Source organism: Streptomyces sp. NPDC059582, assembly GCF_042735715.1.
Lineage (GTDB): Bacteria > Actinomycetota > Actinomycetes > Streptomycetales > Streptomycetaceae > Streptomyces.
In genome coordinates, this window is sequence record NZ_JBHWCC010000050.1 from 1 (window position 1) to 57,033 (window position 57,033).

48 protein-coding genes (1 of these 48 only partly in view) are annotated in these 57,033 nt (G+C 72.1%); 22 read left to right on the forward strand and 26 right to left on the reverse strand.

All coding sequences use genetic code 11. From position 1 onward, the window contains the following. Positions 1-78: 78 nt before the first annotated feature. Positions 79-429 (forward strand): VOC family protein, encoded by a 351-nt coding sequence (locus ACFV0T_RS32530; RefSeq protein ID WP_385787080.1) that lies wholly within the window; start codon positions 79-81, stop codon positions 427-429. A gap of 85 nt (positions 430-514) precedes the next feature. On the opposite strand, the gene ACFV0T_RS32535 is transcribed toward ACFV0T_RS32530, so the two are convergent. Then, on the reverse strand, positions 515-2,476 hold the full coding sequence (locus ACFV0T_RS32535; protein ID WP_385787082.1) for a DUF5107 domain-containing protein: 1,962 nt from the start codon (positions 2,474-2,476) through the stop codon (positions 515-517). A gap of 153 nt (positions 2,477-2,629) precedes the next feature. Between ACFV0T_RS32535 and ACFV0T_RS32540 the strand changes: the two genes are divergently transcribed. Next, on the forward strand, positions 2,630-2,977 hold the full coding sequence (locus tag ACFV0T_RS32540; RefSeq protein WP_385787085.1) for a DUF6204 family protein: 348 nt from the start codon (positions 2,630-2,632) through the stop codon (positions 2,975-2,977). Here the strand turns inward: ACFV0T_RS32540 and ACFV0T_RS32545 are convergent. The 5 genes from ACFV0T_RS32545 to ACFV0T_RS32565 all read right to left on the reverse strand — a co-directional run bounded on the left by ACFV0T_RS32545 (position 2,949) and on the right by ACFV0T_RS32565 (position 9,526). Further along, on the reverse strand, positions 2,949-3,503 hold the full coding sequence (locus ACFV0T_RS32545) for a GNAT family N-acetyltransferase (protein WP_385787088.1): 555 nt from the start codon (positions 3,501-3,503) through the stop codon (positions 2,949-2,951). The genes ACFV0T_RS32540 and ACFV0T_RS32545 overlap by 29 nt on opposite strands. A gap of 1,003 nt (positions 3,504-4,506) precedes the next feature. Next, positions 4,507-5,430 carry an LD-carboxypeptidase gene (locus ACFV0T_RS32550; protein ID WP_385787090.1) on the reverse strand — a complete coding sequence of 308 codons (924 nt, stop codon included), beginning with the start codon at positions 5,428-5,430 and terminating at the stop codon, positions 4,507-4,509. Further along, positions 5,427-7,379 (reverse strand): LpqB family beta-propeller domain-containing protein, encoded by a 1,953-nt coding sequence (locus ACFV0T_RS32555; protein WP_385787093.1) that lies wholly within the window; start codon positions 7,377-7,379, stop codon positions 5,427-5,429. Before ACFV0T_RS32555 ends, ACFV0T_RS32550 begins: the two co-directional genes overlap by 4 nt. Before the next feature lie 16 nt (positions 7,380-7,395). Next, entirely contained in the window at positions 7,396-8,700 is a 1,305-nt protein-coding gene (locus ACFV0T_RS32560) for a M20/M25/M40 family metallo-hydrolase (RefSeq protein ID WP_385787096.1), read from the reverse strand. Next, positions 8,693-9,526: a M55 family metallopeptidase gene (locus tag ACFV0T_RS32565; protein ID WP_385787099.1), complete on the reverse strand. Its 834-nt coding sequence runs from the start codon at positions 9,524-9,526 to the stop codon at positions 8,693-8,695. Before ACFV0T_RS32565 ends, ACFV0T_RS32560 begins: the two co-directional genes overlap by 8 nt. Positions 9,527-9,658: 132 nt before the next feature. Here ACFV0T_RS32565 and ACFV0T_RS32570 point away from each other — a divergent pair, with 132 nt between their 5' ends. After that, positions 9,659-10,543, forward strand: a complete 885-nt coding sequence (locus ACFV0T_RS32570) for a sigma factor (protein ID WP_385787102.1) — start codon at positions 9,659-9,661, stop codon at positions 10,541-10,543. A 69-nt stretch (positions 10,544-10,612) separates the two neighbouring features. Here ACFV0T_RS32570 and ACFV0T_RS32575 read toward each other — a convergent pair whose 3' ends face one another. The 5 genes from ACFV0T_RS32575 to ACFV0T_RS32595 form a co-directional block, all read right to left on the reverse strand. Beyond that, positions 10,613-10,960 (reverse strand): DoxX family protein, encoded by a 348-nt coding sequence (locus ACFV0T_RS32575; protein ID WP_385787105.1) that lies wholly within the window; start codon positions 10,958-10,960, stop codon positions 10,613-10,615. A gap of 176 nt (positions 10,961-11,136) precedes the next feature. Continuing rightward, positions 11,137-11,862: a class I SAM-dependent methyltransferase gene (locus ACFV0T_RS32580; RefSeq protein WP_385787108.1), complete on the reverse strand. Its 726-nt coding sequence runs from the start codon at positions 11,860-11,862 to the stop codon at positions 11,137-11,139. A 214-nt stretch (positions 11,863-12,076) separates the two neighbouring features. Next, positions 12,077-14,509, reverse strand: a complete 2,433-nt coding sequence (locus tag ACFV0T_RS32585; protein WP_385787110.1) for a SpoIIE family protein phosphatase — start codon at positions 14,507-14,509, stop codon at positions 12,077-12,079. Positions 14,510-14,657: 148 nt separating this feature from the next. Then, positions 14,658-17,075: an MFS transporter gene (locus ACFV0T_RS32590; protein WP_385787113.1), complete on the reverse strand. Its 2,418-nt coding sequence runs from the start codon at positions 17,073-17,075 to the stop codon at positions 14,658-14,660. A 163-nt stretch (positions 17,076-17,238) separates the two neighbouring features. Then, positions 17,239-17,682: an SRPBCC family protein gene (locus tag ACFV0T_RS32595; protein WP_385787115.1), complete on the reverse strand. Its 444-nt coding sequence runs from the start codon at positions 17,680-17,682 to the stop codon at positions 17,239-17,241. Positions 17,683-17,861: 179 nt separating this feature from the next. On the opposite strand from ACFV0T_RS32595, the gene ACFV0T_RS32600 reads away from it, so the two are divergent. The 4 genes from ACFV0T_RS32600 to ACFV0T_RS32615 all read left to right on the forward strand — a co-directional run bounded on the left by ACFV0T_RS32600 (position 17,862) and on the right by ACFV0T_RS32615 (position 21,655). Continuing rightward, positions 17,862-18,938: an Rv2578c family radical SAM protein gene (locus ACFV0T_RS32600; protein ID WP_385787118.1), complete on the forward strand. Its 1,077-nt coding sequence runs from the start codon at positions 17,862-17,864 to the stop codon at positions 18,936-18,938. Between the two features lie 134 nt (positions 18,939-19,072). Then, complete coding sequence (locus ACFV0T_RS32605; protein WP_385787121.1) at positions 19,073-20,677, forward strand: alpha/beta hydrolase; 1,605 nt, start codon at positions 19,073-19,075, stop codon at positions 20,675-20,677. Between the two features lie 58 nt (positions 20,678-20,735). Beyond that, on the forward strand, positions 20,736-21,134 hold the full coding sequence (locus tag ACFV0T_RS32610; RefSeq protein WP_385787124.1) for a RidA family protein: 399 nt from the start codon (positions 20,736-20,738) through the stop codon (positions 21,132-21,134). 20 nt (positions 21,135-21,154) lie between these two features. Continuing rightward, entirely contained in the window at positions 21,155-21,655 is a 501-nt protein-coding gene (locus tag ACFV0T_RS32615; RefSeq protein ID WP_385787223.1) for a GNAT family N-acetyltransferase, read from the forward strand. Between the two features lie 95 nt (positions 21,656-21,750). Here the strand turns inward: ACFV0T_RS32615 and ACFV0T_RS32620 are convergent, their stop codons facing one another. After that, positions 21,751-22,326, reverse strand: coding sequence for an adenylosuccinate lyase (locus tag ACFV0T_RS32620; protein WP_385787127.1), 576 nt, complete (start codon positions 22,324-22,326; stop codon positions 21,751-21,753). A gap of 336 nt (positions 22,327-22,662) precedes the next feature. Between ACFV0T_RS32620 and ACFV0T_RS32625 the strand changes: the two genes are divergently transcribed. The 9 genes from ACFV0T_RS32625 (at position 22,663) to pssA (ending at position 33,590) form a co-directional block, all read left to right on the forward strand. After that, entirely contained in the window at positions 22,663-24,468 is a 1,806-nt protein-coding gene (locus tag ACFV0T_RS32625) for a 3-hydroxyacyl-CoA dehydrogenase family protein (RefSeq protein ID WP_385787129.1), read from the forward strand. Between the two features lie 142 nt (positions 24,469-24,610). Further along, positions 24,611-25,444: a TetR family transcriptional regulator gene (locus ACFV0T_RS32630; protein WP_385787132.1), complete on the forward strand. Its 834-nt coding sequence runs from the start codon at positions 24,611-24,613 to the stop codon at positions 25,442-25,444. A gap of 419 nt (positions 25,445-25,863) precedes the next feature. After that, a complete protein-coding gene (gene ccrA / locus ACFV0T_RS32635; RefSeq protein ID WP_385787226.1) occupies positions 25,864-27,201 on the forward strand; it encodes a crotonyl-CoA carboxylase/reductase in 1,338 nt (445 codons plus the stop codon). A gap of 9 nt (positions 27,202-27,210) precedes the next feature. Then, on the forward strand, positions 27,211-29,238 hold the full coding sequence (locus tag ACFV0T_RS32640; RefSeq protein WP_385787134.1) for a protein meaA: 2,028 nt from the start codon (positions 27,211-27,213) through the stop codon (positions 29,236-29,238). Continuing rightward, positions 29,235-30,194: an HpcH/HpaI aldolase/citrate lyase family protein gene (locus ACFV0T_RS32645; RefSeq protein WP_385787137.1), complete on the forward strand. Its 960-nt coding sequence runs from the start codon at positions 29,235-29,237 to the stop codon at positions 30,192-30,194. Before ACFV0T_RS32640 ends, ACFV0T_RS32645 begins: the two co-directional genes overlap by 4 nt. 5 nt (positions 30,195-30,199) lie before the next feature. After that, complete coding sequence (locus tag ACFV0T_RS32650; protein WP_385787139.1) at positions 30,200-30,712, forward strand: MaoC family dehydratase; 513 nt, start codon at positions 30,200-30,202, stop codon at positions 30,710-30,712. Positions 30,713-30,716: 4 nt separating this feature from the next. Continuing rightward, on the forward strand, positions 30,717-31,922 hold the full coding sequence (locus ACFV0T_RS32655; RefSeq protein ID WP_385787142.1) for an acyl-CoA dehydrogenase family protein: 1,206 nt from the start codon (positions 30,717-30,719) through the stop codon (positions 31,920-31,922). Positions 31,923-32,092: 170 nt separating this feature from the next. After that, positions 32,093-32,749 carry a phosphatidylserine decarboxylase gene (locus ACFV0T_RS32660; RefSeq protein WP_385787145.1) on the forward strand — a complete coding sequence of 219 codons (657 nt, stop codon included), beginning with the start codon at positions 32,093-32,095 and terminating at the stop codon, positions 32,747-32,749. A 22-nt stretch (positions 32,750-32,771) separates the two neighbouring features. After that, positions 32,772-33,590, forward strand: a complete 819-nt coding sequence (gene pssA, locus ACFV0T_RS32665) for a CDP-diacylglycerol--serine O-phosphatidyltransferase (RefSeq protein WP_385787229.1) — start codon at positions 32,772-32,774, stop codon at positions 33,588-33,590. 72 nt (positions 33,591-33,662) lie between these two features. On the opposite strand, the gene ACFV0T_RS32670 is transcribed toward pssA, so the two are convergent. Beyond that, a complete protein-coding gene (locus ACFV0T_RS32670) occupies positions 33,663-34,619 on the reverse strand; it encodes a helix-turn-helix domain-containing protein (protein WP_385787148.1) in 957 nt (318 codons plus the stop codon). 160 nt (positions 34,620-34,779) lie between these two features. On the opposite strand from ACFV0T_RS32670, the gene ACFV0T_RS32675 reads away from it, so the two are divergent. After that, on the forward strand, positions 34,780-35,652 hold the full coding sequence (locus ACFV0T_RS32675; RefSeq protein WP_385787151.1) for an oxidoreductase: 873 nt from the start codon (positions 34,780-34,782) through the stop codon (positions 35,650-35,652). 602 nt (positions 35,653-36,254) lie between these two features. On the opposite strand, the gene ACFV0T_RS32680 is transcribed toward ACFV0T_RS32675, so the two are convergent. Then, on the reverse strand, positions 36,255-37,406 hold the full coding sequence (locus ACFV0T_RS32680) for a glycerate kinase (protein ID WP_385787154.1): 1,152 nt from the start codon (positions 37,404-37,406) through the stop codon (positions 36,255-36,257). Positions 37,407-37,581: 175 nt separating this feature from the next. On the opposite strand from ACFV0T_RS32680, the gene ACFV0T_RS32685 reads away from it, so the two are divergent. From ACFV0T_RS32685 to ACFV0T_RS32695, 3 genes are all read left to right on the forward strand, one after another. Further along, on the forward strand, positions 37,582-38,709 hold the full coding sequence (locus tag ACFV0T_RS32685) for an ADP-ribosylglycohydrolase family protein (protein ID WP_385787156.1): 1,128 nt from the start codon (positions 37,582-37,584) through the stop codon (positions 38,707-38,709). A gap of 37 nt (positions 38,710-38,746) precedes the next feature. Next, complete coding sequence (locus ACFV0T_RS32690) at positions 38,747-39,238, forward strand: NUDIX domain-containing protein (RefSeq protein ID WP_385787158.1); 492 nt, start codon at positions 38,747-38,749, stop codon at positions 39,236-39,238. Positions 39,239-39,489: 251 nt separating this feature from the next. Next, positions 39,490-40,224, forward strand: coding sequence for a Sir2 family NAD-dependent protein deacetylase (locus tag ACFV0T_RS32695; RefSeq protein WP_385787161.1), 735 nt, complete (start codon positions 39,490-39,492; stop codon positions 40,222-40,224). 173 nt (positions 40,225-40,397) lie between these two features. On the opposite strand, the gene ACFV0T_RS32700 is transcribed toward ACFV0T_RS32695, so the two are convergent. From ACFV0T_RS32700 to lpdA, 5 genes are all read right to left on the reverse strand, one after another. Further along, the gene (locus ACFV0T_RS32700; protein WP_385787163.1) at positions 40,398-40,898 is read right to left on the reverse strand and encodes a methylated-DNA--[protein]-cysteine S-methyltransferase; all 501 of its coding nucleotides are present in this window, start codon (positions 40,896-40,898) and stop codon (positions 40,398-40,400) included. Positions 40,899-40,909: 11 nt separating this feature from the next. Further along, the gene (locus ACFV0T_RS32705) at positions 40,910-42,379 is read right to left on the reverse strand and encodes an AlkA N-terminal domain-containing protein (protein ID WP_385787232.1); all 1,470 of its coding nucleotides are present in this window, start codon (positions 42,377-42,379) and stop codon (positions 40,910-40,912) included. Between the two features lie 117 nt (positions 42,380-42,496). Beyond that, a complete protein-coding gene (locus tag ACFV0T_RS32710; protein ID WP_385787166.1) occupies positions 42,497-42,970 on the reverse strand; it encodes a hypothetical protein in 474 nt (157 codons plus the stop codon). Beyond that, entirely contained in the window at positions 42,967-44,379 is a 1,413-nt protein-coding gene (locus tag ACFV0T_RS32715) for a hypothetical protein (protein WP_385787169.1), read from the reverse strand. Before ACFV0T_RS32715 ends, ACFV0T_RS32710 begins: the two co-directional genes overlap by 4 nt. A gap of 124 nt (positions 44,380-44,503) precedes the next feature. Then, the gene (gene lpdA / locus ACFV0T_RS32720; protein ID WP_385787171.1) at positions 44,504-45,916 is read right to left on the reverse strand and encodes a dihydrolipoyl dehydrogenase; all 1,413 of its coding nucleotides are present in this window, start codon (positions 45,914-45,916) and stop codon (positions 44,504-44,506) included. Between the two features lie 267 nt (positions 45,917-46,183). Here lpdA and ACFV0T_RS32725 point away from each other — a divergent pair, with 267 nt between their 5' ends. After that, on the forward strand, positions 46,184-46,771 hold the full coding sequence (locus ACFV0T_RS32725) for a histidine phosphatase family protein (RefSeq protein ID WP_385787174.1): 588 nt from the start codon (positions 46,184-46,186) through the stop codon (positions 46,769-46,771). A 62-nt stretch (positions 46,772-46,833) separates the two neighbouring features. On the opposite strand, the gene ACFV0T_RS32730 is transcribed toward ACFV0T_RS32725, so the two are convergent. From ACFV0T_RS32730 to ACFV0T_RS32745, 4 genes are all read right to left on the reverse strand, one after another. Beyond that, positions 46,834-47,349, reverse strand: coding sequence for an O-acetyl-ADP-ribose deacetylase (locus ACFV0T_RS32730; RefSeq protein WP_385787176.1), 516 nt, complete (start codon positions 47,347-47,349; stop codon positions 46,834-46,836). A 354-nt stretch (positions 47,350-47,703) separates the two neighbouring features. Beyond that, positions 47,704-49,116, reverse strand: coding sequence for a phytoene desaturase family protein (locus tag ACFV0T_RS32735; protein WP_385787179.1), 1,413 nt, complete (start codon positions 49,114-49,116; stop codon positions 47,704-47,706). A gap of 109 nt (positions 49,117-49,225) precedes the next feature. After that, positions 49,226-50,071, reverse strand: a complete 846-nt coding sequence (locus ACFV0T_RS32740; RefSeq protein WP_385787182.1) for an inositol monophosphatase family protein — start codon at positions 50,069-50,071, stop codon at positions 49,226-49,228. Positions 50,072-50,177: 106 nt separating this feature from the next. Continuing rightward, a complete protein-coding gene (locus ACFV0T_RS32745; protein ID WP_385787185.1) occupies positions 50,178-52,028 on the reverse strand; it encodes a gamma-glutamyltransferase family protein in 1,851 nt (616 codons plus the stop codon). Positions 52,029-52,718: 690 nt separating this feature from the next. Between ACFV0T_RS32745 and ACFV0T_RS32750 the strand changes: the two genes are divergently transcribed. Further along, positions 52,719-53,387 (forward strand): hypothetical protein, encoded by a 669-nt coding sequence (locus tag ACFV0T_RS32750; protein ID WP_385787187.1) that lies wholly within the window; start codon positions 52,719-52,721, stop codon positions 53,385-53,387. A gap of 27 nt (positions 53,388-53,414) precedes the next feature. Here the strand turns inward: ACFV0T_RS32750 and ACFV0T_RS32755 are convergent, their stop codons facing one another. From ACFV0T_RS32755 to hydA, 3 genes are all read right to left on the reverse strand, one after another. Further along, positions 53,415-54,941 carry an NCS1 family nucleobase:cation symporter-1 gene (locus ACFV0T_RS32755; RefSeq protein WP_385787189.1) on the reverse strand — a complete coding sequence of 509 codons (1,527 nt, stop codon included), beginning with the start codon at positions 54,939-54,941 and terminating at the stop codon, positions 53,415-53,417. 170 nt (positions 54,942-55,111) lie between these two features. Then, the gene (locus tag ACFV0T_RS32760; protein WP_385787191.1) at positions 55,112-56,131 is read right to left on the reverse strand and encodes a TIGR03842 family LLM class F420-dependent oxidoreductase; all 1,020 of its coding nucleotides are present in this window, start codon (positions 56,129-56,131) and stop codon (positions 55,112-55,114) included. 11 nt (positions 56,132-56,142) lie between these two features. Beyond that, positions 56,143-57,033, reverse strand: partial view of a dihydropyrimidinase gene (gene hydA / locus ACFV0T_RS32765; protein ID WP_385787194.1) — the 3' portion only. It continues 513 nt past the right edge of the window; only the last 891 of its 1,404 coding nucleotides appear in the window; its start codon lies off the right edge, out of view; the stop codon is at positions 56,143-56,145.

A 57,033-nucleotide genomic window follows, 5' to 3' on the forward strand; every position in this document is an offset into this window, starting at 1 on the left:
GGCAGGCAACGTTCGCCCCATCGCGACGCCCGGCACGCACGGGCCAACGTTGCCTGCCACGGCACTAGGCTCGCCCGCATGGAGATTCTGGGAGCCACGCTGCGCGTCTGCGTCGACGATCTCGAGACCTCGGTCCGCTTCTACGAACGGCTCGCCGGAGCCGAAGCCCTCCGCTTCGAGCGCGCGGGCGTCCAGGTGGCCGCGGTCGGCTGCTTCCTGCTGATGAGCGGGCCCGAGTCAGAGCTGGAGGTACTGCGCAAGGTCGCCGCGACCATCGCCGTGGCGGACGTCGACGAGACCCACAAGGTCCTCACCGAGCTGGGCGCGGACGTCCTCGCCGGCCCGGTCGCGACGCCGGTGGGCCGCAACCTGATCGCACGCCATCCGGACGGCGCGGTGTACGAGTACGTGGACCGGCGCCGCGCCTAGGACCCCGCCCCGACCGCCTCGCCGCACTCGCCGTCTCCCGGGCCGGCTCCGGCCGGCCCGGGGTCACGGACTCCTCCCGCCCGCGTCAGGGTGTGGACGGCCGCATGCGGAAGTCGTAGCGCGCCGGGAGCGGCCCGTCGCTCAGCCGGGCCCACAGCCGGCCCAGGGTCTCCGCGCCCTCCCGCAGGTCGGCCACCTCGAAGCCCGCGTCGAAGACGGCCCGGGCCTCCTCCCGCCGGCCCTCGGCGCAGAGGATCTCGGCCTCCAGCAGCCGGAACCGGCCGCGCTCCCGGGTGCTCGGGTGCAGCCGTTCCCACACCGCACGCGCCGCCGCCGGACGCCGTACGGCGAGCAGCGCCTCGACCGTCTCCCGGCCGAGCGCGGCCATGGCGGCCGTCCAGGACTCCCCGCTGTCGCGCCGCTCGCGGCACAGGTCGTCGAAGGCGTCCAGGTACCGGTCGGCGGCCCGCTCGTCGTGGCCGCTCTCCCGGTCGGCGACCGCGAGGCAGCGCAGCAGCGGCCAGAGGGAGGGCGCGAGGGCGAGGGCCCGCTCCCAGCTGCGCACCGCCTGCGCCCGGTCGCCGGCGTGCCACTGGGCGACACCCAGGTGGTACTCGGTGAGCGGGGTCGCGGGCGCGGTCTCCAGCATGTCCCGCCAGTGCGGGGCGACGAGCGTCGGGCCGGGCGGCCGTACCCGGCGCGGCTCGGGGAAGGAGCCGGTGCGCAGCAGCGCCCGCCAGGGGGCCTGGTCGTCGCCCAGGGTGCGCTCGTCGAAGGGGGTGCCGGGCAGCTTCCAGTCGGCGCGCAGCACCTCCAGCGCGCCCCAGCCGGAGCCGGTGGCGAGGATCTCGCCGGGTTCGGTGTCGGCGTACGGCTTCCACGCCTCGTGGGCGGCGTCGACGGCGGCGCGCGGCAGGACCGCTTCGAGCCGTGCGCCGGCCTCGCGCAGCACGTCGGCCCACTCCCCCTCCGGCGGTGCGGTCAGCGGCCCGTACGCCTCCAGCCAGGACACCTCGCTCCGCGCCGCCAGGCGTACGTGCTCCAGCTGGGTGCGGGCGAGTCCGGCCTGGATCTCGCAGTAGCCGCCGGTGCCGGGCTCGGTGAGCCACTCCTGCCAGCGCCGCCCGCCGGCCCCCGTGCCCCACACGAACAGCTTGCGGCCGCGCAGCGCGTCGGTGGACGTCTGCACCAGTCCGTGCCCGTCGCCGTCGAGCGCGGCGATCCAGCGCCGCCGGCCTTCGGGCACCTCGTAGAAGTAGTCGGCGGCGAAGGTGCTGTGGAGGGGGTAGGTGCGGTCGATCCCGTCGTACGCCGGGACCGGCACCCGGCGCAGGCGGCGCTCGTAGCCGAAGTGCCAGGCCTCCTGCGCGGGAGCGAGCACCCGGCGCTCCTCGGGGACGGCGATGTTGGACCACCAGTAGGTGGGCACGGGGTGCTCGTGCGGGTTGCGGACCCGGACGCCGACGTAGAGGAAGTCGGAGCCGTCCGGCAGCCACAGGTCGACCTGGAAGGGCAGGTCGCGCAGCCGTTCCCACTCCCACAGGCGGAGCATCTCACCGCCGTCCGGGGCGGGGACGCGGGCGGCGTGCAGGGGCGAGCAGGAGAGGGTGGTGTGGCCGGTGGCGCCGATGTTCCACTCGATGCCACCGGAGAACCAGGCACCGTTGAGGGCGAAGTTGGCCGGCTGCAACACCGGGTTGCGGTAGAGGAGTTCACGGCCGGTCGGCTTGTGGACGAGCGAGGCGATCCGGCCGCCGAGACCGGGCAGCACCGTGGCGCGCAGGCGGTCGTTCTCGATCACGAGGGCGTCGGTCGTGCGGGGTTCGCGCGTCCGCCCGTACCCGTCCCGCACCCGCACGGGCAGCAGGCTGGACAGCGGGGCGTGGCCGATCTGCCGGGCCATGTCGGGCGGAAGGTCCTCCCGGTCCCGGTCGTCGATGCGGTGCAGCTCGTCGAGGGGGCGCAGCGGGGGCAGCGGGTTGTCCGGGCCGGACCGTGCGGCGGGCAGGGTCACTACGTCACGTCGGATCGTCGTCACGATCACCATGGAACCCGGCAACCGCCGGCCTGCCCAGGGGAGCTACCGGTCAGGATTACGCAAAGGCGCCCCGTCGATATTCCGCGTGCGCTCCGCCACCGTCGACGTACAGTCGGGCCTCGAAGGACGGTGCGGGGGATGCATGAAGGAGTGGAACGGCGCATGCGCGAGCAGCACACCTACCGGGTGATCGTCCGGGGCACCTGGGAGGCACTCACCGACGAGAGCCGTGCCCGGCTGCTCGCCGAGGCCCCCGAACACGGTCTGGCCAGCATGCGTTTCTGCGCGGAGGGCTCGCTCACCTACGAATCGGCACCGCTGAAGCACTTCTCGATGCGCTACGTGGTGGTGTCGGACGCGGCGGACGGCGAGGAGATGGCGGGCGCGCTCGCCGAGGACCTCGCGCAGAGCACGCTGCGCGACCTCGGCCACGGCTTCGGCGCGCTGAAGTCGACGGTCACGGACCTCGACACGATGAAGGTCAACCGGAAGCCCGCATCTCGGCGGTGACGGCCCAGCGTTCGTGGTCGCGCCAGGCGCCGTCGATGAACAGCATGGCGGGCGAGAACCCCTCCAGCCGGAAGCCGCAGCTGCGCGCGAGGGCGACGGAGGCGGTGTTCCCGGGCTGCACGTTGATCTCCAGCCGGTGCAGTCGCAGCGGCCCGAACGCGTAGCCCACCACGAGGTCCAGCCCTTCGCGCATCAGCCCGCGCCCGGCGGCGTGCGCGAAGGCGCCGTAGCCGAGGGCACCGCTGAGGAAGCTGCCCTCGACGATGTTGTTGATGTTGATGAATCCGGCGATGGCCCCGCCGTCGCCCTTCTCGCAGACCAGGAACCCGGCCTTCGTCCGGTCCTCGATCAGCCGGCCGGCGTAGGCGGTGTAGGCGTCGGCGGTGTCGGGCGGGAACAGCCAGGGGTGGTGCAGGTCCTTGCTCTCGCGGACCCGGGCGGTGAACTCGGCGCCGTCCTCGTAGGAGAAGTGGCGTATGCCCGCGCGGGGGCCCTCGGCGAGGTACTGGGATGCGGTGTGCGGCATCCCGTCACCCTACGACGCACCACCACCGGCCCCCACGGAAACAGCCCCCGCGCCGCCCGCCCCCAGGCCCAGCTCCCGCCGGACACGGGCGACCAGCCCGCGGGGGCCCCTCGCCGGCGCCGAGCAGCCCCGGGGACGGGCCGCGGGCCTGGGGCGAGGCCGGGGAGGAGGCGAGACGGGACGGGTAGCGGCCGGGGCCGAAGCCGGGCCAGGAGGCCGGGGCCCGGCCGGACCCCCGCTCCCGACGCCCTTCGGGCCCGGACCACCAGCCCGCGAAACACGGGCCCCGCGGCCTGGGGCGAAGCCAGGGAGGAGGCGAGACGGGACGGGTAGCGGCCGGGGCCGAAGCCGGGCCAGGAGGCCGGGGCCCGGCCGGACCCCCGCTCCCGTCGCCCTTCGGGCCCGGACCACCAGCCCGCGAAACACGGGCCCCGCGCTCGCACCGACAGCACCGGGGCGGAGCCGCAGGCCTTGGGGCGAGGCCTCGGACGGGGACGGGGACAGGCGGGACCAGACCATGACGTCGGGGCCTGACCTAGGCCGACGCCGGAGCTCGGCCGGGCCGCCGCCCCGGGCACCTTCGGGCCCGGGCCACCAGCCCGCGGAACACGAGCCCAAGCTCGCACCGAACAGCACCCGGGCCGCACCGCGAAGCCGGGAGCCGAGGACGGACCGGGCCCCGAAGCCGAAATTCGAGGCCGGACCGGACCGCGAAGCCGAAATTCGAGGCCGGACCGGACCGCGAAGCCCGAACCGGACCGGACCGCGAAGCCGAGACCGGACCGCGAAGCCCGAACCGGACCGGACCGCGAAGCCGAGACCGGCCCGCAAAGCCCGGACCGGACCGCGAAGCCGGGACCGGCCGGGCCGCGAAGCCCGGGCCGGACCGGGCCGCGAAGCCCGGGCCGCGGGCCGGGCCGTCAAGCTCCCGGCGGGGACGAAGTCGGGCCGTGCGGCCCCGGGGGGGCCGCCGCGTCGGCGGCGGCCCCCCCGTGGGGCCCGTTCAGCGCAGTGCGGGCTCGTCGAGGGTCAGCGTCCCCGCGTCGGCGTCGAGTTCGGCGCTCATGCCGAAGGGGACCGTCAGCGCGCCGTCGCCGTGCCCGAAGCCGAGTTCCTCCACGACCGGCACGCCCAGGCCGCCGAGGCGGTCGGCGAGGACGGCGCGCACCTCGGCGTACGGGCCGCACCCGGCCCAGGACCCCAGCCCGATCCCGGCGACCCCGTCGAGCCAGCCGGTGCGCAGGAGCTGGGTCAGCATCCGGTCGATCCGGTACGCCCGCTCGCCGACGTCCTCGATCATCAGCAGCCCGCCCCGGGCGCCCGGGTGGGCGTGGGGCGTGCCGAGATCAGAGGTGATCATGCTCAGGCAGCCGCCGAGCGTGACCCCGCGCGCCCGCCCGGGGGCGAGCGCACCGCCGCCGGCACTGAGGGTGCGGACCGTCTCGGGGGCGAACAGCGTGGCCCGCAGATGCTCCTGGGCCCGCGCGTTCTTGGTGAAGTCCACGCCCGCCGCCGCCGGCCCGTGCAGGGTGACCAGGCCCAGCCGGGTGGCGAAGGCCTGGTGCAGCACGGTGATGTCGCTGAAACCGACGAACACCTTGGGCCCCGCCGCCCGCATCGCCGCCCAGTCGAGCAGGTCGACCATCCGCTGGGCCCCGTAGCCGCCTCGCGCGCACAGCACGGCGTCGACCGACGGGTCGCACCAGGCGGCCTGGAGGTCGGCGGCGCGGTCCGCGTCCGTACCGGCGAGATGGTCCAGCTCACCGTGCCGGTCCAGAACGTGGGGCGCGACCACCGGGTCGAGGTCGAAGCCTCGCAGCACGTCGAGCCCGGCCTGGAGCCGGTCCTCCGCCACCGGGCCGCTGGGCGCGACGACGGCCACTCGGGCGCCGGGGGCGAGCCGGGACGGTCGCAGGAGCTGTCTCACCTGGTCAGCTCCAGGGTCGGGGCATCGGGCGGGTTCAGCCCGAACACCTGGGCGTACAAGGAGAGCTCGGCCTCCAGCGCACGCACCATGGTCTCCGCGCGCCGGAACCCGTGCCCCTCCCCCTCGAAGGCGATGTAGGCGTGCGGCACCCCGCGCCCGCGCATCCGGTCCAGGAACCGGTCGCACTGCGCGGGCGGGCAGATCACGTCGTCCAGCCCCTGGAGCAGCAGGAACGGCGCGGTGACCCGGTCGGCGTGCTCGACCGGCGAGCGCTGTGCGTACCGGGCGGGCACCTCGGCGAGCGGCCCGACCAGGCTCTCCAGGTACTGCGACTCGAAGTCGTGGGTCTCCCCCGTGGCCCACCCGGCCAGGTCGAGGATGGGATAGATGATCGTGCCGCAGGCGTAGACGTCGGTGCTGGTGAGGGAGGCGGCCGTGGTCCAGCCGCCGGCGCTGCCGCCTCGGATGGCGAGCCGGGCGCGGTCGGCGGTGCCCTCCTCCGCGAGGGCGAGCGCGACGGCCGCGCAGTCCTCGACGTCGACGACGCCCCACTGTTCGCGCAGCCGGTTGCGGTACTCGCGGCCGTACCCGGTCGAGCCGCCGTAGTTGACCTCGGCGACACCGATGCCGCGCGAGGTGAAGTAGGCGATCTCCAGGTCGAGCACGAGCGGTGCGTGCCCGGTGGGCCCGCCGTGGGCCCAGACGACGTACGGGGGCAGCTCGTCGGCGGGTGCGACGTACCCGGGGCGCTGCGGCGGGTAGATGTGCGCGTGCACCTCGCGTCCGTCGGGGCCGGTGAACGTGCGGATCAGCGGCTCGGGGTAGTAGGCCGGGTCCACGGCGTCCTCGTGCGCGGACCCGATCACCCGGGCCCGCCCGGTGCGGGTGTTCAGCTCGACGACCTCGGCGGCGCTGCGTGGGCTGGCACCGACGGCCACGACCCGCTCACCGTGCACCGCGAGTGTGGCGCCGAACTCGGTCCAGGGACCGGCCGCGTCGACGACCTCGCCGCTCTCGGGATCCAGTATCCCGAGCGCGGTGGCGCCGCGACCGTGCACGACGGCGATCAGCCCGCTCTCCAGCGGGGCGAACCAGCGGTGCCCGAGCTTCCACAGGGGGCCGCCGAACTCCTCCTCGCGGGGACAGAGGGGTTCGCCGTCCTGGTACAGGTTCCACCAGCCCGTACGGTCGCTGGCGTAAAGAAGACCGCCGTCCGTCGACCAGTCGACCTGCGCGATGGACTCCTCCGGCCCGCCGGCCACCGTCCGGGCCTGCCGGAACGTTCCGTCGTCGTCGACGTCCGCGACGACCAGCTCGGTGCCGTCCCACGGCATCCGCGGATGGTCCCAGCCGATCCAGGCGGCCCGCCGTCCGTCCGGCGAGAGCCGCGGCCCGGTCACGAACCGGTGCCGCTCGCCGGTGAGCTCCCGCACCGCACCGCGGTCCTGGGCGGCCGAGCCGTCCAGCGGCACGGCGGCCGGGACCCGGCGGACGTCGGTGGGCCCGTCGCCGGTGAACTCCTCCAGCACACACCACACCTCACCGCGGTCCAGGCGGACCTGCGGTTCCGCCCAGCGCAGTCCGCCGCCCACCGGGGAGACGGGCGTGAGCGGGCGTGGCTCGCCGCCGGGCTCGTACCGGTACAACCGCTGGTCGGCGAAGTTCACGAACACCACGAGCGGCTCGCCGTCCCGCGGCGCTCCGGCCCAGGGCTGTCCGCCGTACTCGATGACACGGCTGCGCACGTTCCACGGCGCGGGCAGCACGGACTCCTCGGTGCCGTCGGCGCGCCGGCGCACCAGGGTGCGCCGGCCGCCCTCGGCGGGCCGCGGCTCCGTCCACCAGGCCTCGTCACCGACGAAGCCGACGAATTCGGGGTGCCCGTCGTGGGCGGCGGCCAGGGCCGCGTCGATGGGCGAAGGCCAGGAACCGTACGCCAGGGTCTGCACGTTCTCCCCCACTCGCCTAGGCCGTCCGCAGGAAACGGTCGAGGACACGGACGCCGAAGTGCAGCGCCTCGACGGGGACGCGCTCGTCGACCCCGTGGAAGAGCGCCTGGTAGTCGAAGCCCTCCGGCAGCTTCAGCGGCGCGAAGCCGTAACCGGTGATGCCGAGCCGCGAGAACTGCTTGGCGTCCGTGCCGCCGGACATGCAGTACGGCACCACGTGCCCCTCGGGCGCGAACTCCTCGACCGCCGCCCGCATCCGCGCGAACGTCGGCGAGTCCACCGGCGCCTGGAGGGCCACCTCGCGGTGGTGGAACTCCCAGTCCACGTCCGGTCCGGTCAGCCGGTCCAGGGTGGTGCGGAACTCGTCCTCGCCGCCGGGCACGAAGCGCCCGTCGACGTACGCGACGGCCTCCCCCGGGATCACGTTGACCTTGTAGCCGGCGTCCAGCATCGTCGGGTTGGCGCTGTTGCGGACGGTCGCCTCGACGAGCTTGGCGGCGGGGCCGAGCTTCGCCAGCAGTTTGTCCACGTCGGTCAGGTCCGGGTCGACGCCGTACAGGGCGGCGAGTTCGGTGAGCGCCGCGGTCACGGTCGGGGTGAGTCGCAGCGGCCACTCGTGCTCGCCGATGCGGGTGATCGCGGCGGACAGCCGGGTCACCGCGTTCTCGCGGTTGACCTTGGAGCCGTGCCCGGCCCGTCCGCGGGCGGTGAGCTTCAGCCAGCCCGTGCCCCGCTCGCCGGCGGCGATGGGATAGATCTGCCGTCCGCCGCCGTCGTGGAAGGTGAACGCCCCCGACTCGCTGACGCCCTCGGTGCACCCCTCGAACAGTCCGGCGTGCCGGTCGGCGAGGAAACCGGAGCCGTCCTCGGCGCTGGCCTCCTCGTCCGCGGTGAACGCCACGACGATGTCGCGCCGGGGCCGCACGCCGGTGCGTGCCCACTCCCGCACCACGGCGAGGATCATCGCGTCCATGTTCTTCATGTCGACCGCGCCGCGCCCCCACACGACGCCGTCGCGCACCTCGCCGGAGAACGGGTGCACGCTCCAGTCCTCGGCCTGCGCCGGCACCACGTCCAGGTGGCCGTGGACGAGCAGCGCGTCCGCCGACGGGTCGGTGCCCGCGATCCGGGCCACGACGTTGGTCCGCCCCGGGGTCCGCTCCAGCAGCACGGGGTCGAGTCCCGCCCCGGCCAGCTGCTCGGCGGCGTACTCGGCGGCGGGCCGCTCCTGGCAGTCGCCGCCACCCCGGTTGGTGGTGTCGATCCGGATCAGCTCGGAAGTGAACCGGACGACCTCGTCCAGTGCCTGCTCGTCAGCCATACTGCTCCTCCACCGCGGCCGAGACGATCGTCGTGACCGCCTTGAAGCTGCGGATTCCCTCGTACATGGTGTCGCTGGTGTACGCGACCTTCCGCTCGCCGATCCGGTCCACGCCCGGCACGACGGTGGCCGCCATCGCCAGGTGTTCGGCGTCGAACTCCAGGGCGATCGTGAACGGACCTCCGGCGACCGGCTCGTGGCGCACCGCGAGCGAGGTCGCTTCCTTCGCCGCCGCCCGGATGTCGGCGGCGGTCCTGGCCGGCGTACGGCACACGGCCGCGTACCGCGACACATGGTCCTTGACCGCGACCTTCAGCGCCTGCGGCGCGTACCCGAGGGCGTCCTCGCAGGCCACGTCGTCGCCGGTGACGAGGATGACGGGCACCCCGTACTCGGCGACGACATGCGCGTTGAGCAGCCCCTCGCTGGCACGCACGTCGTTCACCCACACCCCGGTGATGGAGTTCGCGAGGTAGGTGTGGGCCAGTACGCCCTCCGCGCCGGCGGCCGCGTGGTAGCCGACGAAGGCGATGCCGTCCACGTCCCCGTGCTGTACGCCCTCCACCATGGACAGCGCCTTGTGCCGCCCGGTGAGCATCTGCGCCCGCTCGTCGAGCCGCTCCAGCAGCAGATTGCGCATGGTCCAGTGGGCCTCGTTGACGAGTACCTCGTCGGCACCGCCGTCGAGGAAGCCGAGCACGGCGGCGTTCACGTCCGAGGTGAACATCGCCCGGCACCGTTCCCACTGCGGTGTCCCGGGGAGAACGTCGGCCGGCCACGTGACGCCGGTCGCACCCTCCATGTCGGCGCTGATCAGGATCTTCATGAGGCGCCACGTTACGCGCAGACGCCAGATCGGGCCAGGATCCAAGTCTCTCACCGGCCCTCGAAGCCCCGGTCCTAGGCTTGGCGCGACCCACCGGGCCCTGCGGCACACCTCGAACGGGGATTGCGAGCGATGACCGAGCACGTACTGGCGGCGGACAGGTTCGAGGCGGACCGGGCGCGGCTGCGGGGCGTGGCCTACCGCCTGCTGGGCTCACTCAGCGAGGCCGAGGACGCCGTGCAGGAGGCGTGGCTGCGGGCCTCCCGCGCCGACGTGGCCGAGGTGGAGAACGTCTCCGGGTGGCTGACCACGATCGTGGGCCGGGTCTGTCTGAACATGCTGCGCGCCCGGCGCACCCGCCGCGAGGAGCCCCTCGACCTGCGGGTGACCGATCCGGCGCTCGGCCCGCTGGACGGCGGGGACCCGGAGGAGGAGGCCCTGCTGGCCGACTCTGTCGGGGTGGCGCTGCTGGTGGTGCTCGACACGCTGGCACCGGCCGAGCGGCTGGCGTTCGTGCTGCACGACATGTTCGCGGTGCCGTTCGACGCGATCGCCCCGCTGATCGAGCGCACCGCGGTGGGCACCCGGCAGCTGGCGAGCCGGGCCCGGCGCAGGGTCAGGGGCGCGGCGCCGACGGCCGCACCCGACGTGACCCGGCAGCGGGCGGCCGTGGACGCGTTTCTGGCGGCCACCCGGGGCGGCGACTTCGACGCGCTGGTCGCGCTGCTGCACCCGGACGTCGTGCTGACCGCCGACCGGTTCGTCGTCCCCACCGCCGAGCCGGTGGTGGTCGGCGGCTCCCACCCGGTCGCCAAGGGGGCGATGGCCGCCATGGGCCGGGCCCGGTTCACCGGCCCGGCGCTGCTCGACGGCCGGGTCGGGCTGGCGATGGCGCCCCGGGGAAGGCTGTTCCTGGTCCTCGCCTTCACCGTCACGCGGGACGGGATCACCGCGATCGACGTCATCGCGGACCGGGAGCGGCTGGCCGGGATCGAGGTCGCGGTACTCGACGCCTGAGCGAGGGGCGAACGGACCGGGCAGGCCGCGAGGGTGACCCGTGCTCCGGTCACCCCTCGCGCCCCGGCCTCAGGCGGTGAGCGCCAGGATCACGGAGGCGGCCGCCGGGGCCGCGTACAGCAGGGGGAACGGCACGTGCGTGAACCAGCGCGCCCGGACCACGGTCACCACGGCTCCGGTGAAGTACAGCACCAGGCCGATCCCGGCCAGTACCCCGACGAGCGGCACCAGCAGACCCGCGAGCAGACCGAGCGCCCCCGCGGCCTTGGCCACGCCCAGCCAGGTCCACCACGCGCGGGGCACGCCGTAGTCGGCCAGCGGCTTGACCACCCACTCGGCCTCGCGGAAGACCGAGACGGCGGAGAAGCCCGCCATGACGGCCCCGAGGACGGTGACGACGACGTAGGCAGTGGACATGGCGGGCTCCTCATCGGGTGGCGCCCGGCGCGGATCCGGGCGGCTTCCTCAACTTCCTTCACCGGCCTGACACCGCGCGGCCGGGGAGTGTGACAGGAACAGGAACAGGAAGAGGAAGAGGAAGAGGAAGAGGAAGAGGAAGAGGAACACAGCCCAGTTCTTCAGCCTGATCGCGGTCACATGGCGCGGCCCGCCACCAGCCACTTCGACGGCAGCTCGATCCGGCTGCCGTCGGGTGCGAACTCGGTGGTGATGAGGGGTAGTTCGCCGCCGGCGACCATCGTGAGCCCGGCGTCGGCGAGATAGCCGGGCACCGCGGCGTCCTTCACCTCTCCCGGGGCGATGCCGTGCCGGAAGATCGGCGCGAGCTTCGGCGGCGGACCCGCGGGGGCCTGGGCCAGACCGCCCAGGACGGGCCGGGCCGCCTCGGACAGCTCGACGAGGAAGAGCCGGCCGCGCTCACCGAGGAGCGCGGCGATCCCGTCCACCAGCCGCTGGCGGTCGTCGGGCTCGCACTGGTGCAGCACTCCGCGCATATAGACGTTGGTGTCGCCGAGTTCGGCGTGCAGCGTCTCGACCTCGCTCTTCTCGGCGGCGTCCAGCAGCCGGTACGTCGCCTGCCCCGCCGGATCCGCACGCCGGGCGTGCTCCAGGGCCGCGGCGGCCAGGTCGGCCCCGACGACGTGCGGGAAGCGGTCGGCGAGGAAACGGGTCTGGGTGCCGTTGCCGCATCCGAGGTCCACCAGCGGCAGCCCAGGATCGGTCAGGTGCGGTTGGAAGAGGGCCAGTTGGGGACCGGCGGTGAGCGCGGGCTCCGCGTCCCAGAACACGCCCCCCGGTCCGTCGGGTGCCTCCCGCCAGAAGCCCTCCCAGGCCTCCCGGTACCGACTCGTCACGCTCATGCCCAACTCCCCAGGGTGCGACGCCGATCCGCCGTAAGTGACGGGCCAGTACGGTCTATCGCTCCAAGGGTGCGCCGACAAGCGCGGTGCGCGTTCCTTCACGTCGCGTTCGAGATGCGTACGCCGATGCGCGCCCCGCGCGCCGGGTCCGGTCCTGCGGCCTGGCGCCCCGGCGGCTCGAGTGCCGCACGGCGGCTCGAGTGATGTGCCGGCTTCAGTGACGCGGCAGCGTCAGCTCGAACCAGACGGTCTTGCCCGCACCGGTGCGGCTGGTGCCCCATTCGCGGGCGAGCGTGCTGACCACGCGCAGCCCGCGTCCGAACTCGTCCGTGGGACCGGCGCTCAGCAACGTCGGCAGCTCGTGGTCGTCGTCGTCCACCTCGCACAGCAGCGTGTCCCCGCGCACCAGCCGCACTTCGACGGGACGGCGGTGGGAGTGCCGTACGGCGTTGGCGACGAGTTCGCCGACCATCTGCTCGGCGTTGTCGGCCAACCGGCCCAGACCCCAGTCGTGCAGCTGTTCGCGGACCACCGCCCGGGCCCGGCCCACCTCGACGGGTGCGAGGGGGAACCGCCACTCGGCCACGTCGTCGGGTGCGATGCCGTTGAGGCGGGCCATCAGCAGGGCCACGTCGTCCTTGCGGCCGCCGCGCGTGTTCAGGGCCCGGATGATGGTGTCGCAGGCGTCGTCCATCGAGGCGGCCGGGTGGGCGGCGGACTCGCAGAGCGTCGCCAGGCCCACGCCGATGTCCTCGCCGCGCATCTCCACCAGCCCGTCGGTGCACATCACCAGCCGGTCGCCGGGCTCCACACGCACGCGTACCGCCTCGAAGGGCACCCCGCCGACGCCGATCGGCGCCCCGGTGGGCAGTTCGAGCAGCTCGCTGCGCCCGTCGGCGCGGACCAGGACGGGTGGGATGTGGCCCGCGTTGGCGAGGTGCAGTTCGCTCGCGATCGGGTCGTAGACGGCGTACAGGCAGGTCGCGAGGTAGGTGTCGCCGAGGCGCTGGGCGAGGTCGTCGAGGTTGCGCAGCAGCTGGGCGGGCGGCAGGTCGAGGGCGGCCATGGTCTGGACGGCCGTGCGCAACTGGCCCATCATCGCGGCGGAGTTGAGGCCGTGACCCATGACGTCGCCGACGACCAGGGCGGTGCGCGCGCCGGGCAGTTTCACGGAGTCGAACCAGTCGCCGCCGACGCGCCCCAGCAGGGTGCCGGGCAGATAGCGGGTGGCGATGTCGCAGCCCGCCATGCGCGGCGGGATGTGCGGCAGCATGCTGTCCTGGAGCGTCTCGGCGACGCTCTCCTGGTAGGTGTACATGCGCGCGTTGTCCAGCACGAGGCCCGCGCGGGCGGCGAGTTCGGCGCCGGTGACCCGGTCCATGTCGTTGAACTCGACGCGCTCGGGGTGGCGGAGCAGCACCATGAAGCCGAGGACGACGGTACGCGCCTTGAGCGGCACGACGAGCATGGAGCGGCCCGTGATCAGCGGCCGGATGTCACGCTTCTCGAACTGCGAGGCGATGGCGTGACCCATCTGCTCGCTGATGCGCGGCACGAGTACGGGGTCGCCGGTGGTCATGCACTGGAAGAACGGCGTGTGCGCGGGGAACGGCATGGCCTCGCCGACCGGCACGACGTCGTCCCAGCGGCCGGGTTCGTCGGTGTGTTCGAGGGCGACGCGGTGCCACAGGGTGGTGGTGTCGGGGACGCCGTCGGGGAACCCCTCGCCGGCGACGACCTGTTCACGCAGATAGGTGCCGGCGACGTCGGTGAAGCGCGGGACGACGGCCCTGCTGACCTCGACGATGGTGCGCGTCAGGTCGAGGGAGGTGCCGATCCTGCCGCTGACCTCGTTGAGGAACTCCAGGCGCTCCCGGACGGCGGTGTATTCGATGTCCTCGGCGTACTCGGCGTACTCCGCGAACTCCGCAGGCAGGGGCAGGCCCTCGGCCGCGGCCCGGGCGGCCCGCTCGCGGCGCGCCTTGCGTTCGGCCCGCCGGGGCACACCCCAGTCGGGGGTGACCGGCACCCGGTCGTTCTGACTGAACTCCAGTACCGGATAGCCCAGTTCAAGGACCTGGGCGACGATACGGGCGCCTTCGCCGACGCTCATGCTGGGGAGGATCTCGGGCAGTCGCCGGGCGAGTTCGGCGGCGCCGGGGAAGTCGGTGTGCAGCGCGAAGGCGGGGGCGATGCGCTCGAAGTCCGCGTCGGCGTCCGGCACGTCCTGGCGCAGCCCGTCCGCGTCGGCCGCCAGGACGAGCAGTCGCCCGTCGCCCGGACCCACCAGCGGGTACGCCCACCACAGCACGTCGACCCGGTCGCGTTCGGGCACGGTGAGGCGGGCACGTCCGGCGGCCGGGTAGGACAACCGTCCGTCGAGCGAGGACTCCAGGTCGGGGCCGAGGCCGTCGTACGCCCCGTAGGGGCTGAGTTCGTCGTCCTCGTGCAGCGCGCCGGAGACGGGGAGCAGGTCGAGGGCGGAGCGCCCGATCGCCTCTTCCTTGGGGGCGCCGAAGAGCCGGCGTGCGCCCCTGCTCCAATGGGAGACGAGGCCCTCCCGGTCCACGACGACCACGGCCAGCGGGACACGTCCGGCCGGGGCGTGACCCGCGGGAGGTGTGTCCCTCTCGGTGCCACGGTCCATGGTCCAGGCCCTCTCTCCCCACGGCTGGGCAAGATCTGTGCTGCCGTCACCACCGTACGGCGGGGGCCGTCGGGGATGTGGGGCAATACTGGAATTCGTTTCACCTTCCCGCTCCGGCGCGCGGGTCCGCGCCCCCGTCGGTGCCGGGTCAGTCCTCGTGTCCGAGTTGGAGATCGCGTTCCGTGCGGCCGCCGCCCGCCATGTGCAGCACGGTGGCCACGGGCGGGTAGCCGGCCGCGATCACGGTGTACTCGCCCGAGGACAGGTCGACGAACCTGAACGTTCCGTCGGGTCCGGTGGTGAGGGTGTCGACGACGTTGCCCGCCGCGTCCAGCAGGGTCACGCGCGCGTCCTCGACGACGCGCCCGCCGCCCGCGCGCACGGTGCCGCGCAGCACCGCGCCGCCCGCGAGTTCGACGTTCTGACGGGTCTCCCGGGAGGCCTGGACGGTGACCGGGAGCGCGGCCGGGCGGAAGGCGGGCGCGCTGGCGGCGAGGGTGTACTCGCCTGCCACCAGCTCGGAGATGACGTAGCCGCCCTCACGTCCGCTGCGGGTGCTGGCGACGACCTCGCCGTGCACGTTGGTGAGGGTGACGGTGGCGTCGCGCACGGGGGTACCGTCCGCGGTGACCACGCTGCCGGCCAGCCGTCCGGCGCCGCCGAGAACGACGTCGAGCTCGACGGGGCGCTCGCCGACGGTCACGGAGACGGCCTGGGGCTGGTGACCGCCCGCGGCGGCGATCAGGACGTACGCCCCGGCTCCGGGGGTGGACAGCGCGTACCGTCCGTCCTCGCCGCTCGCGCCCCGCCCGATCTGCGTTCCGGCGACGTCGATGAGGGTGAGGGCCGCGCGGGGCACGACGGTTCCGTCGGGGTGCTGCACGGTGCCGCAGACCGGGATCCCGGCGGCGTACGGCGAACGGGACTGCGGGAGCGGGGAGTTCGGGTGCGTGGAGGCGCGGTCGGGGTCCGCGGCGGGGGCGTGGTGGGACGCTGCGTTCGTCAACAGGGGGGTCTCCTTGAGGAAGAAGGCGATGAGCAGGCCGAGGACCAGCACCGGCACGAGGTAGAGGAAGATCCGCGGCATGGCGTCGGCGTAGGCGCTGATGTAGGCGTCCCGCAGGGCCGGGGGCAGCGCGTGGACGAGCTGCGGGGTGAGGGACTCCGGGTCGGGGAGGCGGGTTCCCACGTGCGCGGGGACACGCTGTGCGAGGGCGTCGGCGAGCCGGTCGGCGAAGAGGGTGCCGAAGATCGCGGCGCCGACGCTGCCGCCGATCTGCCGGAAGTAGTTGTTGGCGCTGGTGGCCGTGCCGAGGTCGGCGGGGCGCACGGAGTTCTGCACGGCGAGGATCAGGACCGGCATCACCATGCCGATGCCGGCGCCGAGGACGGCCATCCAGAGGCTGTAGTGCAGCCGGGGCGTGTCGACCTCCAGCCGGGACAGCAGCCACATGCCGACGGCGGACAGCGCGCCGCCGAGGACGGGGTAGATCTTGTAGCGGCCGGTGTGGCTGATGAGCTGCCCGGAGATGATGGAGGCACCGACGATCCCGCCCATCATGGGCAGCATCAGCAGCCCCGACTCGGTGGCGCTCGCCCCGTCGACCATCTGGAGGAAGGTCGGCAGGTAGCTCGCCGCGCCGAACAGGGCGACACCGACGACCAGGCCCACCAGGCCGGTGACGTTGAAGACGGAGTCCCGGAACAGCCGCAACGGGATGAGGGGTTCGGTGGCGTGGTGCTCGGCGACGAGGAAGAGGATGGTGGCGCCGACCGCTCCGGCGCCGAGACCGATGATGACGCGCGAGCCCCAGGCGTACTCGGTGCCGCCCCAACTGGTCAGCAGCACCAGGCAGGTGGAGGCGGCGGCGAGCAGCAGCGCGCCGAGGACGTCGAAGCGCGGTGTGACGTCGGGCTTCGGCAGTTTCAGTACGACGGTGACGACGGCGAGGGTCAGCAGGCCGAAGGGCACGTTGAAGTAGAAGCACCAGCGCCAGGACAGGTGGTCCGTGAAGTAGCCGCCGAGCAGCGGGCCGGCCACGGAGGCCAGGCCGAAGGCCGCCCCGATCAGGCCCATGAACCGGCCGCGCTGCCGGGGCGGCACGATGTCGGCGATGATCGCCTGCACGCCGATCATGAGTCCGCCCGCGCCGACGCCCTGCACGGCGCGGAAGGCGATCAGCTGGTCCATGCTCTGGGCGCGACCGGCGAGTGCGGAGCCGACGACGAAGACGACGATGGCGAACTGGAAGACGCCCTTGCGGCCGAGGAGGTCGCCGAGCTTGCCGTAGACGGGGAGGCCGACCGTGGCGGTGAGCAGATAGGCGGTGATCGCCCAGGACATCCGGTCCAGGCCGTGCAGCTCGCCGACGATCTTCGGGAGCGCGGTGGCGACGATCATCTGCTCCAGGGCGGCCAGGAGCAGCGCGAGCATCAGCCCGGCGAAGACCAACCGCACTCGGCGCGCACCGGGTTCGGCGGACCCGGCCGGGTCGGCGGCGGGGGTGCCAGGGGTGTCCGGGGGCGCCGTCGCCGGCTCGCCCTTCACCAGAGTGATCCCGCCCACGTACCGCTCCCCTCGTCACGCCCGCCGCACAATTCCCGCTTAAAGCGACAACTGCGAGCAAGCGCGACGAGTTACGGCACGAGGGTGGCCGGCGGGGAGATCCACTCGAACCGGTGAGGGGACCAACGCCCCTGCGGCACGGCTTCCTTGGGCCCGGAAGGGATTACTTCTCCACCTCGGCGGCGAGCTTGGCGAGGACCGTGTCGTAGATCCGGCCGAGGCCCTTGGGCGCGAAGGTCTTCTCGAAGAAGCCGCCGATGCCGCCGGCGCCGTTCCAGACCGTGGTCACGACGACGCGGGAGGAGCCCTCACCGGCCGGGGTGACCCGCCAGGTGGTGACCATGGAGGAGTTGCGGTCCTTCTCGACCAGCTCGCCGTCGGTCGGCTCGCTGACCTCCAGCAGGCAGTCCCGCACGCGCTTGCTGGTGGCCTGGAGCTTCCAGTGGACGAGCGTGCCCTCGCCGTCGCCGCCCTCGCGCACCTCGTACTCGCTGAAGTGTTCGGGCAGAAGCTTCGCGCGCGTGCCGGTGTAGTCGGCGAGGGCGTCGAACACCTTCTCCGCGTCCGCCGCGACGACCCGCTCCGTAGTGGCCTCGACCTGCGCCATTGACTTCCTCCAGCACCTGAGTTCTCGGGGTTGGCGCAAGCCAACCACCCTTCTCCCCGCCACCCAAATCGGGGTCTCGGAAGTGATCGAACGGGATGCACGAGGTGATCGGAACAGGCTGTCGCACGATCATGGGAACACGTGTTCTAATCTGGGGGCAGTGCTACCGAGGAGGTGTCATGCGCTGGGAGAACCTCGCAGCGGAGTCCGGCCACGAGCGCGCGGCCGAAGCCGCGCTGTTCGGGGCGGACGCGGTGACCACCCGTACCTTCGACTCACCGGAGTTCGCCGGGATCACCTTCCACGAGATCCGGGCCCGTTCGATCATCAACAGGGTGCCGGGCGCCTCGCGGATGCCCTTCGAGTGGACGGTCAACCCCTACCGGGGCTGCACGCACGCGTGCGTGTACTGCTTCGCCCGCAAGACGCACAGCTATCTGGACCTCGACACCGGGCTGGGCTTCGACAGCCAGATCGTGGTCAAGGTCAACGCGCCGGAGCTGCTGCGCCGCCAGCTCGCCTCGCGCCGCTGGCAGGGCGAGCACATCGCGATGGGCACGAACGTCGACTGCTACCAGCGCGCGGAGGGGCGTTACCGTCTGATGCCGGGCATCCTGAGCGCGCTGAGCGAGCGCGCGAACCCGTTCTCGATCCTGACGAAGGGCACCCTCGTCCTGCGCGACCTCGACCTGCTGGTGCGGGCCTCGCAGGTGACCGACGTCGGGATCTCCGTCTCCGTCGGCTTCACCGACCCCGAGCTGTGGCGCACCGTGGAACCGGGCACCCCGGCCCCCGAGCGCCGGCTGGACGTCGTACGGACCCTGACCGGCCACGGCATCGGCTGCGGTGTGCTGATGGCGCCGGTGATCCCCTTCCTGAGCGACCACCCGGCCCAACTGCGGGCCACCGTGCGGGCGATCGCGGCCTCCGGGGCCACCTCCGTCACCCCGCTCGTGCTGCATCTGCGCCCCGGCGCCCGCGAGTGGTTCACCGCCTGGCTGACGCGGCACCATCCACACCTGGTGCGCCGTTACGAGCGGCTGTACGCGGAGGGGGCCTACGCGCCGAAGTGGTACCAGCGCCGGATCACCCGTCAGGTCCACGAGCTGGCGCAGGAGTACGGCATCGGACCCTCGCGCGCGGGAGCGGGCAGGCGGATCCGGCCCGCCGAGCCCGAGCAGCCGCCCTTGTCCGAGCCGATGTCCGGTCCAGCCCCGGAGCCGATGTCCGGTCCGACGCAACTCTCGCTGATCTGAGAGCGTTCGAGGGCATCCGGCGGACCAATTGGGTCAAGTATTGCCAGAACGCGTTCTTCCGGGCGGACTTTCCGGGACGATGCGGCGTGGATCGTGAACCTCGCGGTCCGACCCCTCCGTCCTGGGAGGACTCCATGAGAAAACGCGCAGCCGTGCTGTGCGGTGCCGCCGTCGTCGTGGCCGGAACGCTCACGGCCGTGCCCGCCGACGCGCGCCCGTCGCAGACCGCGGACACCGTCCACGCCGCCGACATCAGCAAGGTCACCAAGGCCGCCAAGGTCACCTGGAAGAAGTGCGGCACCACCGACAATCCGACGCTCCAGTGCGCGTCCCTCAAGGTGCCGCTCGATCACGCGAACCCGCGTGGGCGGCAGATCTCGCTCGCGCTGTCCCGGGTCCCGCACACCGCCAAGAAGTACCAGGGCCCCCTGCTCGTCAACCCCGGCGGCCCGGGCGGCAGCGGACTGTCGCTCGCCGGGTTCGTCGCGTCCTCGCTGCCCAAGGCGGTGGCGGCGCAGTACGACGTGATCGGCTTCGACCCCCGCGGGGTGGGCGCGAGCGAGCCCGCGCTCAACTGCCGGCCGGGCCACTTCAAACCGGTGCGCCCGGACTCCGTGCCGACCACCGCGACCATCGAGAAGGCGAGCCTCACGCGCGCCAAGGCGTTCGCCGACTCGTGCGGCAAGAAGTACGCGCGCGTACTGCCGTACATCGACACGATCAGCGCCGTACGGGACATGGACTCGATCCGGCAGGCCCTCGGCGCCCAGAAGATCAACTACTTCGGCTACTCGTACGGCACGTATCTGGGCGCGGTGTACGGGAAGCTCTTCCCGCAGCGCGTCCGCCGTCTGGTCCTCGACTCGATCGTCGACCCCACCGGGGTCTGGTACGACGACAACCTCGGGCAGGACCACGCCTTCAACGACCGGCACCGGGCGCTGATGAGCTGGATCGCCCGATACAACTCGACGTACAAGCTCGGCACCGACCCCGCCAAGGTCGAGGCCAAGTGGTACGCGATGCGGGCTGCGCTGGCGAAGAAGCCGGCCGGCGGCAAGGTGGGAGCCTCGGAGCTGGAGGACACCTTCATGCCCGGCGGCTACTACAACGGCTACTGGCCCTATCTGGCCGAGGCGTTCTCCGCGTACGTGACGAAGAAGGACTCGGCTCCGCTGGTGGAGACGTACGAGAACTTCGCCGCCGTCGACGCCTCCGGCGACAACGGCTACAGCGTCTACACCTCGGTGCAGTGCCGTGACACCTCCTGGCCGCGCGACTGGGGCCAGTGGCGCAAGGACACCTGGGCGGTGCACGAACAGGCACCGTTCATGGCCTGGAACAACGCCTGGTACAACGCGCCGTGCGCGTTCTGGCCGACGGACGCGCAGCGGCCGGTGAACGTCGCCAACGGCAAACTACCGCCGACGCTGCTGTTCCAGGCGACGAACGACGCGGCCACCCCCTACCAGGGCGGCGCGACGGTCCACCGGCTCCTGGCCCACTCCAGCCTGGTGGTGGAACAGGGCGGCGGGAACCACGGCATCACGCTCAGCGGGAACACCTGCCTGGACAAGCACCTGGCGGCGTACCTGACCGACGGCAGAGTGCCACGCGGCGACGGCGAGGCCGACGCGGTGTGCAAGACCCTGCCCGACCCGAAGCCGCTGACCTCCAAGGCGGCGTCGACGTCGGCGCGCGGCTCCACCCTGCACGGCCTGCTCGGCTTCCGCGGCTGACACCGCCGGACCGGGACCCGTCGGGGGCGTTGTCCGTCCCATGGTTCACGATGGACGCATGAGTGAACCGACCAGGATCGCCGCCCCCGACGGGGTCGCCCGCGCCGCGCAGTACAGCCACGTCGTCATGGCCACCGGCCGCCTCGTCGCGGTCTCCGGCCAGCTCGCGGTCGACGAGGACGGCGAACTCGTCGGCGAGGGCGACCCGGCGGCCCAGGCCCGCCAGGTCTTCCGGAACCTGGAACGCTGTCTCGCCGCCGCCGGGGCGGACTTCGGCGACGTCGTCAAACTCACCTACTTCGTCACGGACATGGCCCATATGCCCGCGGTCCGCGCGGCCCGCGCCGCGCACATACCCGAGGACCGGCTCCCGGCCGCCTCGGCCGTGCAGGTGGCGGCCCTGGTCCGCCCCGAGTTCCTGATGGAGATCGAGGCGTTCGCGGTGGTGGGCGCGTGACCCGCCCAGTCGTCCGGGACATGACCCTCGCCGACTGCGACCGGGTCGCCGAGATCCGGGTCCGGGGCTGGCAGACCGCGTACCGGGGCCTCATGCCGCAGTCCCACCTCGACGGCCTCAGCGTGTCGCGGGACGCCGAGCGGCGCCGCACCTGGTTCACGCAGGGCGACGGCAGCGTCGTGAACCTGGTCGCCGAGCGGGCCGGCGAGGTCGTCGGCTGGGCCGCGCACGGACCGTACCGGGACGAGGAAGTGCGCACCGCGGACGCCGAGTTGTACGCGATCTACGTACACCCCGAGCACTACGGCGCCGGCGTCGGCCGGGCCCTGCTGGCGGAGGCGGTGCGCCAGCGCACGGCCTCCGGGCCGACGTACATGTACCTGTGGGTACTGAAGGAGAACACCGGCGCCCGGCGGTTCTACGAGCGGGCGGGCTTCCACGCGGACGGCACCGAGGAGCCCTACGAGGTGGACGGCGTGGAGGTGCCCGAGGTGCGGTACGCCAGGAAGCTGACCGGCTGACGGACCACGAATCACGGACCCCCGCTGACGGCTGACCGCTGGCCCCTGACCACTGACCGCTGGCGGCTGGCGGCTGGCGGCTAGCGGCTGGCCGCTCACCGCTGGCGCGGGATGCGGGCCAGGGCGTGCACCGCCGCCTCGGCCAGCGCCGGGTGGGCGAGCGCCTCGTCGAGCACGGGTGTGGCGCGCGTGTCGCCCAGGGCCCCGAGCCCCTCCACACAGGCGAGGGCCACCCGGCGGTAGGGATCGTGCGGGCGCAACCGGCGGCGCAGCGTGGTGATGAGCGCCGGCACGGATTCCGGTGCGCGCAGTTCCACCAGCAGCCGGACCGGGTGCAGGGCGTAGGCCACACGCAGTTCGTTGGTCGCGAGGGCGGCCGCCGCGCGGGCGGTACGGGGATCGTCGAGCCGGGCGAGGGCGTAGGCGGCGGAGGCACAACGCGGGGGATCGCGGTGGTTGAGCAGCAGGACGAGCGCCTCGAAGGCCCGGCGGTCGCCGGTCAGGCCCAGTCGGAACGCGGCCAGCTCCCTCGCCCAGAGCGGCTGTGCGGGAGCGGTGAGCACCTCCGCGAGTTCGTCGTGATCCCCGGTCGCCGCCAGCCGCTCGAAAGCGGCCGATCCGCCCGACTCCCGCCGTAAGCGCTCCGTGAGCGATCGCGACTCTTCGTCCATGAAGCCGAGATTAGGGGTGTCGCGCGGCTCTCGGGACCTACATCACAAACTCGGGGGGCTGGCGCGCTCGTTACTCACGGGTTAAGCTCAGACGAGCGAGTTACCCACTCGCGTTTCTCCTCGTGCCGGCCTGGTGACGCAGCCGGTGCGAGAGCGGTCGGTTCGGTGCCCACGTGCACCGCAGCAGGACCCGGCTCCGGGACAGGGCCGGTCGGTCCGACATCGGGCGTGTGCGCTCGCAGCCCGACAACACCCGCACTCCTCACGCATCCCGTTGCGCCCTCGTCGGCGTACCGGCGCGCTTCCAGTCGTCACCCTCTCTCCTGGAGTCCCGCGATGGCCACTCCCCTGTCCGACACCCCTCTGTCCCCGCTCAAGACCATTGCCGTCGTCGGCCTCGGCACGATGGGCACCGGCATCACCGAAGTCCTCGCCCGGGCCGGTCGCGAGGTCGTCGGCATCGACGTCAGCGAGTCGCTGACCGCGAGGTCGATCGCCGCCCTGGAGTGCTCCACCGCCCGCGCCGTGGAACGCGGCCGGATGACCGAGCAGGAGCGCGTGGACGTCCTCGCCCGGGTCCGCACCTCCACCGACCTGAGCGCGGCCGCCGACGCCGACCTGGTCATCGAGGTGGCGCCGGAGTCGTACGAGATCAAGCACCAGATCTTCCGCGAGCTCGACGGCGTCGTGCGTCCGGGGACGATCCTGGCCACCGGCACCAACGCGCTGTCCGTGACACGGCTGGCCGCCGACTCGGCGCACCCCGAGCGCGTGCTCGGTCTGCACTTCTTCAACCCGGCCCCGGCGATGAAGCTGGTCGAGGTGGTCTCGTCCGTGCTGACCGCGCCGGGGGCCGTCGCCGCCGTCACGGACCTGGCGATCGAGCTCGGCAAGGAGCCGGTAGCGGTCGGCGACCGCCCCGGATTCGTCGCGGACGGGCTGCTGTTCGGCTATCTCAACCAGGCGGCCGCGATGTACGAGGCGAAGTACGCCTCCCGCGAGGACATCGACGCCGCGATGCGGCTCGGCTGCGGGCTGCCCATGGGCCCGCTCGCCCTGCTCGACCTGATCGGTGTCGACACCGCGCGCACGGTCCTGGAGGCCATGTACGCCGAGTCCCACGACCGGCTGCACGCCCCCGCCCCGATCCTCAAGCAGCTCAGCGAGGCCGGTCTGACGGGCCGTAAGTCGGGCCGCGGTTTCTACACGTACGAGGCCCCCGGCAGCGCCGAGGTCGTGCGGGACGCGCTGACGCCGCTGGACGGCGCCGAGCTCACCCCCGGCCGTCCGGTCCGCTCCGTCGGTGTGGCCGGATCCGGCACGATGGCCTCCGGCATCGCCGAGGTCTTCGCGAAGGCCGGTTACGAGGTCGTCCTCGCCGCCCGCAGCGAGGAGAAGGCGCAGGCCGCCAAGGCCCGTATCGGCAAGTCGCTTTCGCGTTCCGTCGACCGGGGCCGGATGACCGCCGAGGACGCCGCGAAGACCCTGGACCTGATCACCGCGGCGGGCACCTACGACGCCTTCGCTGACGTCGATCTGGCCGTCGAGGCCGTCGCCGAGGACCTGGAGGTCAAACGGCAGCTGTTCGCGACGCTGGACAAGGTCTGCAAGCCGGGCGCGGTCCTGGCGACCACCACGTCCTCGCTGCCGGTCGTCGCGTGCGCCCGTGCCACCTCGCGTCCGCAGGACGTGATCGGGATGCACTTCTTCAACCCGGCCCCGGCGATGAAGCTGGTCGAGGTCGTCCGTACGGTGCTGACGACGGAGGACGTCCACGCGACGGTCCGCGAGGTCTGCGGGCGGATCAGGAAGCACGCCGTCGACTGCGGCGACCGGGCCGGTTTCATCGTGAACGCCCTGCTCTTCCCGTACCTCAACAACGCGATCAAGATGGTGCAGGAGCACTACGCGTCCCTGGACGACATCGACGCGGCGATGAAGCTGGGCGGCGGCTACCCGATGGGCCCCTTCGAGCTCCTGGACGTCGTCGGCCTGGACGTCTCGCTGGCCATCGAGAAGGTCCTGCACCGCGAGTTCCGCGACCCGGGCCTGGCCCCGGCACCCCTCCTGGAGCACCTGGTGGCCGCGGGCTGCCTCGGCCGCAAGACGGGCCGGGGATTCCGCGAATATGCCCGCCGCTGAGCGTCCCGGCGACTGGTTCCGGTCGGACACGGACTGGGGCGGGCTGCTCGATCCGGGCGGTTGCGCCCCGGCGGCCCGGCCCGCGCCGGCCGTGCCCGGCCGGGGCGGGGGAAACCCCGGACCTGCGCATCAGGCTGCGCACATGCAGTACGTTCGGGGCATGCCCCAGCCCGCCAAGTCCTCACGTACACCGGCTACGCCCGAAGCACCGGAGAGTGCCGCGGGCAGCCGTGCCGCCGCCCAGCGGCTGAAAATGCGCCGCGAACTGGCGGCCGCCGCGATGGAGCTGTTCGCGACGAAGGGGTACGAGGCGACCACCGTCGACGAGATCGCGGCCGCGGCCGGGGTCGCTCGCCGCACGTTCTTCCGTCACTTCCGTTCCAAGGAAGAGGCGATCTTCCCGGACCACGACGACACGCTGGTCCGCGCCGAGGCGGTGCTCAACGCGGCGCCCGCGCACGAGCACCCGCTCGACACGGTGTGCCGGGGCATCAAGGAGGTCATGCGGATGTACGCGGCCCGGCCGGAGATCTCGGTCGCCCGCTACAAGCTGACCCGCGAGGTGCCCACCCTGCGCGAGGCGGAGATCGCCTCGGTGGCCCGCTACGAGCGCCTGTTCACCCGCTATCTGCTCGGCCACTTCGACGAGCACGCGCACGACGACGACGCCAACGACGACCCGCTGCTCGCCGAGGTCGCCGCGTCCGCCGTGGTCACCGCCCACAACCACGTCCTGCGGCGCTGGCTGCGGGCCGGCGGCCAGGGCGACGTCGAGTCCCAGCTCGACCACGCGTTCTCGATCGTGCGCAGGACGTTCGGCACGGGCATCGGCGCCGGGCGCGGCTCGGCCGCCCAGCCGGCGGCGGCCCCGGCGGCGGTCTCCCGCCAGGGCGAGGTCCTGGTGACCGTCGCCCGCACCGACGCCCCGCTCGACGAGGTCATGCGGACCATCGAGGAGGCGCTCCGGGAGCGCTGACCACCCGTCGCCCCTGTGACAACGGCCACCCGATCGGGTGGCCGTTTTGGCATGTCAGAGCCCGTTTTCGCGCAGATTTCCGAGGCCGTTCGATCGATCATCGCTCATTTGTTACGTGAAGATTTCATTTGAGAGCAAGTTTTGGCACCCCGTGCCTTGCCACGTGACACGCAGTGCCATACGTTGAAGTGGTCCGGGCGGCCGGCGTGCAGAGATCCTTCGTACGTCGGCTGTCCCCGCAACCACCCGGTTCGCGCGCCCGGACGCCTGCGTCACAGGCAACCTCCCGCGCCACAAAGCGCTGCCGAAGCACCACCCCCGCCGAACCGACGGCACCTCTCCACCCCCTCAGCAGCAACCGACGTAACCCTCAGCGCCCCTCCCTCAGGGCGCTCACCGCCGGAGGCAAAACCGTGACCATGAAGGACATCCTGGACGCGATCCAGTCGCCGGAATCGACGCCGGACGACTTCGCCGCTCTTCCGCTTCCCGAGTCGTACCGCGCGATGACCGTCCACAAGGACGAGACGGAGATGTTCACGGGTCTGGAGACCCGCGACAAGGACCCGCGCAAGTCGCTGCACCTCGACGAGGTGCCGCTGCCCGAGCTGGGCCCGGGCGAGGCCCTGGTGGCCGTCATGGCCTCCTCGGTCAACTACAACTCCGTGTGGACCTCGATCTTCGAGCCGCTGTCGACGTTCGGCTTCCTGGAGCGCTACGGCAGGGTCTCGGAGCTCACCAGGCGCCACGACCTGCCGTACCACATCATCGGCTCCGACCTCGCGGGCGTCGTCCTGCGCACCGGGCCGGGCGTCAACGCCTGGAAGCCGGGCGACGAGGTCGTCGCCCACTGTCTGTCCGTCGAACTGGAGTCGTCGGACGGCCACAACGACACGATGCTCGACCCCGAGCAGCGCATCTGGGGCTTCGAGACCAACTTCGGCGGTCTCGCCGAGATAGCGCTCGTCAAGTCCAACCAGCTGATGCCGAAGCCCGGCCACCTCAGCTGGGAGGAGGCCGCCGCGCCGGGGCTGGTGAACTCGACCGCGTACCGGCAGCTGGTCTCCCGCAACGGCGCCGGCATGAAGCAGGGCGACAACGTCCTCATCTGGGGCGCCAGCGGCGGACTCGGCTCGTACGCCACACAGTTCGCGCTGGCCGGCGGCGCCACGCCCATCTGCGTGGTCTCCAGCCCCGAGAAGGCCGACATCTGCCGGGCGATGGGCGCCGAGGCGGTCATCGACCGCAACGCCGAGGGGTACAAGTTCTGGAAGGACGAGCACAACCAGGACCCGCGCGAGTGGAAGCGCTTCGGCAAGCGCATCCGCGAGCTGACCGGCGGCGAGGACGTCGACATCGTCTTCGAGCACCCCGGCCGCGAGACCTTCGGCGCCTCCGTCTACGTCACGCGCAAGGGCGGCACCATCGTCACCTGCGCCTCGACCTCGGGCTACAACCACGAGTACGACAACCGCTACCTGTGGATGTCGCTGAAGCGGATCATCGGCTCGCACTTCGCCAACTACCGCGAGGCCTGGGAGGCCAACCGGCTGGTCGCGAAGGGCAAGATCCACCCGACGCTGTCGAGGGTCTACTCCCTGGAGGACACGGGACAGGCCGCCTACGACGTGCACCGCAACCTCCACCAGGGCAAGGTCGGCGTGCTGTGCCTGGCCCCCGAGGAAGGCATGGGCGTGCGCGACGAGGAGCTGCGCGCCCAGCACGTCGACGCCATCAACCGTTTCCGGAACATCTGAGGTCCACTCATGAGCGAGCGTCAGAAGGACCGGCCGTGGTTGATGCGGACCTACGCCGGTCACTCCACGGCCGAGGCGTCCAACGAGCTGTACCGGCGCAATCTCGCCAAGGGCCAGACCGGTCTGTCGGTCGCGTTCGACCTGCCGACCCAGACCGGCTACGACTCCGACCACATCCTCGCCCGCGGCGAGGTCGGCCGGGTCGGTGTGCCGATCGCGCACCTCGGTGACATGCGCCGGCTGTTCCAGGACATCCCCCTGGAACAGATGAACACCTCGATGACGATCAACGCCACCGCCATGTGGCTGCTGGCGCTCTACCAGGTCGTCGCGGAGGAGCAGGGTGCGGATGTCACCCTGCTCCAGGGGACGACCCAGAACGACATCGTCAAGGAGTACCTGTCGCGGGGCACGCACGTGTTCCCGCCGGTGCCGTCGCTGCGGCTGACGACGGACATGATCTGCTACACCGTCAACAACATCCCCAAGTGGAACCCCATCAACATCTGCAGTTACCACCTGCAGGAGGCGGGGGCCACACCGGTCCAGGAGATCGCCTACGCGATGTCCACCGCGATCGCCGTGCTGGACGCGGTGTTCGCGTCCGGCCAGATCCCGCAGGAACGCAAGGGTGACGTCGTCGCCCGTATCTCCTTCTTCGTGAACGCGGGCGTCCGCTTCGTCGAGGAGATGTGCAAGATGCGGGCGTTCGGCCGGATCTGGGACGAGATCACGCGCGAGCGCTACGGCATCCAGGACCCCAAGCAGCGTCGCTTCCGCTACGGCGTCCAGGTCAACTCCCTGGGGCTGACCGAGGCGCAGCCGGAGAACAACGTCCAGCGGATCGTGCTGGAGATGCTCGCCGTGACGCTGTCGAAGGACGCACGCGCGCGTGCCGTGCAGCTGCCCGCCTGGAACGAGGCGCTGGGTCTGCCCCGCCCCTGGGACCAGCAGTGGTCGCTGCGCATCCAGCAGGTGCTGGCGCACGAGAGCGACCTGCTGGAGTACGAGGACATCTTCGAGGGCTCGCACGTCATCGAGGCGAAGGTCGCGCAGCTCGTCGAGGACTCCCTCGCGGAGATCGACCGGATCGAGGAGATGGGCGGCGCGATGGCCGCCGTCGAGTCCGGCTACCTCAAGTCGCAGCTCGTCTCCTCGCACGCCGAGCGCCGGGCCCGTATCGAGTCCGGCCAGGAGAAGATCGTCGGCGTCAACGTCTTCGAGACGACCGAGCCGAACCCGTTGACCTCGGACCTCGACACGGCGATCCAGACGGTCGACCCGGCGGTCGAGGCCCGCGTCGTCGAGTCGCTCCGGAACTGGCGCGACACGCGCTACCAGCCGCCGTTCAACCACCCCCGGCCCTGCAAGGCGCTGGAGCGCCTGAAGGAGGCCGCCAAGGGAACCGGCAACCTCATGGAGGCCACCCTGGAGTGCGCCCGCGCCGGCGTCACGACCGGCGAGTGGGCGGGGGCGCTGCGGGAGGTGTTCGGGGAGTTCCGCGCCCCGACCGGTGTGTCGTCCGCGCCGGTGGCCGTCCCGGCCGAGGCGGGCTCGGCCATGGCCGAGGTCCGCCGCAAGGTGGACGCCACCGCCCGTGAACTCGGCTCCGGCAAGCTCCGCTTCCTGGTCGGCAAGCCGGGCCTGGACGGGCACTCCAACGGTGCCGAGCAGATCGCCGTGCGGGCCCGTGACGCCGGCTTCGAGGTGGTCTACCAGGGCATCCGGCTGACCCCGGAGCAGATCGTGGACGCGGCCCTCGCCGAGGACGTGCACGCGGTCGGCCTCTCCATCCTCTCCGGCTCGCACGCCCAGCTCGTGCCCGACGTGCTGGAGCGGCTGCGCGAGGCCGGCGCGACCGACATCCCGGTGATCGCGGGCGGGATCATCCCGAGTGCCGACGCCGAGCAGCTCAGGGCCGCCGGAGTGGCCGCGGTCTTCACCCCGAAGGACTTCGACATCACCGGGATCATCGGCCGTATCGTCGACGAGATCCGCAAAGCGAACAAGCTCGACCCCCTGGAGGTCCCCGCATGACCGTCAACCGTCTGCGCCCCCGCCGCTCGTGTCTCGCGGTGCCGGGAAGCAACCCCCGCTTCCTGGAGAAGGCCCAGGGCCTGCCGGCGGACCAGGTCTTCCTCGACCTGGAGGACGCGTGCGCGCCGCTCGCCAAGCCGGAGGCGCGCCACACCATCGTCAAGTTCCTCAACGAGGGCGACTGGACCGGCAAGACACGCGTCGTGCGCGTCAACGACTGGACCACCGAATGGACGTACCGGGACGTCGTGACGGTCGTCGAGGGCGCGGGCCCGAACCTCGACTGCATCATGCTGCCGAAGGTGCAGGACGCCGGGCAGATCGTGGCGCTGGACCTGCTGCTGACGCAGATCGAGAAGACGATGGGCTTCGAGGTGGGCCGGATCGGCATCGAGGCGCAGATCGAGAACGCCCAGGGTCTGAACAACGTCAACGAGATCGCGACGGCGTCCCCGCGGGTCGAGACGATCATCTTCGGCCCGGCCGACTTCATGGCGTCGATCAACATGAAGTCGCTGGTCGTGGGAGAGCAGCCGCCCGGCTACCCGGCGGACGCCTACCACTACATCCTGATGAAGATCCTGATGGCCGCCCGCGCCAACAACCTTCAGGCGATCGACGGCCCCTACCTCCAGATCCGCAACGTCGACGGCTACCGCGAGGTAGCCGGCCGCGCCGCGGCCCTCGGCTTCGACGGCAAGTGGGTGCTGCACCCGGGCCAGGTCGAGGCGTCCAACGAGATCTTCTCGCCCTCCCAGGAGGACTACGACCACGCCGAGCTGATCCTGGACGCGTACGACTACTACACGTCCGAGGCGGGCGGCAAGAAGGGCTCCGCGATGCTCGGCGACGAGATGATCGACGAGGCGAGCCGCAAGATGGCCCTGGTCGTCTCCGGCAAGGGCCGAGCCGCCGGCATGCGGCGCACCAGCACGTTCGAGATCCCGGAGGCCTGAGCGCGATGCAGTTCGGACGCACCTACGAGGAGTTCGAGGTCGGGGCGACGTACAAGCACTGGCCGGGAAAGACGGTCACGGAGTACGACGACCACCTGTTCTGTCTCCTCACGATGAACCACCACCCGCTCCACATGGACACCAACTATGCGGAGAAGACGACGGACTTCGGCCGGAACGTCGTCGTCGGGAACTACGTCTACTCACTGCTGCTCGGCATGTCCGTCCCGGACGTCTCCGGCAAGGCGATCGCCAACCTGGAGATCGAGTCGCTCAAGCACGTGGCGCCGACCTTCCACGGTGACACGATCTACGGCCAGACGACCGTGCTCGACAAGTGGCCCTCGAAGTCGAAGAACGACCGGGGCATCGTCCACGTCGAGACCAAGGGTTACAAGCAGGACGGCACGCTCGTGTGCGTGTTCCGGCGCAAGGTGATGGTCCCGACCGAGACGTACGTCAAGGAGCGCGGCGGCGAGCAGCCCGGGCGCCCGGAGCTCAAGGAGCAGGAGAAGTAGAGCCATGAGCCGACTCGCCCAGACCGCCGGTCTGACCGACATCCAGCAGGAGATCCTCTCCACCGTCCGCGACTTCGTGGACAAGGAGATCATCCCGGTCGCGACCGAGCTGGAGCACCGCGACGAGTACCCGCAGCAGATCGTGGACGGCCTGAAAGAGTTGGGCCTCTTCGGGCTGATGATTCCCGAGGAGTACGGGGGTCTGGGCGAGTCGCTCCTGACGTACGCGCTGTGCGTCGAGGAGATCGCCCGTGGCTGGATGTCCGTGTCCGGCATCATCAACACGCACTTCATCGTGGCGTACATGCTCAAGCAGCACGGCACGCAGGAGCAGAAGGACCACTTCCTGCCGAGGATGGCGGCCGGCGACATCCGCGGCGCCTTCTCGATGTCGGAGCCGGCCCTGGGCTCCGACGTCTCGGCGATCACGTCGAAGGCGGTGCGGGACGGCGACGAGTACGTCCTCAACGGCCAGAAGATGTGGCTGACGAACGGCGGCACGTCGTCCCTCGTGGCCGTTCTCGTGCGAAGTGACGAAGGACACCCGCAGGGCACCGCGCCCCACAAGTCGATGACGACCTTCCTGATCGAGAAGGAGCCCGGCTTCGGCGAGGTCCGCCCCGGCCTCACCATCCCGGGCAAGATCGAGAAGATGGGTTACAAGGGTGTCGACACCACCGAGATGATCATGGATGGCCTCCGCCTTCCGGCCGATCGCGTGCTCGGCGGGGCCACCGGCCGAGGTTTTTACCAAATGATGGACGGCGTGGAGGTCGGCCGGGTCAACGTGGCGGCCCGTGGCTGCGGTGTCGCTCAGCGCGCCTTCGAACTGGGCGTCCGCTACGCCCAGCAGCGCCACACTTTCGGCAAGCCGATCGCCCAGCACCAGGCGATCCAGTTCAAGCTGGCCGAGATGGCCACCAAGGTCGAGGCCGCCCATGCCATGATGGTGAACGCGGCCCGCAAAAAGGACTCCGGGGAACGAAACGACCTCGAGGCGGGGATGGCGAAGTACCTCGCCTCCGAGTACTGCAAGGAGGTCGTGGAGGATGCCTTCCGGATCCACGGCGGCTACGGCTTCTCCAAGGAGTACGAGATCGAGCGCCTCTACCGGGAGGCACCGATGCTGCTGATCGGTGAAGGTACCGCCGAGATCCAGAAGATGATCATCGGGCGCAGGCTGCTCGAAGAGTATCGATTCCAGGGCTGATTGTCCGAGTACGGGGTGTTTTCTTCGAGAAGAAGATCACACCCCGTCAACGGAGCTCGGCTGCCGACTCCGCTTCCTGACTTACCCAGTTGCGGCTCTTAGCCGCTACGATCGCCGGAAAGCCGCCGTCCCCTGATATAGCGCGGCATCATCCGCTACGAAGGTCATCCATGCCCCACAGCCAATCCTCTGCACCTCGCGACAGCCTGGTCGGCGTACGCCTCGCGCGCGGAGCATCGCCGTGGCTTCTCCCGACCGTCGCCACCGCAGCCCTCAGCCTGGTCCGCGCACGCCGCTCGGGCGCCGCCAAGGCCGTCGCCGTGCCCGCCACCGCGCTCGCGGCGGGCATGCTGTGGTTCTTCCGCGACCCCGAGCGCGAGATCTCCCGGGGCCGGGTCATCTCGCCCGCCGACGGTGTGGTGCAGAGCATCATGCCGTGGAAGGACGGCCGGACCCGCGTCGCGATCTTCATGAGCCCGCTCAACGTCCACGTCAACCGCGCCCCGCTCGCCGGCACGGTGACCTCGGTCGAGCACATCCCCGGAGGGTTCGTCCCGGCGTTCAACAAGGAGAGCGAGAACAACGAGCGCGTAGTCTGGCATTTCGACACCGAACTCGGCGACATCGAGATGATTCAGATCGCCGGTGCGGTCGCCCGCCGCATCGTCCCCTACGTGCCGCAGGGCACGAAGGTCGAACAGGGTGACCGGATCGGTCTGATCCGCTTCGGCTCGCGCGTCGACATCTACCTGCCCGAGGGCGTGGAGGTCGCGGTCGAGGTCGGTCAGAAGACCGTGGCTGGGGTGACTCGCATTGACCGTGATTGATCCGGAGACCCAGGCGGGCTGGGTGCCCGAGGCCGACGAGGTCGACGAAGAGGAGGAGATGCCTCTTTCTCTGCGCCTGTCGATAGCGGACACCCTCACCCTCGGCAATGCCACGTGCGGCTTCATGGCGGTGTACTTCACCACCACCGGCATCCTGATCCCGCACCTCACCGGCAGCCAGGAATCCGGCATGGCCCGCCACAGCGCGGCCACGGCGGTCATCCTGATGCTCTGCGCGGCGGTGTTCGACCTCTTCGACGGCCTGGTGGCGAGGAAGCTCCGCTCCTCCCCGATGGGCGCTGAGCTGGACAACCTCTCCGACCTGATCAGCTTCGGCCTGGCGCCGGCCTACTTCGTCCTCGTCTACGGCATGGTCGCCGACGACGCGCACCAGAGGATGGCGGCGCTCGGCGCGATCGTGGTGCTGCTCGCGGTCGTCCTGCGTCTGGCCCGCTTCTCCTGCGTGACCCCGCGCAACGGCATGTTCCAGGGCATGCCGAGCCCGTTCGGCGCGCTGACGGTGGTCTCGATCGTGCTGCTCGAGCTGCCGTTCGTGGCGACCTTGCTCGCGATCCTGGGCACCGCGTGGCTGATGGTCAGCCGCGTCGAGTACCCCAAGCCCCGGGGCCGGCTCGCCGGGGCGATGCTCGGCTGGATCGTGCTGAGCATGGGCCTGCTGGCCGCGTGGGCGTTCGACGCCCCCAGTGGTCAGCTGCTCCTGCAGACAGGCTGTGCGCTCCAGCTGGTCATGGGCGCGGTGATCCCGCTGTTCGCCACGGCCCGCCGGGTGAACAACTTCCGCGACAACCGGCGCGAGGCGCGGGCGGCACAGCTGCCGTAGCGGCGGTACGCGCAATGACGTACGACGTGGAAGGGCTCCGGACCGAAGGGTTCGGGGCCCTTCCGCTGTTCCCTACTGTTCCTGGACGGGGTGGTGGCCGGACTCGTGAGGCTCGGGCGCGGGTGCGGGCATTGGCATTGGTTCCGGTGCCGGTGCCGGTGCCGGTGCCGGTGCCGGTGCCGGTGCCGCGAGGCTGCCGAGGATGTTCAGGAGTTCGGCGCTGCGACTGCCGGGTTCCGCGTGGAAGACGACGAGCGTCAGACCGCCGGCGCCGTCGACCGACATCTTGTTCGAGTGCAGCTCGATCTCGCCGACCTGCGGATGCGTCAGCCGGCTCACCCTCCCCCGCTTCGGATGCACGTCGTGACGGCCCCACACGTACCGGAATCGCTCACTGCGCACGGACAGCTCCTCGACGAGTTCCCGCAGCCGAGGATCGTCGACGTCAGGCCCGACCTGGGCCCGCAGCGACGCCACACCCCCCTCCGTGAGTTCCTCCCAGTCCCGTCGCAGCTCCCGTTCGGCGGGGTCGAGGAAGACGGCGCGCAGCAGGTTGACACCGACGGCGTAGTTCGGTGACAGCGCGGTGGCCAGGGCGTTCACCGCGAGGACGTCGGTGAACTTGTTCTGGACGTAGGCGGGGTTGTGGGTCCAGCCGTCGATCAGCTGGAGCAGACTGACCGGCACCCGCTCCCGCTGCCGTGCGACACCGCCCCGACCCCCCTCGGCGGCCCGGCGGCGCGGCTCGGAGGGCCGGGCCTGCGCCAGCCCGACCAGGTGCGTGGAGGCGTCCGTGTCCAGCAGCAGAACCCGGGCGACGGCCTCCAGTACCTGCACCGACGGATTGCGGTCGCGTCCCTGCTCGAGGCGGAGGTAGTAGTCCGAGCTGATGCCGGCGAGCAGGGCGACCTCCTCGCGGCGCAGTCCCGGCACCCTTCGCAGGCCACTGCCGCGCAGCCCCACGTCCGCGGGCCGGACCAGGGCCCGGCGCGCCCGCAGGAACTCGCCGAGTGCGTTCGTCCCGTCCATGTCCCCACCGTACGGCGGAGCCTCACCCGGGTGCCTGTCCCTGTCACTACCAGGATCGGCGGGGCACTGCCGCGCCCAGCCGCCGTGCAGCAATCTGGCACATGTCCGACGAGAGCCCGAACGGCTCGCATGACCGGAAAAGCGCGAGAGGCAGGACGACATGACCGCGAACACCGGCGGTGAAACGCGAACCGTCACACCCACCGAGGGTCTGACGCTCACCCGCATGGGTTACGGCGCCATGCAACTGGCAGGACCGAACGTCTTCGGCCCGCCGAAGGACCGCGACCAGGCCGTGGCGGTGCTGCGCGCGGTGGTCGGGGCCGGCATCACCCACATCGACACGGCCGACTTCTACGGCCCGACGGTCGTCAACGAGCTGATCAGGAAGGCCCTGCACCCGTACCCGGCGGACCTGCGCATCGTCACGAAGGTCGGCGCGCGCCGCGGTGCGGACGGCAGCTGGATCCTGTCCCGGGACCCGGCAGACCTGGTGAAGCAGGTCCACGAGAACCTCGCGCACCTGGGCGTCGACGTCCTGGACGTGGTCAACCTGCGCGTCGGCTCCCACGACACACCGGACGAGGAGCCGGTCTCCGAGGAGTTCGGCGCGCTGTCCGAGCTGCGCGACGCGGGGCTGATCCGCCACCTGGGCCTCAGCGGCGCCTCGGCGAAGCAGCTCACCGAGGCACAGGCGATCGCGCCCGTGGTCAGCGTCCAGAACCTCTACAACCTGGCCCACCGTGACGACGACGCCCTGGTCGACCGCTGCGCGGCGGAGAACATCGCCTTCGCGCCGTTCTTCCCGCTGGGCGGCTTCACCCCGATCCAGTCGGAGACGCTGACGAAGGTCGCCGCCCGTCTGGAGGCCTCCCCCCAGCAGGTGGCCCTGGCCTGGCTCCTGCACCGCTCTCCCACGATCGTCCTGATCCCGGGCACCTCGTCCGTGTCCCACCTCCGGGAGAACATCGCGGCCGCCGACCTGTCCCTGCCGTCCGACGCGCTGGTGGAGCTGGACGCGATCGGGCGGTGAGCGGGGCGGGAGCGGGCACAGGACGCCCGTGGCGACGGCACGGGCCCGGGGCGCGCACGGGCACGGGTGAGCCACGGCATCGGGCGGACGCGAACACGGTCGGTCCGGCGCGGGCACGGAGCGAGCGGGGGCGGCACGCTGGCCGCCGAGCGGGAGCAGCACGCGGGCAGCACGGAAGGCCGCCGAGCGGGGGCGGCACGCTGGCCGCCGAGCGGGGGCAGCACGCGGGCAGCACGGAAGGCCGCCGAGCAGGACGGACCAGTCGCACGAGGCCGGTCCAGGTGACAGATGCCGAAGCACGGACAGGCCGCCGAGCGGACGAACCGGTCGCACGAGGCAGGTCCAGGTGACAGATGCCGAAGCACGGACAGGCCGCCCAGCGGACGAACCAGTCGCACGAGGCCGGTCCAGGTGACAGATGCCGAAGCACGGACAGGCCGCCGGGCGGACGAACCCGGTGGCCGGAGGCAGATCCGGTCGCCCGGGTGGCAGAAGGCAGATCCGGACGGCCCGATGGCAGAAGCCAGGTCCGGGGCGTAGGCGGCCGGGAGGGAAGGGGGCGCGTCGACCGACCGCCCCGCGCCCCGCCCGCCGTACCCGCCTCAGGCCAGGAAGTCCCGCGCGATGTTCGCCGCGACCCGCTCCAGGATCGGCCCCGCCTCCGCGATGCACCTCGCCACGTCCGGCTCGACGTCCGTGAGCGGGTAGGCCCGCCGGATCCCGGCCCGGCCGAGCGCCTCGGGCGGCAGCGTGAGCCGGCCGCACACGGCGACGACTTCCTTGCCCGCCGCGCGGGCGGCCGCCGCGACACCCGCCGGGGCCTTGCCGTGGAGGGTCTGTTCGTCCAGGGAGCCCTCGCCGGTGATCACCAGATAGGCCCGTTCCAGCGCGGGCGCGAAGCCGAGGACGTCGAGCATCACCTCGATGCCGGGCCGGAAGCGCGCACCGAGCAGCAGCGCGCCGTAGCCGATGCCGCCCGCCGCACCCGCCCCCGGCGCCACGGCGTACTCCGCGGCCCGCGCGCCGACCGCGTCCTGAAGCACCTTCGCGTAGTGCGCCAGCGCCGCGTCCAGCGTCGACACGTCGTCCGGCGAGGCACCCTTCTGCGGCCCGTAGACCGCGGGCGCGCCCTTCGGGCCGGTCAGCGGGTTGTCGACGTCGCTGGCGAGCACCAGCTCCACCGAGGCCAGTCGCGGATCCAGACCCGACAGGTCCGCCCGGGCCAGAGCGGCCAGCCCGCCGCCGCCCGGCGGCACCGGCTCGCCCTCCTCGTCCAGGAAGCGCGCGCCGAGCGCGGACAGCATCCCGGCGCCACCGTCGGTGGTCGCGCTCCCGCCGACCCCGAACACGATCGTCCGCGCCCCGGCGTCCAGCGCGCCCCGCAGCAGTTCCCCGGAGCCGTACGTCGATGCCGTGAGCGGTGCGAAGACGCCCGCCGGCAGCCGCTGGAGCCCGCTCGCCTCGGCCATCTCCACGACCGCGGTGTCGCCGCGCAGCGCGAACGCGGCCGTCACCTCCTGCCCGAGGGGGCCCGCGACCCGGATCTCCCGCCGCTCGAACCCGGCCGCGACCGCCGCGTCCACGGTCCCGTCGCCACCGTCGGCCACGGGCAGCGCCTCGACCTGGAGGTCCGGTACGACCCTGCGCAGCCCGGCCGTCACCCGCTCGGCGACCTCCACGGCCGTCAGCGACCCCTTGAACTTGTCCGCGGCGACAAGCACCCGCCGGGAGTTGTCCACTACAGCGTCCGCCACGTCGTATTCCCCTTGCTTTCCGGGCCCGTCGCACGTCAGGGCCAGTCGCGCCGCTGCGACCTTAACCGCAGGACGGCCCCGCCGTCATACCCCGACCGAACGCTGGGACCCTCCCGGCGTCAGCCTGTGCGGCGAACCCCGCGCGGCCGTCCGCGTAATCGGGTAGACCGGAGCCATGACCCCTGTCGGCACCGAGCCAGAGTTCGCCGACCGCGTCCTCGGGGGCTGGCTGGGCCGGATCGCGGGCAACATGCTCGGCAAACCGGTCGAGCAGGGCGACCTGTGGACACGGGACCGTATCGACCGCTATCTGCGGCAGGCCGCCGCCCTGCCCCTCACGGACTACCTGCCCGAGCCCCCGAGCGACAACGACGGCCCGGAACTGCGGCCCGAGTGGCGCAGCTGCGTCCGTGGCCGCATCCACGGCAGCTGCCGTGACGACGACGTCGACTACGCGATCCTCGGCCTGGACCTCCTGGAGACCCACGGCTTCGGCTTCAGCACCGAGCAGGTCGGCGACCTGTGGCTGCTGCGGCTGCCGTACCTCCAGACGTTCACCGCCGAGCGGGCCGCGTACCGCAACCTCGCCAACGGGATCAAACCGCCGCTGACGGCGACGTACGAGAATCCGTACCAGGAGTGGATCGGCGCGCTCATCCGCGCCGACATCTACGGCTGGACCTGCCCGGGCGACCCGCGCCGCGCCGCCGCGCTGGCCCGCCGGGACGCGGTGCTCTCCCACACCGGCAACGGCGTGTACGGGGCGATGTGGGCGGCGGCCCTGATCTCGGCGGCCTTCACGGCGCCCACCGTGCGGCACGCCGTGGACACCGCGCTGACGGTGATCCCGGCGAGCAGCCGGCTGGCGCGCACCGTGCGCCGGGTGGCCTCGCTCCACGAGACCCGCTTGAGCTGGGAGGACACCCTCACCACGGTGTCCGCGGAGACCGCGGGGCTGGGCTGGATCCACACCGTCCCGAACGCCGCCGTCCTGACCGCCGGACTCCTGTACGGCGACGGCGACTTCACCCGCACGATCGCGCTGACCGTGCGCGGCGGCCTGGACACCGACTCCAACGGGGCCACGGCGGGCTCGGTGGCCGGCGTACTGACCGGGGCGGACGCCATCCCGGACCAGTGGAAGGACCCGTTGGAGGACACGGTCCGCAGCGCGGTGTTCGGCTTCGACGGGGTCAGGATCAGCGAACTGGCGCGGCGGACGGTACGGCTGGCCGGGAGGGCGAGCACGGCACCGGCCGCCGCCCGGTCGACCGGGCCGGGCCCACCGCGATCCGGACGGTGAACCCGGGGCGGCGGCGCCGGCTGGTTACCCTTCCTCGGTGACCACTCCTGACTTCGCCACGTACATCGCGGGCCTCCCCCGCGTCATCGCCGGGGCCGCCGCCCTCTTCCGCGACACCGCGGGCCGGGTGCTGCTGGTCGAGCCCAACTACCGGGAGGGCTGGGCGCTTCCGGGCGGCACCATCGAGTCGGACGACGGCGAGACCCCGCGTCAGGGCGCGCGCCGGGAGACGGCCGAGGAGATCGGTCTCGACCGTGAGCTCGGCCGGCTGCTCGCGGTGGACTGGGTGCACGGGACCGGCCGCCCGCCGCTGGTGGCGTACCTGTACGACGGCGGCACCCTGGGCGAGGAGGACCTCGGCGCGATCCGCCTCCAGGAGGAGGAGCTGCTGTCCTGGCGCCTGGTCGCCCGCGAGGACCTCGCCGACCATCTCACCGGCTCCCTGGGCCGCCGCGTGCTGGCCGCGCTCGACGTCCTCGCGAAGGGCACGGGCACGGCCGAACTCGAGAACGGCCACCGGGTCGCCTGACCTCGCGCCACCACCCCTCGACGGATCCGACGGGGGCCAAATCCACGCCGGCCCCGGTCAGTTGACGCGGACAGCGGGCGCCCTCAGGACATACGGTTGACTCGGACAGGTGTCGCCCCAAGGGCGTACCGGTGACTCGCGCGGCTGTCGCCCCCGGGACGGACCGGCACGTCGGTGCGTCACCCGCGGGTACGCGTCAGGCGCCGGATATCGGTTCGCTCCGAACAGCCGGGCGACCTACCCTCGGGCCCATGACCAAGCCCCTCGTAGCCATCCTCAGCGGCGCAGGCGTCTCCACCGATTCCGGGATCCCCGACTACCGCGGTCCGAACGGGCTGTGGCGGCGGGATCCCGAGGCGGAGAAGCTCGTGACGTACGAGTACTACATGGGCGACCCCGAGATCCGGCGCCGGTCGTGGCAGCTGCGGCGCAAGACCCGCGCCCTCAGGGCAGAGCCGAACGCGGCGCACCTCGCCGTGGTCGAGGTGGAGCGGGCCGGGGTGCCGGTGCGGGTGATCACGCAGAACGTGGACGGCCTGCACCAGCTCGCCGGACTGCCCGCCCGCAAGGTGCTCGAACTGCACGGCACCGCCCGCAGCGTCGTGTGCACGAAGTGCCACGCCCGCGGGCCCATGGAGGACGTCCTCGCCCGCGTCGAGGCCGGCGAGGACGACCCGCCGTGCCTGGCGTGCGGCGGCATCCTCAAGTCGGCGACCGTGATGTTCGGCGAGCGCCTCGACCCGGTCGTGCTCGGCGAGGCCCTCGCCATCAGCAAGGCCTGCCAGGTCTTCATCGCCGTCGGCACCACCCTCCAGGTGCAGCCCGCCGCCGGACTCGCCGGCGTCGCCGCCGACCACGGCGCCCGCCTGATCATCGTCAACGCCGAACCGACCCCCTACGACGAGCGGGCCGACGAGGTCGTCCGCGACCCCATCGGCACCGCCCTGCCCGCGCTGCTGCGCGCACTCGCCGGTGGCGTCGGCTAGGGCGTGTTCCGAAAGTCCCGTCCGGCCCGCGCGGCCTGGCACGGCGCCTCGCCACGTTGTGGGGATCGCCCGCGTACGCCCGGTACGCGGACGTCCCTCCGCCTTGCGACGCACCGCACCGGACGCCGCGGGCCCCGCCCTCCGGGCGGACGACGCCACTTCCGGAACACGCCCTAGAACAGCGCCGACCCTCGTTCGAAGTCCAGCAGTCGCTGCTTGCGGTCCAGGCCACCGCCGTAGCCGGTGAGGCTGCCGCTCGCGCCGATGACGCGGTGGCAGGGCACGATGATGCCGATGGGGTTCTTGCCGTTGGCGAGGCCCACGGCACGGGAGGCCTTGGGGTTGCCGAGGGCGTCGGCCAGTTCGCCGTAGGAGCGGGTCTCGCCGTACGGGATCCTGCGCAACTGTTCCCAGACAGTGCGCTGGAACGGTGTTCCGGCCAGGCGCAGTTCGAGGGTGAACTCCTTCAACTCGCCCGCGAAGTAGGCCTCCAGCTGTTCCTCGGCCGCGTGGAAAAGCGCGGCGTCCGGCGGCCCGAAGGTCTCCTCCGATGGGCGGTGGCGCTGGTCGGTCATGTAGAGGCCGCTCAGGACGCCGTCGTCGGCGACGAGGGTGAGCGGGCCGTACGGGCTGTCGACGACGGTGTGCCGCAGGGTGCGGCTCGTGGTGCTCATGGTGAACGTCCTTATACCGGGAGGAAGTTGATGGGGTGACTGTCCGTCGCCCAGAGGTACTGGACCGCGTAGGCCCGCCAGGGGCGCCAGGCCGCCGCGCGGGCGGTGAGGGCCGCCGGGGTCGAGGGCAGGCCCAGCTCCTGTGCGGCGCGGCGGATGCCGAGGTCGGTGGGGAGGAAGGCGTCCGGGTCGCCCAGGGCGCGCATGGCGATGACGTCGACCGTCCAGGGGCCGAAGCCGGGCAGGGCGAGCAGGCGGGCGCGGGCCTCCTGCCAGTCGCTCTCCACGCCCAGGTGGAGCGAGCCGTCGGCGAGCTGGGTGACGAGGGTGGTGAAGGTCGCACGGCGGGTGCGGGGCATGGCCAGCGTCTCGGGGTCGAGGGCGGCGAGTGCCTCCGGTGCCGGGAAGAGGTGGGTGAGAGCGCCTTCGGGGTCGTCGACCGGTTCGCCGTGCGCGGTGACCAGGCGGGACGCGTGGGTGCGGGCGGCGGCGGTGGAGACCTGCTGGCCGAGCACCGCCCGTACGGCGAACTCCGCCTCGTCGACGGTGCGCGGGACGCGCCGGCCGGGGGCCTTGTCGACGAGGGGCGCGAGGAACGGGTCCGTCCGCAGTTGGTCGTCGACCGCGACGGGGTCGGCGTCCAGGTCGAGCATGCGGCGGCAGCGGCTGATCGCGACGGGCAGGTCGCGCAGGTCGCTGAGGGTGAGACGGCACGCGATGTGGTCGGGCCGCGGGCTCAGCGCCACGATGCCGTGCCCGTACGGCAGCCGGAGGGTGCGCCGGTAGGCGCCCTCCCGCCACTCCTCCACGCCCGGTACGGCGGTCGCCGCGAGGTGGCCGAAGAGGTTGTCGGGGTTGAGCGGGGCGCGGAACGGGAGGCGGAGGGTGAGCACGCCGGGGGTGAGGGCGTTGGTCACCTTCGGGCGGCGGGCGCGCAGCTCGGTCGGGGCGAGCGCGAAGACCTCGCGGACGGTGTCGTTGAAGGTGCGGATGGAGGCGAAGCCGGCCGCGAAGGCGATGTCCGCCATGGGAAGCGCGGTGGTCTCGATGAGCAGGCGTGCCGTCTGGGCGCGCTGGGCACGGGCGAGGGCGAGCGGGCCGGCGCCGAGTTCGGCGAACAGCTGGCGTTCGACCTGGCGAGTGCTGTAGCCCAGACGGGCGGCGAGGCCGGGCACGCCGTCGCGGTCCACGACACCGTCGGCGATCAGCCGCATCGCGCGGGCGACCAGGTCGGCACGCTGGTTCCACTCCGGGGAACCGGGGCTGGTGTCGGGGCGGCAGCGTTTGCACGCCCGGAAGCCTGCCTGCTGGCAGGCTGCCGCGCTCGGGTAGAACGTCATGTTCTCCGGCTTGGGCGGCACGACCGGGCAACTGGGCCGGCAGTAGATACGGGTGGTCAGGACGGCCGTGAAGAACCAGCCGTCGAAGCGCGCGTCCTTGGACTGGACGGCGCGTACGCAGCGCGCTCGGTCGGCGTGCATCCCGTTGTTCTGCATGCGTCCAGCATCGTCCACCGGACGGGCCGAGGCTGGCGGGAATCCGACATGAGCCTCGGCTGTCCAGGGCGTCCACGGATCACTCCAGATCGCCGCCGGGGATCAGCCCGCGCCCTCCTGCCGGGAGGCCAGCGCCCAGATCACGAACAGGTCGATCGCGATCATGGTGATCGGCCAGAAGAACGCGTACGGCAGGAACAGGAACTGGGCGATCAGACTGAGCGACACGAAGAACAGGCCCGCGAACCGGGCCCAGGTCATGCCCTTGAGCAGGCCCGCGCCGGTGACGGCCACCAGGACGCCGATGATCAGGTGGATCCAGCCCCAGCCGGTGAGGCTGAACTCGAAGACGTACAGGCCGACGCGCGCGTAGACGTCGTCCCGGGCGATCGCGGAGATGCCCTGGAGGATGGACAGCACACCGCTGCACAGCATCAGCACACCGGCGAACGCGACGCCGCCGCTGACCCAGCTGTCGTGCCGGTACGACGGGTCGGCGCCGCCCGGCGGCCTGTTCCACGAGGTGCCGGCGCCGCCATGCGGGTCTCCGGCCGGTTGCGCCGTGCTCTGGCTCATACGGTTGTCCTCTCGTTGTCCCCCGGGTGCGGTCCCCCGCCGGTCGGTGTGTCCCCGGGGTGCGGTCCCCCGCCGGTCGGTGTGCCGCGCGGGCCGTCCGCGTCGCGCGGGCCGTCCTGCGCCACGAAGTCGACGACGCAGAGCGCGAGGAGCAGGGCGAGCGCGAGGCCGATGACGACCCAGCCGGTCGGGAACGGCCACAGGACGTACGCCAGGACCGCCCCGGCGACCAGGATCCAGGTGATCCAGGCCCGGAAGCGGTGCACGAACGGCCCGACCGGCCCGGTCCGCATCCCCGCGCGGTCGGCGGTGGCGCGGACCGCGCCGATGCCCGAGTGCCACAGCTGCCGTACGAGACCGGCGTGGCGCCCCGGTCCGGTCAGCCAGGCCGCGACGGCGACCACCACGCCGAGCGCGACCACCGTCCGTACCGAGGTGCGCAGGAAGCGGGTCAGCGCGTCGTACACGGAGGCCGCGGCGGGTTGCGAGACGCCGCTCGGGAGGGCGTCCAGGTAAACGGCCCGGAAGACCGTCAGCGCCACGCCCAGCAGGAGTGTGGCGAAGGCGAAGCAGAGCGCCGCGACGATCAGGGTTCTGCGGCGGTGGACCGAGAGCAGGATGCCGGCCGCGACCAGCAGGACGGCGACGACGGGCAGCCACAGACCGGCGATCTGGAGGAGCCGGACGTAGGTCTTGACCTTGCCGATCTCGTCGGACCGGACGACCGTGATGTTCGTGTGGATCTGCGGGATCTTCCCCGCGACCGTCATGCCCGAGTCGACGAGGCGCTGTTTGACCTGGTCGACGACCGGGGCGAGGTCCACGGTCACCGCGTCGTTCTCCAGCTTGACCGCGCCGCCGCCGCTGCCCGTCAGCGCCTTGTCCAGGCTGCTGTGGATCCTGCGGTTGGCGTCGGTCCAGATCCGGTCGAAGGCGTCTGAGGCCACGACCTCGCGCGCCTTGTCGTGCACGAAGCTGCCGACCGCGCCTTCGAGGGAGCCACCCAGGGCGCCCAGGGCCTTCTCCAGCAGGGGCCGTTGCTCCGGGGCCACCCCCTCCAGCAGCTTGGGCAGGTCGAGGTGCTGCGTCACCACACCGGTGACGCGGTCGGCCACCGCGTTCTGGATGTCGGGGTCGGACGCGAGGGGCGCGACGGTCTCGACGTAGCGGTCCGTGTCGCCGACGATGGCGTCGGCCCAGGCGGCGACCACACCGAGGGGGGCGAGCAGACAGCCGAGCACGACGAGGACGGTGGCGACCAGCGACCGCACCGGGTGACGCCGCGGGCGCCCGGTGGCTCCTCCCGCCTCCAGCGCCGCGATCCGTGCGCGCAACTGCTCCAGGTCGCTCGGCGCGGCGGACCCGCTCCGGCCGGACGCGTCGGCGCCGTGGGCGGGACGGTCCGGCATGGCGGTCTCCCTCATCCGTCGGCACTGCGAGTCCGGTGGATGCCAGGAGATCGCGCGCGTACGACGGCGGCGAGCGTTGCGGGGCCGTCCGGGTGAACGGCACCGCGCGCCCGGGGAGGCGACCTCACATGTTGATCATGTGTCCGGCGAGGCCGTGCACGGCCTCCTTGACCGCCTCGCCCAGGGTGGGGTGGGCGTGGACGTTGCGGGCCACCTCGTGGACGGTGAGGTCCCACTGCTGGGCGAGGGTGAGCTCGGGAAGGAGTTCGGTGACATCGGGACCGATGAGGTGACCGCCGATCAGCTCGCCGTACTTCGCGTCGCTGATCAGCTTCACGAAGCCGGTGCTGTCGCCGAGGCCGTGCGCCTTGCCGTTCGCGGTGAAGGGGAACTTCGCCACCTTCACGTCGTAGCCCAGCTCACGGGCCTGTGCCTCGGTGTAGCCGAAGCTGGCGACCTGCGGCTGGCAGTACGTGGCCCGCGGGATCATCACGTAGTCCAGCTCCATGGTCTCCGCGTCCGCGAGGGTCTCGGCGGCGATCACGCCCATCGCCTCGGCGTTGTGCGCGAGCATGAGCTTGGCGGTGACGTCGCCGATGGCGTACAGGTGCGGCACCGAGGTGCGGCAGTGGCCGTCGACGTCGATCGCGCCGCGTTCGGTGACGGTCACCCCGGTGTTCTCCAGGCCGTAGCCGGTGACGTTCGGCGCGAAGCCGATCGCCTGGAGCACCTTGTCGGCCTCCAGCACCTGCTGGGAGCCGTCCTTGGCGGTGACCGTGACGCGGACCTGCGGGCCCGACTCGTCGATCGAGTCGACGCGGGTCGAGGTGAGCACGTCGATGCCCAGCCTGCGGTACTGCTTGGCGAGTTCGGCGGAGACCTCGACGTCCTCCAGCGGCGCGATGCGGTCCAGGAACTCGACGATCGTGACCTTCACACCGTAGTTGTGCAGGACGTAGGCGAACTCGATGCCGATGGCGCCGGCACCCGCGACGACGATGGACTGCGGCAGGTCCTCGGCCAGGATCTGCTCCTCGTACGTGACCACGCGGGACGTACGGCGGGTGCCGGGGAGCAGCTTGGGGGTGGCGCCGGTGGCGATGATGCCGTGGTCGAAGCCGATGGTGCGGGTGTCGCCGTCGTAGCCGGCGACCTGGAGGGTGTGCGGGTCGAGGAAGGTGCCGCGGCCGTCGAGCTCGGTGATCTTGTTCTTCTTCATCAGGTAGTGCACGCCCTTGACCCGGCCGTCCGCGACCCGGCGGCTGCGCCGGAACGCCTCGCCGTAGTCGAAGGAGACCTCCCCGTCGACCTTGATGCCGAAGGTCTTGGCCTCGCGGGTGACGATGTGGGCGAGTTCGGCGTTGCGCAGGAGAGCCTTGGTGGGGATGCAGCCCACGTTGAGGCAGACACCGCCCCAGTACTTCTCCTCGACGACGGCGACGCGCTTGCCCAACTGGGCGGCCCGCACGGCGGCCACGTAACCGCCGGGGCCCGCGCCGAGAACCACGACGTCGAAGCGCTCGTCCAGCTCGACCATGAGGAGTTCCTTTTCGGTGAGATGAGGCGTCCACCGGGGCGCCGATCGATGCCCGGTGCCTCCCGGATTGTTTCGTCCCGGCCTCCTTCGCGCCACACGGTCCAGCGGCGTGGCGAGCGGGCGGGTGCACCGCCCGGCCCGGGAAGCCGCGGGCCGGCGGCGGCTCCGGTCGGGCATACAGCGGCGGCTCCGGTCGGGCATACAGTGGCGCGGCCGGGCCGGATCCGCCGTGTCGGCGGCCGGGACGACGACCAGGAGAGTGGGCGAGTGACCAGTCGAGTGATGTTGATCTCACCCGCGATCAGTGCGGCGCTGCGGGAGGCCCGTTTCGACGACGGGTGCCCGCTGGACGCGACCGGGTCGGCGCGTGCGCGGTCCGCCGCGGGTGCGGTGCCCGCGGCCGAGCGGACGTTCGTCTCCCCCACCGTGCGGTGCCGGGAGACGGCGTCGGCGCTGGGCCTCGACGGCGTGGTCGCGGCCGGGCCCGCGGGGTTCGACGTGGGGCGCTGGCGGGGCCGGACGCTCGCCGAGGTCGGCGCCGACGAGCCGGACGGCGTCACCGCCTGGCTGTCGGACCCGGCGGCGGCCCCGCACGGCGGGGAGTCGCTGCGCGAGCTGTGCGCGCGGGTGGCGCACTGGATGGACGAGATCGCGGCGCTCTCGGGGCGGACGGTCGCCGTCGTGGAGCCCGAGATCGTACGGGCCATGACGGTGCGGGCGCTGGCGGCGCCCGAGTCGGCGTTCTGGCGGATCGATGTGCCACCGCTGACCGTGACCGAGTTCAGCGGTCGTGCCGGGCGCTGGAACCTGGGGCTCGGCAGGGCCCTCGGCCGGACGGGAGACGATCCGCGCTGACGGTCGCGGCGCGGTGCGGCACCCCCGGTGAGCACTGCTCGGGCGCGCTCGCTGAGCCCTGGTCAGCCCTGACCGGTGACCCCCGCGAACGCCTCGTACGCCGGTTCGTCGAAGAGGACGAACCTGACCTCCTCGACCGAGGTCTCCGTGGCGCGCACGGTCTGCACCGCGATCCGGGCGCCGTCGTCCATCGGCCAGCCGTAGACGCCGGTGGACACGGCCGGGAACGCGACCGTACGGGCCCCCAGGTCGTCGGCGACCCGCAGCGACTCCCGGTAGCAGGACGCCAGCAGCTCCGAGCGGTCCTCGGTGGCCGACCAGACCGGGCCGACGGTGTGGATCACCCAGCGGGCGTCCAGCTCGCCGGCGGTGGTGGCGACCGCCTGGCCGGTGGGCAGACCCTTGCCGTGGTGGGAGGCGCGCAGCTTGCGGCAGTCGGCCAGGATCGCGGGGCCTCCTCGCCGGTGGATCGCCCCGTCGACGCCGCCTCCGCCGAGCAGCGAGGAGTTCGCCGCGTTGACGATGGCGTCGACGGACTGGCGGGTGATGTCGCCCCGGACGAGGGTGATGGTGGTCATGGCTGCCTCTATACCAGCCCGCCGGGGCCGGACGCCGCTGCGTTTCGACCACGTCGGGGCGGGTGCCGGTGCGCTCGACCGCGCCGGGGGCGGTGCGGGTGTGCTGGACCGCGCCAAGGTCGGTGTCGGTTTGCTCGACCGCGTCGAGGGGGGTTCCCACGTGTCCGACCTCGGCGGGGGTGCCAGCCTGCTCGGCCGCGCTGAGGGCGGGTGCCAGCGTGATCGACCACGTCAAGGTCGGGTGCGGTGTGCTCGACCGCGCCGAGAGCGGGTGCCGGTGCGCTCGACCGCGCCGGGGCGGGCGTCAGCGTGCTCGACCGCCCGGGCGGTCGGATGTCGGCGGGCCCGTCCCTCCTACGGCTGCTGCCTCAGCCTGCGCCATACGGCCTTCGCCGCGTTGTGCCCCGCCATGCCGTGGACGCCGGGGCCCGGCGGAGTGGCCTGGGAGCAGATGAACACGGCCGGGTGCGGGGTGCTGTAGGGGAACAGGGACAGCTTCGGGCGCAGCATGATCTGGAGCCCGGAGACCGCGCCGGTGGCGATGTCGCCGCCGACGTAGTTGGCGTTGCGGACGGCGAGTTCGGGCGGTCCCGCGGTGGCGCGGGCGAGGACGCGGTCCCTGAAACCCGGTGCGAACCGCTCCAGTTGGCGCTCTATGGCGTCCGTCAGGTCTCCGGTCCAGCCGTTGGGGACATGGCCGTAGGCCCAGAAGACGTGCTTGCCCGCCGGGGCCCGGCCGGGGTCGACGACGCTGGGCTGCACCGTGATCAGGAACGGCTTTCTCGGCGCGCGGTCCTCCCGGGACACCGCGCGCAGTGCCGCGCCGATCTCCGCGCTGTCCGCGCCGACCTGCACGGTGCCGGCGACGCGCGCTTCCTTCGCGGTCCAGGGGACGGGACCGTCCAGCGCGTAGTCGATCTTGAAGACACCGGGGCCGTACCGGTACCCCTCGTAGTACCGGCCGAAGCCGGCGATACGGGCCAGGGCCGTGGGCGAGGTGTCGAAGACGTACGCGCGGGCGGGCGGCAGGTCGTCGAGGCGCTTGACCTCGTAGTCGGTGTGGATGGCGCCGCCGAGGTCCTGAAGGTAGGCGGCCAGGGCGTCGGACACGGACTGGGAGCCGCCGCGGGCCACGGGCCAGCCGCGGGCGTGGGCGGCGAGGGCGAAGACCAGGCCGACGGCGCTGGTGGCCAGGCCGCCCAGCGGGGCCATGACGTGCGCCACCAGGCCGGCGAACAGGGTCCTGGCCCGCTCGTCCTGGAAGCGGCGGGTCAGCCAGGTGGACGGGGGCAGGCCGACGAGACCGAAACGGGCGAGGGTGACCGGGTCGCGGGGCAGCGCGGTGAGCGGCAGGGACATGAAGTCGTGGACGAGCGTGTCCCATCGGGGCAGGAACGGCTCGACCAGTCTTCGGTACGCCCCCGCGTCGCGCGGTCCGAAGGAGGCGGCGGTCTCGGCGACCGACCGGGACAGGACCGCGGCGGTGCCGTCGGTGAAGGGGTGCGCCATGGGCAGCTCGGCGTGCAGCCATTCGAGGCCGAAGCGTTCGAGCGGCATCGCCCGGAAGGCGGGTGAGTTGATGCCGAGCGGGTGCGCCGCCGAGCAGGGGTCGTGACGGAAGCCGGGGAGGGTGAGTTCCTCGGTGCGGGCTCCTCCGCCGACGGTGTCACGTGCCTCGAAGAGGGCCACGGAGAAACCTCGGCGGGCCAGCTCCACGGCAGCCGTCAGTCCGTTCGGCCCCGCACCCACCACGACCGCATCGAGCATCGACGGCACCTTCGGACTCCTTCGTCTGCCGATGGCCACTGGAGTCAGGATATGCCGGGGGACTGACACACCTCACGGCGCGGGTGGGATCGGCGCGGTGACCTGGCGGTCAGGCGCCGGCCGTCAGCGCCTCCAGCACCCGGCGGGCGGTGGCCCCGTCGCGCGCCGCCGTGAACGGCAAAACGTTTCCTCCCGTGATCCGGAACGGCTCGCCCGCAACGGTCAGATGGATGCCGCCGGCCTCCTCGACCAGCAGCAGGCCCGCCGCGTGGTCCCAGGCCGCCTCCCAGGAGAACGCGGTGGCGTCCAACTCGCCCCGGGCGACGGCGAGATACTCCAGGCCCGCCGAGCCGCAGGCGCGCGGCGCGAACCCGTCCGCCGACAGGCCCAGCAGGGCGCGCTTCTGCTCGTCGGTGGTGTAGTCGGGGTGGGAGGTGGCGATCTCCAGGTCCCGGCCGGGTGCGGGCGGACCGGCCAGGAGCCGCTCGCCGTCCAGGTGGGCGCCACCGCCCCGGACGGCCGTGGCCAGTTGGTCGCGGGCCGGGGCGTACGTCCACGAGGCGAGCACCACTCCGCGCCGCGCGAGCGCGACCAGCGTGCAGAAGCCGTCGTCTCCCTGGACGAACTGGCGGGTCCCGTCGACCGGGTCGACGATCCAGACGGGCGCGTCGCCCTGTATCGCCTCGTACGTCGTGGGGTCGGCGTGCACGGCCTCCTCGCCGACGACGACGGACCCGGGCAGCAGGGCCTCAAGTACCCTCGTCAGATGCAGCTCGGCGTTGCGGTCGGCGTCCGTGACCAGGTCGTGCGGGCCGCTCTTCTGGTCGACCTCGTGCGCGGCGAGCCGGCGGAAGCGCGGCATGATCTCGGCGGCGGCGGCTTCACGGAGGGCGTCCTGCACGTCGGTCGAGTGGCGAGCGAGAAACTCGTCGATGGTTTCCAGTTCTTCGATCATGCCTCCATGAGAGCACGCGTCACTGACAATCCCCGCCCGTCCGGTGCACAGCGGGTGGAATCCCCATGAATACCCGGTGCCGCCGCCCGCGCGGCGAACTACGCGCTCAGCGTCCGACCGCGTACCCCTGCATGCCCCGCGGGTTCGCCGCCGCCGACAGGATCCCGCTCTCCGGGTCCCGGGCGACCGCGCACAGCCGGCCCTCGGACCAGGGGTCGGCCACCGTCACGTCATGGCCGCGCCGCCGCAGTCCCTCGACCACCTCGGCGGGCATGCGGGACTCCACGGTGACGCTCCCCGGTCGCATGCCGCGCGGGTAGAAGGAGCTCGGGAAGCCGTCGTTGTGCCAGTTCGGGGCGTCGATCGCGCCCTGGAGGTCGAGACCGCCGCGCGCCCGGCCCCGCAGGGCGACGGCCAGGAAGAAGTGCAGCTGCCACTGGTCCTGCTGGTCCCCGCCGGGCGTACCGAACGCCATGACCGGCACCCCGTCGCGCAGCGCGAGCGAGGGAGTGAGGGTGGTGCGGGGCCGGCGGCCCGGGGTGAGGGAGTTCGCCAGCCCCTCCTCCAGCCAGGTCATCTGGAGCCGGGTGCCCAGCGGGAAGCCCAGTTCGGGGACGACGGGGTTGGACTGGAGCCAACCGCCGCTGGGCGTGGCGGCGACCATGTTGCCCCAGCGGTCGACGACGTCGAGGTGGCAGGTGTCGCCGCGGGTGACGCCGTCGGCGCGCACCTCCGCTTCGCCCGGCCGGGACGGCGCGGGGGACGGCACTCGGGACGGTGCCGGACGCTGGGCGACCGTCGGCTCGCCCGCGCCCATGGGGTTGAAGCCGGGGCCGTCGTCGGCCACCACGTGCGCGTGGGCGCTCAGCCGCGGGGGGCGGCCGCCGGGGGCGCCGGGCCGCAGCTCGTAGGAGGCCTTGTCGCCGACGAGGGCCCGCCGCCGGGCGTTGTAGTCGGCCGACAGCAGGTCGTCGAGCGGTACGTCGGCCGCGTCCCCGTACCAGGCCTCACGGTCGGCCATGGCGAGCTTGCAGCCCTCGACCAGCAGATGGACGTACTCGGCGGACCCGTACCGGGGCAGCTCGGGCGGGAGCAGGGCGAGTTGCTGGAGCAGGGCCGGCCCCTGGCTCCAGGCTCCGGCCTTGCACAGGGTCCAGCCGTTCCAGTCGTAGGTCGCCGGCGCCTCGTAGGACGCGGACCAGCCCGCCAGGTCGGCGGCCGTGAGCGTGCCGGTGTGACGTTCGCCGCTGGTGTCCAGGGTGGGCCGCCGCGCCTGCCGCACGAGCGCCTCGGCGACGAAGCCGGTACGCCACACCTCCCGCGCGGACTCGATCTGCGCCTCCCGGTCACCCGCTCCCGCGACCTCGGACAGCAGCCGCTTCCAGGTGGCGGCGAGGGCCGGATTGCGGAACAGCTCACCCGGCCGTGGCGCCTTCCCGCCCGGCAGGTACACGTCCGCCGACGAGGTCCACTCCGTCTCGAACAGCTCCCGGACGGTCTCGACGGTCGCGCCGACGTTCTCCACGGGCGCGTGCCCGTGTTCGGCGTACCCGATGGCGTACTTCAGGACGTCGGAGAGGGTCTTGGTGCCGTGGTCGCGCAGCAACAGCAGCCAGGCGTCGAACGCGCCGGGGACGGCCGCGGCGAGGGGGCCCGTACCGGGTACGAGCTCCAGACCGAGTCCCCGGTAGTGCGCGACCGTCGCCCCCGCCGGGGCCACACCCTGCCCGCACAGCACCCGTACCTCGCCGCCCGCCGGGGCGAGCAGGATCGGCACCTCGCCCGCGGGTCCGTTGAGGTGCGGCTCGACCACGTGCAGCACGAAGGCGCCGGCCACGGCGGCGTCGTAGGCGTTGCCGCCGTCCTCCAGGACGGCCATCGCCGACTGCGAGGCCAGCCAGTGGGTGGACGACACCATGCCGAAGGTGCCCTGGAGGGTGGGTCGGGTGGTGAACACGGGCGGACTCCTCACTGCGCGGCGGCCGGTCCTGTGATCGTACGCACGCACGCGTGGCCGCCGTCCGCCGTCCGCCCACACGCGCGTTCCGACGGCCGCCGTCTTCCGCACGCGCGTACCGACGGCCGTCCGCCCTCCACCGGCCGCCGTCCACCGGCCGCCGTCCACCGGCCGCCGTCCACCGTCCACCGTCCACCGTCCGCCGTCCACCGTCCGCCGTCCACCGTCCGCCGTCCGCCGTCCGCCCACGGTCGACCGACCCTCGACCCCGTACTGGTCGGGTGAACTCCGCCACGGGGTCGCCCGGTTGCGCGCGGGAGGCGGCGCCCACCGGCCGCCTCTCCCCCGGCCGGCGACGCCCCGGCGCCCACCGGCCGCCGCCGAGAACGCCCGTCCTCACGCGCAACACCCCTGTCCGGTAAGCCCGTTCAGAGCGAAGAGGCGACGGGCCGCGCCTCGGTGCGGGGCCGGGAACCTCGCTGCCGCCCGGACCTCCGGTGCGCGCACGGGACGGCGAACGGCCGCCGAACGGGGGGACAAATCGGGTCACACGACTCAGGAGTTACCGACTGCTGTGACCGCGCAAGTACGCAGCGAGTTCACACTTCCGCCCCACAGTCAGTCGTGTGACACTGGCGTCCCGTCCCCAGTGTGGACACCCTCCGCACCGACCCCCACGAGAAGTGCGCCTTGCGTTCTCTGCCACTGCCGCTCGCCCTCACCGCGCGTCTGTCGCCGGTCGTCGTGCTCGCCGCCGCCGGCTGGTCGCTGACGTCCGGACCGTTCGCCCCCGCGCCGGCCGCCGGGCACGAGCCGACCCAGAAGACGCCCACGGCGGCCGCCTCGGCGCCGTCGTCGACGGCCGAGGCGAAGTCGTACGCCGCCGCTCCCGCCCCGTGCGCGAGCGTGACCACGAAGACGATCAAGGCGCTGGTGCCGGGCGCCAAGACGGACGGCAAGGAAATACCGTCGACGGACACGAAGGCGCGGCGCACCTGCTCCTGGAACGCGCTGAAGGGGTTCGACTACCGCTGGCTGGACGTCTCCTTCGAGATCACGGAATCGGAAGCGGCGGCGGAGAAGACGTACAAGGGGCGAATCGCAGACAAAAGCGGCGGAGGAGATGTTCCGGGTCTCGGTGACACCGCCTACTCGATCGTGAACCTCACCACCGAGGACAAGCAGCAGACGCGCGAGGGCGAGGTCATCGTCCGCGCGTCCAACGCGCTGGTGGTCATCACCTACAACGGCAGCGACTTCGAGACGAAGAAGGCGCCGAGCACGGACGAGATCAACAAGGGCGCCATCAAGGCGGCCAAGGACGCGATGGCGGCACTGGAGGGCGGTCGGAAGGCCTGAGCCCTCGACCGCCCTCCGGGCCCCGCGTCAGACCGTGCGCTCCTCCCGGCCCCTGAGCAGCATCAGCACGAGGTAGAGCAGCATCGAGGTGCCCAGGCCGACCGCCCAGCCGTAGTCGGCGAGGGGTTCCAGGGCCGGGACGGGCCGCCCGTCGATCAGCGGCTTGAAGCTGGCGCCGCCGACGGCGAGGACGCCGCCGACCACGAAGGCGACGACGGCCCGCCAGTTCCAGCCGCCGTCGTACCAGTAGCGGCCGCCCGTGGAGTACAGGTCGGCGAGGTCGAGCCGGCCGCGGCGCAGGATCCAGTAGTCGGCGATGAGGATGCCGGCGACCGTGCCGAGCAGACCGCCGACGAGGCCGAGCCAGGTGAAGATGTAGCCCTGAGGATCGGAGTACAGCTTCCACGGGAAGATCAGCACACCGAGGACGCAGGTGGCGAGGGCTCCGGCCCGGAAACTGATCCGCCGGGGCGCGATGTTGGAGAAGTCGAAGGCCGGGGAGACCAGGTTGGCCGCGATGTTCACGGACAGGGTCGCCACCAGCACGGTGACCAGCGCGTAGAGCAGGCCCACGACGTTGTCGGTCTTGGCGGCCAGCTGTACCGGGTCCCAGACGGCCTCGCCGTAGACGGCCTGCGAGCCGGAGGTGACCAGCACCGACAGGAAGGCGAACAGCGTCATCGTCGTCGGCAGACCGAGTGCCTGGCCCCATGTCTGGGCCTTCTGGCTCTTGCCGTAGCGGGTGAAGTCGGGGATGTTCAGCGACAGCGTGGACCAGAAGCCGATCATGCCCATGAGGGACGGCGCGAACAGCTTCCAGAAGTCGGCGCCCCAGCCCAGCTTCGACGGCTGGTCGAACAGCGGGCCGAAGCCGCCCGCCTTGCTGCTCATCCACCACAGCATCACGAACGCGCCGACGAGGACGAAGGGCGCGGCCCAGTTCTCGAAGCGGCGGATCGTCTCCATGCCCCGGTAGATGACGGCGACCTGGATCGCCCAGAAGATCGCGAACGACAGCCACATGGTCCAGGGGTAGCCGCCGATGTGCGAGGCGTCGGCCCAGCTGTCGCCGATGAGCTTGCCGGCGAGGAAGAAGATCGCCTCGCCGCCGATCCAGGTCTGGATGCCGAACCAGCCGCACGCCACCAACGCCCGTACGACGGCGGGGAGGTTGGCGCCGCGCACACCGAAGGAGGCTCGGGCGAAGACGGGGAACGGAATGCCGTACTTGGGTCCCGCGTGCCCGGTGAGCAGCATCGGCACCAGCACGATCAGGTTGGCCAGGGCGATGGTGAGCACCGCCTGCTTCCAGTCCATGCCGACGGCGATCAGACCGGAGGCCAGCGTCCAGGACGCCGTGTTGTGGGCCATGCCGACCCACAGCGCGGAGAAGTTGTACGTGGTCCAGGTCCGCTTCTCGACGGGGACCGGCAGCAGGTCCTCGTTGGCGTACGGGCCACTGGGCGGCGGCGCGCCGGGGGCGAGCTCCACCCGGCCGTCGGCGAGGGTGACTTGGGAGGTCGGCGGTATGGCCGCGGGGGCGGTGTCGGTCATGGGCAGGCCAATCGATGAGACGGGACGGGAGAGGCCGTGCGGGTCGGCGCCGAGGGGGGTGCGCCCCGGAGAGAGCAGACGTACGGGCTCCGGGTGCCCTGGGCCCCCCTTCCCGCAACGGCGGAGCGGTGGAAAGGGGGGAGCTCATAGGGGTGGTCGGCTTCGGGAGGTCAGCCGTTGACGGCCGGGATCACCTTCGATCCGTAGGCGTCGATCACGGTCTCCTGGGCGTCGTGCATGTCGTAGACGGCGAACTGGTCGACGCCCAGGTCCCGCAGCGCGTTCAGCTTCTCGACGTGCTTCTCGACCGGGCCGATCAGGCAGAACCGGTCGACGATCTCGTCGGGCACGAACCGGGTGTCGGGATTGCCGCTGCGCCCGTGGTGCGAGTAGTCGTAGCCCTCCCGTGCCTTGATGTAGTCGGTGAGTTCGTCGGGGACGGCGGCGGAGTGCTCGCCGTACTTGGCGACCAGGTCGGCCACGTGGTTGCCGACCATCCCGCCGAACCAGCGGCACTGGTCGCGCGCGTGGGCGAGTGCCTCGGGCGAGTCGTCCTCGGTGACGTACGCGGGGGCGGCGACGCAGATCCTGATCTCGGACGGGTCGCGTCCGGCGGCGACGGCCGCGTCCTTCACCGCCTTGACCATGTACTCGGTGAGGTAGAGGTCGGCGAGCTGGAGGATGAAACCGTCGGCCTCCTCGCCGGTCATCTTCAGGGCCTTGGGGCCGTACGCGGCCATCCAGACCGGGAGTTCGGCGCCCGGCTTGATCCACGGGAACCTGACGACCGTGCCGCCGAGGTCGGCCTCTTCGCCCCGGCCCAGCGCGCGGATGACCTTCATGGCCTCGCTGATGCGGGCGAGGGTGTTGGGCTTGCGGCCGGCGACCCGCATCGCGGAGTCGCCGCGGCCGATGCCGCACACCGTGCGGTTGCCGAACATGTCGTTGAGGGTGGCGAAGGTGGAGGCGGTGACCTCCCAGGTGCGGGTGCCGGGGTTGGTGACCATCGGGCCGACCCTCAGCTTGGACGTGTTGGCGAGGATCTGGCTGTAGATGACGAACGGCTCCTGCCACAGCACGGCGGAGTCGAAGGTCCAGCCGTACGTGAACCCGTTGCGCTCGGCGCGCTTCATCAGGCTGACCACCCGTGAGGCGGGCGGGTCCGTCTGGAGGACGAGTCCGAAGTCCATGAGCGCCACTCCTAGTTGAGGTACTGACAGGTGGAGCGCGGGGTGTAGACACCGTGCCCGGCGTGTCCGGTGTACTCCCGCTCGTCGATGACGAACTCGCCCCGCGACAGAACGGTCTCCACCCGGCCGGTGGTGCGCCTGCCCTCGTACGCGGAGTAGTCGACGTTCATGTGGTGCGTCTCGGCGGAGAGGACCTGCTCGGCGTGCGGGTCGTAGATGACGACGTCGGCGTCGGCGCCCGGGGCGATGGTCCCCTTCTTCGGGTACATGCCGAACATCCGGGCCGGTGTGGCGCAGGCGATCTCGATCCAGCGGCGGCGCGAGATGTGCCCGTCGACGACGGCCTGGTGGAGCAGGTCCATGCGGTTCTCGACGCCCGGCAGACCGTTGGGGATCTTGGAGAAGTCGCCCCGGCCGAGTTCCTTCTGGCCCTCGAAGCAGAAGGGGCAGTGGTCGGTGGAGACCACCTGGAGGTCGTTGGTGCGCAGCCCCCTCCAGAGCGCCGCCTGGTGCTCCTTGGGGCGCAGGGGCGTGCTGCACACGTACTTCGCGCCCTCGAAGTCGGGCTCGGCGAGGTTGTCCGTGGACAGGAACAGGTACTGGGGGCAGGTCTCGCCGAAGACGTTCAGGCCCTCGTCGCGTGCCCGGGCCAGCTCGGCGACGGCCTCCTGCGCGGAGACGTGCACGACGTACAGCGGAGCGCCGGCGACCTGGGCGAGCTTGATGGCGCGGTGGGTGGCCTCGGCTTCCAGCAGCGCCTTGCGCACCTCGCCGTGGTAGCGCGGGTCGGTCTCGCCACGCGCCAGCGCCTGTTCCACGAGCACGTCGATGGCGATGCCGTTCTCGGCGTGCATCATGATCAGGCCGCCGTTCTCGGCGGAGCGCTGCATGGCGCGCAGGAT

Coding starts and splice junctions, on each gene's coding strand:
- ACFV0T_RS32530 (WP_385787080.1), top strand. CDS start 79: ATGGAGATTCTGGGAGCCACGCTGCGCGTCTGCGTCGACGATCTCGAG.
- ACFV0T_RS32535 (WP_385787082.1), bottom strand. CDS start 2,476: ATGGTGATCGTGACGACGATCCGACGTGACGTAGTGACCCTGCCCGCC.
- ACFV0T_RS32540 (WP_385787085.1), top strand. CDS start 2,630: ATGCGCGAGCAGCACACCTACCGGGTGATCGTCCGGGGCACCTGGGAG.
- ACFV0T_RS32545 (WP_385787088.1), bottom strand. CDS start 3,503: ATGCCGCACACCGCATCCCAGTACCTCGCCGAGGGCCCCCGCGCGGGC.
- ACFV0T_RS32560 (WP_385787096.1), bottom strand. CDS start 8,700: ATGGCTGACGAGCAGGCACTGGACGAGGTCGTCCGGTTCACTTCCGAG.
- ACFV0T_RS32565 (WP_385787099.1), bottom strand. CDS start 9,526: ATGAAGATCCTGATCAGCGCCGACATGGAGGGTGCGACCGGCGTCACG.
- ACFV0T_RS32570 (WP_385787102.1), top strand. CDS start 9,659: ATGACCGAGCACGTACTGGCGGCGGACAGGTTCGAGGCGGACCGGGCG.
- ACFV0T_RS32575 (WP_385787105.1), bottom strand. CDS start 10,960: ATGTCCACTGCCTACGTCGTCGTCACCGTCCTCGGGGCCGTCATGGCG.
- ACFV0T_RS32580 (WP_385787108.1), bottom strand. CDS start 11,862: ATGAGCGTGACGAGTCGGTACCGGGAGGCCTGGGAGGGCTTCTGGCGG.
- ACFV0T_RS32585 (WP_385787110.1), bottom strand. CDS start 14,509: ATGGACCGTGGCACCGAGAGGGACACACCTCCCGCGGGTCACGCCCCG.
- ACFV0T_RS32595 (WP_385787115.1), bottom strand. CDS start 17,682: ATGGCGCAGGTCGAGGCCACTACGGAGCGGGTCGTCGCGGCGGACGCG.
- ACFV0T_RS32600 (WP_385787118.1), top strand. CDS start 17,862: ATGCGCTGGGAGAACCTCGCAGCGGAGTCCGGCCACGAGCGCGCGGCC.
- ACFV0T_RS32605 (WP_385787121.1), top strand. CDS start 19,073: ATGAGAAAACGCGCAGCCGTGCTGTGCGGTGCCGCCGTCGTCGTGGCC.
- ACFV0T_RS32610 (WP_385787124.1), top strand. CDS start 20,736: ATGAGTGAACCGACCAGGATCGCCGCCCCCGACGGGGTCGCCCGCGCC.
- ACFV0T_RS32615 (WP_385787223.1), top strand. CDS start 21,155: ATGACCCTCGCCGACTGCGACCGGGTCGCCGAGATCCGGGTCCGGGGC.
- ACFV0T_RS32620 (WP_385787127.1), bottom strand. CDS start 22,326: ATGGACGAAGAGTCGCGATCGCTCACGGAGCGCTTACGGCGGGAGTCG.
- ACFV0T_RS32625 (WP_385787129.1), top strand. CDS start 22,663: ATGGCCACTCCCCTGTCCGACACCCCTCTGTCCCCGCTCAAGACCATT.
- ACFV0T_RS32630 (WP_385787132.1), top strand. CDS start 24,611: ATGCAGTACGTTCGGGGCATGCCCCAGCCCGCCAAGTCCTCACGTACA.
- ccrA (WP_385787226.1), top strand. CDS start 25,864: ATGAAGGACATCCTGGACGCGATCCAGTCGCCGGAATCGACGCCGGAC.
- ACFV0T_RS32640 (WP_385787134.1), top strand. CDS start 27,211: ATGAGCGAGCGTCAGAAGGACCGGCCGTGGTTGATGCGGACCTACGCC.
- ACFV0T_RS32645 (WP_385787137.1), top strand. CDS start 29,235: ATGACCGTCAACCGTCTGCGCCCCCGCCGCTCGTGTCTCGCGGTGCCG.
- ACFV0T_RS32650 (WP_385787139.1), top strand. CDS start 30,200: ATGCAGTTCGGACGCACCTACGAGGAGTTCGAGGTCGGGGCGACGTAC.
- ACFV0T_RS32655 (WP_385787142.1), top strand. CDS start 30,717: ATGAGCCGACTCGCCCAGACCGCCGGTCTGACCGACATCCAGCAGGAG.
- ACFV0T_RS32660 (WP_385787145.1), top strand. CDS start 32,093: ATGCCCCACAGCCAATCCTCTGCACCTCGCGACAGCCTGGTCGGCGTA.
- ACFV0T_RS32670 (WP_385787148.1), bottom strand. CDS start 34,619: ATGGACGGGACGAACGCACTCGGCGAGTTCCTGCGGGCGCGCCGGGCC.
- ACFV0T_RS32675 (WP_385787151.1), top strand. CDS start 34,780: ATGACCGCGAACACCGGCGGTGAAACGCGAACCGTCACACCCACCGAG.
- ACFV0T_RS32685 (WP_385787156.1), top strand. CDS start 37,582: ATGACCCCTGTCGGCACCGAGCCAGAGTTCGCCGACCGCGTCCTCGGG.
- ACFV0T_RS32695 (WP_385787161.1), top strand. CDS start 39,490: ATGACCAAGCCCCTCGTAGCCATCCTCAGCGGCGCAGGCGTCTCCACC.
- ACFV0T_RS32700 (WP_385787163.1), bottom strand. CDS start 40,898: ATGAGCACCACGAGCCGCACCCTGCGGCACACCGTCGTCGACAGCCCG.
- ACFV0T_RS32705 (WP_385787232.1), bottom strand. CDS start 42,379: ATGCACGCCGACCGAGCGCGCTGCGTACGCGCCGTCCAGTCCAAGGAC.
- ACFV0T_RS32710 (WP_385787166.1), bottom strand. CDS start 42,970: ATGAGCCAGAGCACGGCGCAACCGGCCGGAGACCCGCATGGCGGCGCC.
- ACFV0T_RS32715 (WP_385787169.1), bottom strand. CDS start 44,379: ATGCCGGACCGTCCCGCCCACGGCGCCGACGCGTCCGGCCGGAGCGGG.
- lpdA (WP_385787171.1), bottom strand. CDS start 45,916: ATGGTCGAGCTGGACGAGCGCTTCGACGTCGTGGTTCTCGGCGCGGGC.
- ACFV0T_RS32730 (WP_385787176.1), bottom strand. CDS start 47,349: ATGACCACCATCACCCTCGTCCGGGGCGACATCACCCGCCAGTCCGTC.
- ACFV0T_RS32735 (WP_385787179.1), bottom strand. CDS start 49,116: ATGCTCGATGCGGTCGTGGTGGGTGCGGGGCCGAACGGACTGACGGCT.
- ACFV0T_RS32740 (WP_385787182.1), bottom strand. CDS start 50,071: ATGATCGAAGAACTGGAAACCATCGACGAGTTTCTCGCTCGCCACTCG.
- ACFV0T_RS32755 (WP_385787189.1), bottom strand. CDS start 54,941: ATGACCGACACCGCCCCCGCGGCCATACCGCCGACCTCCCAAGTCACC.
- ACFV0T_RS32760 (WP_385787191.1), bottom strand. CDS start 56,131: ATGGACTTCGGACTCGTCCTCCAGACGGACCCGCCCGCCTCACGGGTG.